This window comes from Rhizobium sp. GN54 (genome assembly GCF_021026345.1).
GTDB lineage: Bacteria > Pseudomonadota > Alphaproteobacteria > Rhizobiales > Rhizobiaceae > Mycoplana.
Map to the genome: position 1 here is coordinate 1 of NZ_JAJNCZ010000013.1, position 57553 is coordinate 57553.

A 57553-nucleotide genomic window follows, 5' to 3' on the forward strand; every position below is an offset into this window, starting at 1 on the left:
CGCCATCGCCCGCGTCCCCATCGGGACCGTCGTCAAGGAACTCTGGCCCTTCTACCTCGTCGCATTCACCGTCCTCGTCCTCATCTCATACGTTCCAGCCTTCACACTCTACTGAGACCGAAATGCAAGACACAAAGAACATCGCATTCGTCGGGTTGGGGTCCATGGGGCTTCCCATGGCCACCAACCTCGTCAACGCGGGATACACCGTCAAAGGCGTGGACTCGCGCCAGGAGGCGATGGATGCCCTCGTGACGATCGGCGGGAAACCGGCCGAAAGTCTCAAGGATGCCTGCGGCGACGCTGCCATCCTCGTGCTCATGGTCGTCAATGCGGCTCAGGCACGCACGGTGCTCGTCGATGCCGGCGCGCTTGAGGCCCTGCCGCAAGGTGCGCATGTCTGCCTCATGGCAACATGCCCGCCCGACGAGGTGCAGACGCTGGCAACGGACGTGGCCAAGAGCGGCAAGATCCTCGTCGACGCCCCGGTCTCCGGCGGCGTCGTCGGGGCCAAGGCCGGAACGCTCACGATCATGGTCGGCGCACCGCGTGCGGACTATGACGCGGTGGCGCCGGTGTTGCGCACCATGGGCGACAAGCTCTATCACTGCGGGCCGGAACAGGGACAGGGCGCGGTCGTCAAGGCGATCAACCAGTTGCTCTGCGGCGTGCATCTCGCCGCCGCCGGCGAAGCGCTTGCCCTTGGCGAGAAGGCCGGCGTCGATACTGCGACGCTGCTCGAGATCGTCTCAGGCTCGGCCGCCTCCAGCTGGATGCTGAAGGATCGCGGGCCGCGCATGCTGATGGAGCACCCGCCGGTCACCAGCGCGGTCGACATCTTCGTGAAGGATCTCGGCATCGCCCTTGCCGCCGGACGCTCCGTTAGCATGGGCCTGCCGCTTGCCGCCGCAGCCCACCAGATGTTCCTCGGCGAGAGCGGCGCCGGCAACGGGCTTCTCGACGACAGCCAGGTCATCGCCGCCTACCGGCGCCTGAACGGCATCTCTTGACACCGGCTGCGCGCAGGCCGCATTGAAAATGCGACTGCGCGCATTCCTCCACATTCGGCGTCGGGATCGGCGCAGCGGGAGGACAAGATGGCGATCAGCCCCAACCTCAATTCGCTGGCCTACTTCGAGGCAGTCGCCCGAACCGGCAGGGTATCGCTCGCCGCCGAAGAACTCGGCGTGTCGGCCGCTGCCGTCAGCCAGCAGATCAAGCAGCTCGAAGAGCAATGGGGCGTCCGGCTCTTCCGCCGCAAGGACCGCCGGCTCAGCCTGACCATCGATGGAGAAATGCTGTTCCAGACGACAACAACGGCATTTCGCATGATCCGGGAAGCCCGTTCTGCGGTTCTTCGTCAGCGTAACAGCCGGCATCTGACGATGCGCTCCAGCCCGAGTTTCGCCGTCCGCTGGCTGACGCCACGGCTTAAACCGTTTCTGGATGCCAATCCCGACTGGGGCGTGCGGGTCGATGCGACACCGGATTTCTCCGATTTCGAAACCGAAGTGATCGACCTCGACCTGCGCTACGGATCCGGCGCCTGGGAAAATCTTCATACGGAATGCATCATTCACGATCTCGTGCTGCCGATGTGCAGCCCGGAGTATCGCGAGCAACTGCGCGCGCTGAGCGACGACCCGGTGATCCAGATCGCCAATGCGCGCCGCATTCAATCCGTCAAGGCACTCTACCAGTGGGATATCTGGCTGATCGTGCACGGCATCGATCCGTCGACGGAGCATGCGCCGCTGCGTTTCGACCGATCGAACATGGCCATCCAGCTTGCCAGGGATGGCGCCGGGGTCGTCCTCGATTCCGTGACACTCGCCCATGAGGATCTCGAGCGCGGCACGCTCGTGCCGCTGAGCACCGCGTTCGATGTGGTGGAATTTCCAGCCTACTGGCTGGTCTGCCCTCCCCGCCATGTCAGCCGTCGTACCGTCAGTGTCTTCGCCGAATGGATCCGGACGGAGGCCAGGACGTTTGACGCGTCCATCAGGCAAACGCTGTCGGACCTCGGATGCAGCTTTCGTCCTGCCCGTGACCAGGAACCTGGCCTGAGATAGCGCTACCTGCGGAAATCGAGGGACAACGCAACCTCAATTTTCAAGCACCTCCAAGCACTTCCGCCTTTGCTCGAAAGACGGAAGTGCGGCCAGATCGTTACGCGCTCTTACGGGCACTGTTTTCGAAGCTCACGCCGTCCAGCTTCTTGATCAGCACGGCGCGATCCTCGATGGATTTCAGCCGGACCGTCTGGGCCATGCTCTTGATCGGCACCTGCGGCGGCAGCGACAGGGCGATGCCCGGAATATTCTCGGCCGCCCACTGCCTGAAACGCGGCAGCTTGTTCGGGCCGCTGATGGGGAAAGTATGACTGTATCGGAAGCTCATTGCTGGCTCTTTCTGAATTGGACAACGACCCGGCGCATCAAGGGGCCGGCGTTGCTCCGAAGGGTTCCATTTGGGATCGGGAAAACGCCTGGCACCACTCTTGCCGTCGCAGGTAGTGACGCCAGGCAGTCAGCGCCCGGCGCTGACCCTGTGGATAGGGAAGGCAGGCAGCCGCCGAGGGCGGCGCTTGAACACCGGCAGGAACATCGGGACGGTTTTCAGCATTCCATCGCGGGCCGCCTGCCGAACGGCAACATCCGCCCGCCTGCGCCGACGAATGGCTCCAGACGGTCCGGGGCTGTGGCGGCAAGCGTCCGAACGAATACGGCGAGTTCGACATCGTCGAGCGCATCGGCCGCTGCATCCAGAGAAAACCACCGTCGCTGCCTTTGCCCCTTTTCCCGCCAATGGCTGAGCGTGCCGCGCACATTCATGCCGAACACCGCGACGCGGCAGGGAACCTGCGAACCGTCATCCAGCAACTTCAGGTATCGATAGGACGTCATCGGTGTCGACGAGATATCGCCGACAATCCCAGCCTCTTCGAACGCTTCCCGTGATGCGGCGACGAAGGCAGGATATCCCTTCACCATCCACCCCTTGGGCACGATCCACCGCCCTCGCTCCCGCGAGGTGATGAGCAAGACCTTCGCTTCGCCATTCTTCCGGATTCGCCAGGGAAGAACACCGACCTGCTGCAACTCGTCCCGCCTGCCGGCCTCCAAGGCACGACCACTGGTCATTTCTGGTCTCATCGCCCGGTGCCCTCCTCGAAAAGGGAGGAGGCGAACCGACTGGCACCCTTTTCTCTCAGGATGCGGGAGAAGGGACGGGCGCCGGTGGTGAAGATCGGCGCCTCGCACCAGGGGCAACGACGTGCGGCGACAGGAAGACGCCGGCTGCAGGTATTGCAGACCGGATGGGACCGAAACGAGGACATGGATACGCTCCAACGATGCGCCGTGGAAGGCGCAGCATAAACCGCACTGTTTGCGAGTGAGGTTCCCGGAGCAGCGGGGTCTGTGGCGGCGTTACAGGATCAAAGCCGCGCGCTCCGGGATACGGCGCGTGCTTGCTCGATGTGCCTCGATGTCCTGTTCAACATGTCCATGGTCCTCATGTGGGCCGCGAGTATGGCGAAATCAAGCCCTTATTGTTCGTCGGATAACCTCTCGTCTTGCAGTTCCGTATAAGCACAGTTTGTCGGTGACGATGCGCTTTGTCGACGGCGTAAAGCAGTGCTCCTCGGTCGGAAATCGCGCGGCAGTTGCCGCCGATCAGCGTCGTTCATTCCCTTCGATCAACGCGCGCATGCGGCTGACTGCCGCCTCGGGCGCGGTCAGCACAGGGATATCGACGGCACGCCGAACCGCCTGCGCGGCACGGGTCGTCGAGAAGTGCGCCAGCATGATCGCGTCGCAGTCGACAAGATCGCGTGCGGCTTGTGCCACGCGCCGGTCGTGATCCTCCCGGTCGCCACGGCGCAGGCTTTCGATTGCGCCCTCCGCGATGACCGTTTTCAGTCGTGCGGAGCGGTCCATCTCGGCGGCGAAGGCGGCAAATTCGCTTTCCATCGTGGATACTGCCGGCGCGAAGGTCGCCACCATGCCGATGCGTTCCCCGCGCGCCAGCGCGTCGCGAAACATCGCCTCGTTCGGCATCAGCACGGGAACCGTCACCTGCGAGGCGAGCTGGCGGATCGCGGAGCCGAATGCGGAGCAGGTGATGAGGATCCCGTCGGCGCCGCCGGCGACCGCCTGCTTGCCCAGCGCGACGAAACGGCAGACGAGGCCCTGAGACAATCCGCCCACCTCCCTCGCCCGGTCGATGGACAGGCTCTCGTCGAGAATGTTCACCGCCTCCGCTTCCGGCCAGAGAGCCCGCATGGCGCCCTGGACCGGCTCCATGGCCACCGGCGTGGCATGGAAGAGGAAGATGCGGGGCGCACTGTCAGGCATCGACCTTTGCCTTCGAAGTCTGTTCGGACAGGAATGCCCGGTCCTGAAGCCGGCGAATTTCCCATAGCTGCGAACCCTGCGGCTCCTCGACCATGTCGTAGGTGACGAGCGTTCCGGCAGGAATATCCACCTTGGCGCGGTTTCCGGTCAGCAGGTGGGCGCAGGCCGGGTTGCCGGGCGCGACCGGCACCGCCGGAATGATGCGCGCCGTCATCATCGGATTGTGATCGTTGCCGAAGGTTTCCCCTGCCCTGATATCCCGGGCCGCCACCTTGGCGAGATCGTAGCGGGGCCGGTAATCGTCCGAACCGGTATCTATCCCCAGGAGGCCCGCCATCAGCAGGGACGTCGCGGTCTCCACGCCGCACAGGTGGTAGGGACGGTAGATGACGGTCGCCGTTTCGTCATAGTTCGGGATCTGGCCCTTCGTCGTCAGAATGTGGTTCGAATAGGCGTTGTCGCAGCGCACCACCAGGAAGACGCCGCCACCGAGACCGGACTCGTCGGGCCTGCGCAGGCAGGTCGCAAGGTCGATCGTATCGCCGCGCTCGAACAGGCCGCCATTCACCGCTTCGCAATAGGCGACGGGGATCTCGGTAATGCGCAGCGGGGCGTGGATGAGGGTGTCTACCGCCGGCATCATTCCAGTGTAGTTGGCCGCAACGGTGATCTCGCAAAGATCATAGGCGCCGGGCTGCGGCAGCCGTGCCAGGATCTCCTTGCGGCGAGCGACGAATTCTGCGGCCTGCCCTTCGGGGATCATGGCAAGCCATTTGCGATCTTCTTCCGAGACGGAGATGGACGCGACGTTGGGCGCATGGATCTTCTTGTCCGTCTTGATCGTGACCGTGCCCTTGGCCTCGTCATAGACGAACTCGCCATCGGTGGCCTTGCCGCCGGACAAGACGGTCAGGCCCACTGACTTCGCCCATTCGTAGAACTGGATGAGAAGACCATGCTGGTCGCCGTCGACAGGTGTGTAGACGACGCCGGCATCCTGCGCGAGCCGCTTCAGCATCGGTCCGACGGCGACGTCGCAATCCTTGGTGACCATGGCAACGTGCTTGCCGGCATTGATCGCCTGCACGGCATATCTGACACTTGCCTCCGGCACGCCGCTGCTCTCGCAGACAACCTGCACGGCCGGTATGCGGCCGACGATCTCCGGACGATCGGTGTAGACGAACCGACCCTCGGCGATGTGCAATTGGGCTTCCTCGGCCGTCTCGGCATAGGCGACACGGGCCATCTCATAGCCGCCCTTTTCATAGGCGCCGCGCGCGGCATCGGTGGAGATATCGGCCACCACCACGACGTTCAGCCGCGGTGTGCGGGGTGCCTGGGTCACAATGGCGGTCCCGTAGTTTCCGGCACCGATATTCCCGACATTGACTTCTCCGGCTTTTGCGAAGCCGGAATAGATGTGATGATAAACCATTGATATTTCTTCCCTTCATAGAATATCGCCAAGGCCTTCAGACTGGAACTGAGGCCGAGTTTCCACACGCGGCGGTCCGGCACTCGCCGTCGCGTCGTCATGCAGGTTCAGGTCTGCAAACAGAGGAGGCATCGGCCGTCTGAACGTCGCTCCCGGCGGACGCTGGACGGCACCGTTGCGTCCTATTTCGCGATGGCCGCCGCCCGTCGCCTGGTCCGCTGCGAGACCAGCCAGGGCGAGACGAGAAGCACTACGGTCACGACGATGATGCCGATCGCGATCGGGCTGCGGAAGAAGACCGACAGGTCGCCATCCGACGCGACGAGCGTGCGACGGATGCCGCGCTCCAGGATCGGTCCGAGGATCATGCCCAGAACGAGTGGCACGGGCGGATAGTCCAGCTTCATCATCAGGTAGCCGAGAAGCCCAAAGCCGATGACAAGAACCACTTCGAACATCGCGTTGTTGATGCCGTAGATGCCGAAAGCGATGATGGCGATCACGGCCGGAAACAGGTAGCTCGGGCGAACGAATGCGCAACTCGCAAGGATCGGCGTCAACAGGATCGTGATGGCGACGAGCGCGAGATTGCCGATGTAGAAGCTGCCGAAGATAGTCCAGACAAATTCCGACTGCGTCTGGAACAGCATCGGCCCCGGCTGCAGTCCGATCATCAGGAGGCCGCCCATGAGCACCGCCGTGGTCCCCGATCCCGGAATGCCGAGGGCGAACATCGGGATCATGTTGCCGTAGGCAGCGCTGTTGTTGGCGGCCTCGGGCGCAGCGACACCTTCCATTGCACCATTGCCGAACCGCTCGGGATGCTTCGACGTTCGCTTGGCGAAGGCGTAGGAGATCATCGTGGCCGCGGTCGCTCCCGCGCCGGGAAGGATGCCGACGAAGAAGCCGATCAGCGAACCCGAACCAAGCTCGCGCCAGCATTGCAGCGTGCTGCGCACATCCGGAAGCAGTTCACGGAAGCGAAATCGACCGGAGTCGTCGTGCGCGCCCGTGGACGGGGGCGTGGCGTACATTTCCGCCAGGCCGAAGAGGCCGACGGCGATGATCGAGAATTCGATGCCGTCGAACAGACGCACCTCGCCAAAATCGAAACGCGGCAGCCCGACCATCGGGTCGAGGCCGATCGTGCCGATGAAGAGGCCGAGGAACAGCGAGATCATGGCCTTGTTCAGGTCGCGTCCGCCAAGCACGCTCACCAGCGACAGGGAGAAGACCATCAGCGCTGTCATCTCTATCGGGCCGAAGGCGATGGCGGCTTTCGCGATCGTGGTGGCGAAGGCCGTCAGCAGGACCAGGCCGATCAGGCCGCCGATGAAGGACGCGGCGATGCTCAGCCCCAGCGCCGCGCCGGCCTTGCCATTGCGCGCCATCTTGTGCCCGTCGATGACGGTCATGGTGGCCGAGGCATCGCCGGGAATGCCGAGAAGAATAGCCGTTACCGCGCCGCCATACTGGGCGCCGTAATAGACCGCGCCAAGCGCGGCGATCGCGGCGGTCCCGTCAAAACTGACGGCCACCGGCAAGAGGATGGCCACACCGGCCGTTGGCCCCAGGCCGGGCAGTGCACCGATGAACAGGCCGATGATTGCACCGACCATGATCGCGGCGAGGACGGTCGGTTGCGACGCGGCGGCCAACCCTTGAGCAAGCAATTGCCAAGATTCAAACATGATGATTTCTCTTTGCGCAGATCACAGCAGCGGCATTGCCAGCACGAGGCCGAAGACGAGGTAGAGGACCCCAGCCATCGCCACAGCGATTGCACTCACTGCCATGAGGGAGCGGATGTCCCGGGCGCCGAATATGGCGCCGATGGCGACCATCAGCAGCACCGCGGCCGCGATCATTCCGATGAACCCCGAGAGGACGACGAAGCCGCCGATCGCCAGGCTGACCAGCCCGACCCGCGCCACTTCCGTCCTGTCGACGGCACCAGCCAGGCCGGACTGCCTGAGCATCTTGATGAAGTTGAGGGCGGAAAAGAGCGCCAGCCCGCCGCCGATCCAGAACGGGAAGAAGCCGGCGGCTGGGACGCTTCCATCCTGGTATCCGTAGTTCATGCCCTGCGAGACGATATAAATGCCGAGCAGGGTCAGGGTGGCCGACAGGCCAAGGTCGAAGGTTCTTAGGCGTATCACTGCTGTCTCTCCTGGGCTCACGGCGTCCGATGCCGGCCGATGGGCGGCCCCCGTTCGAATTGCGGGGGCCGCCGACCTCACTTGATGAGCTCGAGTTCGCGCATCAGCGCTTCGTAGCGCGCGGAGGTGGCGACGATCTCCTCTCCGAATTCCCTGCTGTTGAGGAACAGGGGAATCTCGTTGAAACGATCGACATATTGCGCGCGCCATTCCGGGCTCTCGGCGACAGTCTTCAGGACACCTTCCCAATAGGTCACGGCCTCGGCCGGAACATCCTTCGGCATGATGATGCCGCGGAGCTGGGTGTGTACGATGTCGTGGCCAAGCTCGGAAAAACTCGGCACGTCGGGAAGCGACGTCATGCGCTCGGCGGAGGTGACCGCCAGTGCCCGCATCGTCCCGGCATTCACCTGCTCGAGGATTTCGTTGGGGTTGCCGAAGAGAAGGTCGAGATGCTTGCCGAGCACGGCCGCCATGACCTCGCCCTCGCCGTCGAAGGGAACGACCTTGATCGAGGCGCCCAATTCCTTGTTGAGGAGATGGGCCAGCAGGGCGGGATCGGAGACGGCGCCGGCCGTGCCGATCGTCAGGCCCGTCGCCGTCTTGATGTCGTCGATCGTCTTGATATCGGAGTCCGCGGTGACGGCAAGAATGTAAGGCGAGCGTGCGATGGCCGCGAGCGGCGTGAAATCGCGGTGGCTCAACGGCATCTTGCCCAGAAGCGGCGTTGTGAAGAAACTGACGCCGACCCCGCCGAGATAGTAGGGATTGCCCTTCTGCGCGTTGATGAACGAGTAGCCGATGGCGCCCGAGCCGCCCGGCCGGTTCTCGACCAGCATCTTCACCGGAATGAGCTTCTTGTCGTCGATCACCTTGGCCATGGTGCGGGCGATGATGTCGCTGCCGCCGCCGACGCCGAAGGCGACGACGTAGTTCATCGTCTCGGCGGGATAGTCCTGCGCCTGCGCCGTCATGGACAGCATCGGCTGAAGCGCAAGCAGGGTTGCACCGTAGGCCAGCAGCGCCCGACGCTTCAGTCCGTTACGGGTCTTAAGTCTTTCCATTGTCTTTCCTCCCAAAATGTCTGTCGCCCGGCAGGTAGCCATGATCAGGTGGATGCCTTCAGGCATCGCACAGCCTTCGCCGGATGCGAGATTTCGTCGCCATGACTGATGACGCGGTTCGCATTTGCGGTTTCGATCAGGGCGCCTCCGCCGGTGTCGGCAATCCCTTCCCGATTGCGACACCCAAAGTCTGGACCGGGACAGGGTGGTGGTTCAAGTATAATAATGATACCGATTGGTCATCTTTGTGCACCAATGGAATAGCCATGGAGATCGTCAACGACATCAATCTCAGACTGCTCCAGACCTTTCTCGTGGTCGCGAGCGAAGGCAGCTTCCGCCTTGCCGCGGACAAGCTCAATCGCGCGCATTCGGCCATCAGCATCCAGATCAGGCAGCTTGAGGAACAGCTTCAGGTCAGGCTTTTCGAACGCACGACGCGCAATGTGCGGTTGACCGAGGAAGGTGCAAAACTGCGGGAGAGCCTGCGCAAGGCGCATTTCGAAATCCTGCATGGGTTGCGGGAAATCCGGGAGGCGGCCGATCTCAAGCGTGGCCAGCTTTCACTCGCCAGTTCGTCGCATCTCGCCTCAATTCATCTGCCGCCGATCCTGACGGAATTCGTACGGCAGTTTCCCGAGATCGCGGTCACCATCCGCGAACTGACGTCGACAGACCTCTATGAGGCGCTGCGAAAGCAGGAGGTCGATTTTGCGATTGGCCCACATGCCGAAGACCGTGCATTCGATTTCAGCCCGATCCTCGTGGAACCGCTTCACGCCCTGGTCCATCCGCGTTTCATAGCGGAGCCTCGCGACAGCGTGACCTGGCGCGAGATCTCGCAATATCCAATCCTGCTGCCCGCCCCGCAGACGGCCATGCGCCGGATCGTGGACCGCGTTCTCCGCGAGAACGGACTGGAAACCACGAGCCGATACCAGTTCATACAGGCCGAGACCATCATCGCGATGGCCGAGGCCGGTCTGGGGGTCGCCATTCAGCCGAGCACCCGACTGGAGAAGCAGCCACTCGCCAATGCCCGGACGATGACGTTGACCGACCCCCACATCCGCCGCGCCATGTCTCTCATCAGGCTGCGCAACCGGCAGCTTTCCCCGGCGGCCCGTTATCTCGCGGACAAGATCATCAGCGAGGTTCGACGGGTCAGCAGCTATGCCCTCGACGAGCCGTTCTTCGTTTCCTAGCGGCAATCCCTACGCTTGCCTTGGCGGGGAGTGACCCAACAGGGCTGGATAAGCCCGGCCGCCAGAGTGTGTTGCTCTCCGGTGGCCGGGTTGCCGTGCATCAACCGAGATGATGCCGTTCCTGCAGTCCGTAGACCGGCGTCGCGATCCCTTCCTTTCGGGCCTTCAGCTGCAGCGCCAGATATTGCGAGTAATGCCGCGACTGGTGCAGGTTGCCGCCGTGGAACCACAGCGCCTCCTGCTGTGTCGGCTTCCACATGTTACGTTGCTCGCCTTCCCAGGGCCCGGGGTCCTTCGGTGTGTCCGACCCCAGCCCCCAGCATTTGCCGACCTTGTCGGCAACCTCTCTTGAAATCAGGTCGGCCGCCCAGCCATTCATCGAGCCGTAGCCCGTCGCGTACACGACAAGATCGGCCGGCAGCGCCGTCCCGTCCTTCAGGATCACCGCATCTTCCGTCAGGTGGTCGACGTCGGAGCCGGATTTCAGCTTGATCGAACCGTCGATGATGAGGTCGCAGGCCCCGACGTCGATGTAGTAGCCCGAGCCGCGGCGGAGGTACTTCATGAAGAGTCCGGAGCCGTCTGCACCCCAGTCGAGCATGAAGCCGGCCTTCTCCAACGCATCATAGAAGGCGGCGTCGCGGTCGCGCATCTTCTCGTAGAGGGGGATCTGGAACTCGTGCATGATCCGGTAGGGGAGCGAGGCGAAGATCAGGTCGGCCTTGCGGGTCGTCATGCCTGCCGCCACGGCCCGCTCGGAATAGAGGTCGCCGAGACCGACATCCATCAGCGTGTCGGAGCGGACGATGTGCGTCGAGGAACGCTGCACCATGGTGACATCGGCACCGCCTTCCCACAGCGCGGCACAGATGTCATGAGCCGAATTGTTGGAGCCGATGACCACGACCTTCTTGCCCTTGTAGGCGTCAGGGCCCGGATGCTGCGAGGAATGCTGCTGTTCGCCCTTGAACACGTCCTGTCCCGGGAATTTCGGAATGTTGGCCTTGCCGGACATCCCGGTCGCCAGCACCAGTTGCTGCGGCCGGAGCACCACTTCCTTGCCGTCACGCTCGACGACGACCGTCCATTCCTTCTTCGTCTCGTCGTAGGAGGCGGACTTGCAGGCGGTCGAACTCCAGTAGTTGAGTTCCATGACCTTGGTATACATCTCCAGCCAGTCGCCGATCTTGTCCTTCGGCGCGAAGACCGGCCAGTTCTCCGGGAACGGAATGTAGGGAAGGTGGTCGTACCAGACGGGGTCGTGCAGGCAGAGCGACTTGTAGCGTTTGCGCCAGCTGTCGCCCGGTCGTTCGTTCTTCTCGATGATGATCGTCGGCACGCCGAGCTGACGCAGGCGGGCGCCGAGCGCGATCCCGCCCTGCCCGCCGCCGATGATCACCACATTGGGCTGCGTGCCATAGCCGAGTTCCGACGTCTCCTGTTCGCGCTTTTCCTTCCAGGTCCTGCGCGCCTTGCCATGCCCGTGTTCGGCGCCGAGCGGCCGGCGGATGCCCTTGGGTTCCTCATGTCCCTTCAGTTCGGTCATGGTGGTGAGAAGCGTCCAGACGAGGCCATCCTTCAGCCGAATATGGCCATATCCGTGTCCGACGTCGGTCTCGAACCCGAACCAGCCCTGGGTAATGCCGTCGCCGTCGCTGGCAGGCTCGCCCGTATCCTGATGGAAATGGCGCGGCTTGATGGCGCCCAGCTGTCTTGTCAGCATGTCGCGGATCTGGTCCCGGCCCTCCATGGTCTTGAGGTTCCAGGTGAAGGTGACCAGGTCGCGCCAGTAACAATCGGCCTGGAACAGGTTCACCGCGGCGTCTATGTCGCCGGTCTCCAATGCCTTGCCCAGTTTTGCGAGTGCATTGTCGATCTTCGTGCCGGGGCTGTCGTCAAGCATGGGATCTCCTCCATTTTGCTGGCATTTGTCGATGGGGCCTGCCGGAACTCCTCCTCCGGCGGTCCTCCGACAACAAGGGCAGCAAGCGACGTGCCACGGCGGCAGCGCCGGAAAACACAGCAATTTCAGGGGCGAAATCGAACTGTGATGTGGCGCGGGCCGAAAAAGCGCCACGCCTGTGGCGCCACAGGCGTGGCATCAGTGCTTGGGCGCGATCCCGTAGCGCCTGATCTGGCGATGTACGGTGGAGCGATCGACGCCCAGCCGGCGCGCCGCCTCCGAGACATTCCAGTTGCAGGCGGAAAGCAGCTGTTGCAGTTCGCCGCCGGCGTCGTCTGCCATGCCGGCGCCGGAAGGCGCGCCGGGCAAGGTTTCCGGCAGATCGGAAGGCTCGATGACGTCGCCTTCGCTGATGGCGACCGCGACCGCCAGAACGTTGTCGAGTTCGCGGATGTTGCCCGGCCAGTCATGGCGTTTGAGCAGATCGAGCGCAAGCGGCGACAACACCGGCACGTTGCCATCCTTCGCGTGCCGCTCGAGGATGCGAGCCATGATCCATTCGAAATCCGTCCGTTCTCGCAGTGGCGGCAGTGCGAGCGTCGCAGCATTGAGCCGATAGAACAGGTCCTGCCGGAACCATCCTTCCGCGACGAGTTCGTGCAGCGGCCGGTGGGAGGCCGATACGATGCGGATGTCGACGGGGCGCGGCTCATGGCCGCCGATCGGCTGCACTTCCTTCTCGGCGAGAACGCGCAGGAGCCGGCTCTGCAAGGCAAGCGGCATGTCGCCGATCTCGTCGAGGAAGAGCGTTCCGCCCTCGGCTTGCTCGACAAGGCCTTTGCGTCCTTTCGCCGAAGCGCCCGTGAAGGCTCCAGGCATGTACCCGAACAGCTCGCTCTCGATCAGTTGCTCGGGAATGGCTGCACAGTTGATCGCGACGAAGGCGCCTTTGAGGCCGCTGCCCTCGTGGATCGCGCGGGCAAGGTGCTCCTTGCCCGATCCGGTTTCTCCCTGGATCAGCACCGGCAGCGCCGTTCGGGCGAGCTTTGCGACTTTTGCCTGCAACGCAACGATCTCCGGTGTGTCGCCGCCGAGCCGGCGGATCGGCCGGGGGATCTCGCCGCGCACCCAGGCGGAGGCGCGACGCTGGACCTGCGGTTCGATCGCATGGGCGAACAGCGCGTTACCGTCCCGGGCGAAGACCAGCCGGTCCTGCGTCGGCCGGCGCCGGGTCAACTCGGACAGGCCGTCGACTTCGAGGTTCAGAAACGTCGACACGGGCTGCCCGATCAGGCTCGCCGGCGTGCGCCAGTCCGCACCGGCCGCCTGGGCGAGGATTTGTGCCCCTCCATGCGTCATGCCGATGATGCGGCCGCCGCCATCGATCGATATCGCCGCTTCCGGATCGACATCCAGGAATTCAGGCGAACGCGAGAAGCGCAAAACCCATTCGTGGCGGGTCTGGGCCATCAGGTTCGCAAGTTCGATCCGCCGTACCGTCGCGCCGACGAGATGGCGCGCCAGGTTCTGGCTCGCCTTGCGGGTCGGCGAACTCAAAAGGGAGATGTCGAGCACGGCCGCAAGTTCGCCCGTCGTGTCGTAGATCGGAGCCGCGGTACAGGAGAGCGGCGTGTGGGTGTTGTCGAAATGATCGGTCTGATGGATCGTCAATGCCTCGCCGGTTTCGAGGCAGGCGCCGACCGCGCAGGTGCCCGCCCGGCTCTCCGACCACTCGGAGCCGAGGTAGAGTCCGGCCTTGCGCAGGTTGTTGTCGAACAGCGGATCGCCGAGAAACTCGACCGTGACACCCTTGCGATCGGAGAGAAGCAGCACGTAGTTCTGCCCGGCCACCTGATGAAACAGATGCTCCAGCCCGGATCGGGCGATCCGTATCAGATCCTCGGATCGTTGCCGGTGTTCCCGCAAGCGCGCCTCAGGCAGGATGAAGGCTTCGCAGGCATGGGTGGGGTCGAGACGATGCTGGTCGAGGCAGCGCAGCCACGATTGCACGACGATGTCGTCGCGCCCGGTCGACAGCCCGCGGCTGACCCGTTCGATTTCACGGATATGCTCCGAATGCGAGAACATGCAGCTTCAAGGCCGCGTTTGGCGCGTCCCCTCCTCCATTCCTCCGCGCGAATAGTTAACCGATCGAGTTTCGATGTAAAGCTGCGACGTCGCCGCCTGTCGCGGATGCCTGGCCGACGGCTTGGCCGGCACGAATTTCCTCCTGCCCCGATCGGCGGCCACGAAGTCCTGCAGGGGGCAAGCGAAGTCGACCTGCGACAGCATTCCGTTCCCGGCCCGCTCGCGTTTCTGGTTGACTCCAGGCCTCTCGAATGAGAACATAAAGGGAACATTATGGAGCTTTGATATGGCCGATACCGACAAAGTCATCGCGCAAGCCCTCGCCGCGGTCGCAGCCTCAAAGGCGCTTCGTGAACGTCTCCTTGCCCGTCGTGCTGAGGCGCAGAAGCGCCTGGAGGCACCGCCGCGTCCCGTCTACGTTCGGCGCAAGGCTGGCACCCAACTCCGCCTGCCCCTCCAATGAGCGCCGCCACTTCCGAGGGGCCGCCTCCATTGGACGAGGCGGTCGCGATCCTTGAATTGCACAACGGCAACGCGCTGGAAGCGATCCGATCTCTGCTAGCCGAGCGCGATGCCGTGGAAGAGAAACTCAGGGCCACGGCGATCGCGATGGGGCATGGCTTTGATCGTGGCTGGCGAACGCGCCGACCCGGCAGTTTCACCGGTGAGGGGTAATATGCAGCGCCACGGCATGGCGATGCGGGACGAGATCTCGGTGGATGCCGCAGTTTCCCGACGCCACTTGGAACAGGATGCGGTTCCAGGTGACGCTCCCGTGACCGGTCCGACTCGCATAGATGCAACGATTTCCGTGCGATTTTCCTATTCTAGGCGGCGTCGGGCGATATACCGCCCGATTCCGGGCCAGTATCCGTCCTGATGGCTAGTCCCCGATGCGCATCAGGCGAAGCTGTTGCGGTAGAGGTCATTGAGGTCGGCGATCACGGTTTCGGCCGCTTCGCCGGACTTGAGGCCGGTGCTGATGCGTTCGGATGCCGCCGCCTGGAACGGCATGTAGCCGTCGTGGCGGGGGCGGAGATAGGAGCCCTCGAGCGTCGCGCGGGTCTTTTTGTAGAAATCCCAGGCGGGAGCGTTCACGCCATCATCCTCCCAGGCAGCCGCGTGTCCCGGCTGCCCGCCTGCCGCCGCATAGGGGCCGCGCTGCGCATCCGCACCCGAGATCCAGTAGGCGAAATCGATCGCTGATTCCGGATGCTTCGTATAGGCGGAGACAGCGATGCCGGTTCCTCCGAGCGTTCCCCCGACCGGTCCGTTCGTCCCCGCGGCCGGAATATCGGCAAAATCCAGCCGCCTGTCGCGGAAGCCTTCCAGGGCATAGCTGACGTAGCCATAGGTGTAGGGAATGCAGGCGATCCTGCCGTCCGCCATCGCCATCGCTTCCGATGCCTGGATCGGATCCATGTCGAAGCAGGCGGGATCGAGATGGGTGACGAGCTCCCTCAGCAGATCGTAGACACGGGCGCCGGCGGCGGCATCGATCAGATCGCCCGATACGGTCGAGCACGGCTGGCCGATGTTCGCAGCCAGCGTGTAGAACGTCATCAGCGCATGGGGCGCGCGAAGCGGTAGCAGGACACGTCCTTCGCGGGCGAGATCGACGACCTCCTCCCAGCGCCTCGGTGCGCGAGCGGCGAGATCCGGCCGGAAGGCCTGCACCTGCGTTGCCGCATCGATCGGGAACGCCCACTGGCGCCCCTGCCAGAAATAGCTGCGGTAAGACGGGCCGACCGAGGCGTCGCCAAGGGCCTCCCGCTCAGCCTCCCTGCCCTCGACATCGAGCGGCAGCAGGCAATTCTCCTGCGTCACCTGCCCCACATGAGGATGATCGATGACGATCAGGTCGTAAGCGCGGGCCAGTTCGTCGACCGGGAAGCTCTCGAAGTCCTGAAGCGAGCGCTTCTCCCAGACGATTTCGATCCCCGTCTTCTCCTTGTAGACCTCGGAACAGCGCACCATCGGATCGTAGCCGCGCGGATGGCTCCAGGTCATGCCTTTCAGTGTCACGGTCATGGTCGCAACTCTTGTCTCTTGTCGCGTGTTCGGGAACGGGTTGTCGTCAACGCCGGTGGAAGACCGGCGCGCGCTTCTCCTTGAAGGCGGCGCGGCCTTCCAGCGCATCCGCCGTAGCGAAGCAGATCGTCTGCAGGTCGCGCTCGTATTCGATCGCCTTTTCCTGCGGCATGGCATGGGCGGCGCGGAGGTTGAGCTTGGCAGTCTCGGCGGCGATGGGCGCACGCGAAGCGATCGTCTCGGCGATGCCGCGGGCCCGTGCCGTCAACTCGGCCTGCGAGACGACCTCGCTGACGAGGCCCCAGGCGAGCGCCTTCTCGGCCGACACGGCATCGCCGGTCATCAGCATCAGCGCCGCGTTGGACGCACCGATCGAATGCGCAAGGAAGGTGGCCATGCCGCCGCCGCCGATCCAGCCGAGCTTGATCTCCGGCGCCGCGAACTGGGCGTTTTCGGAGGCGATGCGGATATCGCAGCTCATCGCGGTTTCCAGCCCGCCGCCGAAGGCATAGCCGTTGACGGCCGCAATCGTCGGCTTCAGGAGCCGCCGCATGGCGTCGCAATAGTCGGGCCGGTTGCGAAACTGCCAGGGCGTCTCGTAGCCGTCCAGTTCCTTGATGTCGGAGCCCGCACAGAAGGCCCGGTCGCCGGCGCCGGTGACGATGACGCAGCGGATCGTGTCGCTGGCGTTGACCGTCTCCACCGCTTCGACGATCGCATCGGACATTTCCGGCGTGACGGCGTTGAGTTTCTGCGGCCGGTTCAGCGTGATCGTCGCCACGTGGCCATCGACTGTGAAGACAATGTCGTCCGTCATCGCTCAGAGTTCTCCCTGCGCGACGACGCCGGTCGCCAGAAGCTTTTCGATCCGTTCGGGTGCGAACCCGGCTTCCTTCAGGACCTCGCGCGAATGCTGACCGGTCACCGGTGCTCCCCGATCAACGCGGGAGGGCGTCCTGGAGAAATTGATGGGGAAGCCGGGCGTCTTGATACGGCCCTCGGTCGGATGGTCGTACTCGACGAACGTGCCGTTGTGGCGGATCTGCTCGTCCTTCAGGAGCTCCTCGTATCCGTAGACCGGACCGCACCAGATGTCGGCGGCGCGCAGCAGCGACAGCCACTCGGCGGACGTCCTGGCCAGCAGCCGCTCGCGCGTGCGGGCAAAGATGTGGTCGCGCTGCGCCCAGCTGTCCGTCTCGTCGTCCATCGTCAGGAACGACGGCTCGCCGATGATCTCGCCGAATTTCCGGAGCGGCGGGAAGGCCACGATGATGTAGCCGTCGCTGGTGGCGAATGCGCCATAGGGCGCGCGGATGTAGACATGGGCGTGCGGTTCGGCGGAGCGCGCCTGCGGCTTGCCGGCGACGGTGAAGACGGAAAGTTCCTGCATCTGGATGTTGGTGATGGCGTCGAGCATGTTCACCTGAACAAGCTGGCCCTCGCCGGTGCGTTCGCGGTGTAGCAACGCTGCGAGGGCGCCTTCGAAGGCGTTGTAGGCGGCCACGGCATCGACCAGGTACTGGCCGGCGGCCGTGGGTGCCTCGCCTTCCCGTCCCGCCGACAGCATGGCGCCCGACATGCCCTGCAGGATCAGGTCCTGGCCGGGACGGTCGAGATAGGGACCGCTCTCGCCATAGCCCGACATGGAGACGTAGACGAGGCGCGGATTGAGCCTGGACAGCGTCTCGTAATCGACGCCGAGACGTGCGGCGACGCCGGGACGGTAGTTCTGCAGGAAGACGTCCGCATCCTTGACCAGATCGAGCAGCACCGCCTTGCCTTCCGGCGACTTCAGGTCGATCGCCAGCGAACGCTTGTTGCGGTTCAGCGATAGGAACGAGACGTTGATGCGGTTGCCCTTCGCGCCGCCGGCCGAAACGTGGCGTTGCCACTCGCCGGTGACGGGTTCAATCTTGACGACATCGGCCCCGAGATCGCCGAGGCGCTGCGCGGCGAAGGGCCCCGCCATGGCGATGGAGCAATCGAGGACGCGGTAACCGGAAAGAATACCGGAGCTTTTGGTCATGTCAGTAGATCCTTGGTGCTGACTTCGCAGTCGGTGCTCAATAGAAGAAGTTCGGCAGCCACATCACGATGGGCGACCAGTAGGTGATGATGAGAAGCATGATGCCGAGCGGGATGTAGAAGGGTAGGATCGCCCTGATCATCTGCGAGAAGCGGATCTCGGCGATGTGCTGGCAGATGAACAGGATGACGCCCATCGGCGGCGTGATGGCCCCGATGAGCAGGTTGACGATCATGATGACGCCGAGATGGATCGGGTCGATCCCGAAGGCTGCAGCGAGTGGCAGGAGTGCGGGCGTTGCGATCAGCAGCACGGCAGTGGTCTCGATGAACAGGCCGAAGACCAGCAGCGCGATGTTCACGACCAGCAGGAACACCACCCAGTTCGCACCGATGGCTTCGAAGAAGCCAAGCAGGCCGGAAGCATAGTTGCCGACCGAGATGATCCAGCCGAACGGCACGGCGGCGGCGATGATCAGCGTCAGGATGCCGGAGGTCACCGCGCTCTGGCGGATGTGCATCAGCAGCGACGAAATCGTCAGGTCCTTGGTGATGAAGCCCAGCACGACGGCATAGATGACCGTCAGCGCGCCGAGTTCCGTCGGTGTCGCAAAGCCCAGCAGCATGCCGGCCGTCAGGAAGATCGGGGCAACCAGGGCCGGCAAGGCCTTCCAGAAGGTGATGGCGATCAGCGGAATGCTGGTACGCGGTTCCGTCGGCGCCTTGACGCGGCCCGTCGCAGCCAGGACCCAGACGAGGATCATCAGCGCCAGGCCCATCGTCAGGCCCGGAATGATGCCGGCAAGGAACAGTTTCGTCAGGGAAACCTGCGCGGTCACGGCATAGACGACCATGATCACGCTCGGCGGAATGATGGGGCCGATGATGGCGGAGGCGGCGGTGCAGGCGGCTGCGAACGGCGCACTGTAGCCGTGGTCCTTCATGTGCTTGATCTCGATGGTGCCGAGGCCGGCCGCATCGGCCTGCGCCACGCCGGACATGCCGGCAAAGACCATGCTGCCGAAGATGTTGACCTGGGCGAGCCCGCCCCTGATATGGCCGACGAGCGCCACGGCAAAGGCGTAGATGCGGGCAGCGATGCCGGCGCCGTTCAGGATGTTGCCGGCAAGCACGAACAACGGAATGGCGATCAGCGGAAAGCTGTCGAGGCCGGAAGCCATGCGCTGGACGACGATCTGGATCGGCATCGGCGTGAAGGTGTCGATATAGGCCAACGACGACAGGAAGAGCGCAATGGCGACGGGGACCTCGGCCGCGAGGAGGGCCAGGAAGCCTGCAAACAGAATGAATATCGGCACGGGATCAGCTCGCGGTTAGGGGAATGTCTTGCTCTTCGACGGGGAACGGCGCGACGAGCGGCGTCCGGTCCTTGAGCACGATCAGCCGGAATAGGCGCGCGAGGCTGGAAAAGGCCGTCACGAAGGCGAAGTAGAACAGCGGCACGGAATAGAACCAGGAGCGCGGCACATCGATCGGCAGTGCGATCGTTGTGCTCCGGCTTTCGATGCCGATGACGCTCGGCGTGATCCAGGCGAGATAGGCGCAGCCGAGGAAGATGAAGATGTGGCTCAGGATCGCAATCCGGCGAAGCCCCTCCTCGCCGAAATTGGCGCTGAACAGTTCCACCTTGATCAGCTTGCCCTGCTTGGCGCCGTAGCTGGCGCCGACGAAGGTGATCCATATGAAAGCGTAGACGGCGCCCTCCTCCACCCAGGTGATGGGGCGGCCGAAGGCGTACCGCGTGAAGGTCTGGAGCGCTATCGAGGCGATGATGAAGACCATCGCGACGACAAGCGCAGACATCTCTATGCGGGCGATGATGCGGATCAGGCCCGCAAGATACCCGTCAATTCTTTTGGCAAGCATGGATTATACCTTTTCGCGACGTGCGACCCGCCCGGCGGGTGGGAAAGGTGGCCGGCAGTGGCCGGCCACCGGCATCCAATCAGTCCATGGCCTGGATTTCGGCCCAGAGGCCCTTCGGCCAGAAGCCTTCGGCTTCGAGCTTCTCCACGGCGACCTCCGAACGCTCGCGAAGCGGCGTCACGTCGATTTCCGTCACCGTCGCACCGTCGGCGGCCATCTTGTCGAGCGTCTCGGCCTGCTCCGCGGTCACCGTTTCCATCTGCCAGATCACCGCATCCTGCGCGGCCTTGGTCAGCAGTTCCTGGATTTCCGGGGTCTGTGCCTGGAACCAGGCATCGTTGACTGCGATGTGCGCGATGATGCGGACATGGTCCGTGCGGGTGACGTTCTTCGCCGCCTCGTGGAATTTCGCGCCGTAGATCGACGAGATCCCGCCTTCGGCGCCTTCGACGACGCCAGTCGACAGGCCCAGGAACGTCTCGCCCCAGGCGACGCGCGCCGGCGCGGTACCTAGCGTTTCCCACAGCGTGAGATAGGTGCGGATCTCGGGAACGCGCATCTTCAGGCCGGCGAGGTCCTCGACGCCCTTGATCGGGCGGCTCGACACCATCACGCGGACCTGCCCGGGGGCGGCGGCCAGAATTCTGATCCCCTGTTCCGCGCGGAGCTTTTCGACGGCGTTCTTGTAGCTGTCGCTTTCGATGTAGGCCTGCACATGGGCATTGTCACGGAACAGGAAGCCCCAGCTGACGATGTTCAGCTCCGGCACCCAGTTCGAATAGAAGCTGAAGTCGTCGCCGTAGAACTGTACGGCGCCGCTCATCACCTGCTCGATGACCTGGACGTCGTTGCCGAGTTGTTCGCCGCGGATGAACTCCAGCTTGATCTGGCCCGCGCCGCGTTCATTGACGAGGTCGACAAAATGCTGGTTCTGACGATCGTAGACGCCCTCCAGCGGGTCGGCTCCACCGAATACGGCCGAGACGTCGGCCGAGGACGTGCCCGCCATCGCCAGAAACGCAATTGCGGCCAAAAGGCCCCTTCCCATCATTTTCATGCTCTCTCCTCCCTTTGAGCCGGGCGACTGTGACGCCGCCCTGTTTCTATCCAGCCTTCCGGATCCCTCCTGGGGCTTTTTCAACTACGCGAATGTGATCGCTAACAAGAACGGTTTCGCCTCTCTGGTTGACCACCTCGCAACGCTCGGTCACCCGCCCGTATTCGGGCCTGCGGGGATCGTCCTCCTTTGCGACGACCGTGATCCGTGTCTGGATCGTATCCCCGATGAAGACCGGGCGGACGAAGCGCAACCGGTCATGGCCATAGCTGAACGATGCAGGGTTGACCTCGGCGGCCGCCAGCCCGATGCCGATGGAAAACACCATCGTACCGTGCGCAATGCGCTGGCCGAAGGGCGTTTTTGCTGCAAACTCCGCATCGACATGGTGAGGGAAGAAGTCGCCGGTGTGCCCGGCGTGAACGACGATGTCGGTCTCGGTTATCGTGCGGGTCGGCGAAGAGCGCGTCGCCCCGATGGTGAATTGCTCGAAATAGACCGCGCCCGACATTCAGTGCCTTTCCTCCGCATGCAGGCATTCGCGATTGCTGCGGGCGCGCTTCAGGCGCCGGCACTCTGCGGTCGTCTTCGACCGCTGCGAATGACAGGAATTCGGATCTCCTCCCGAAATCTTGTGATTTGGTGTTAGCGCTATCAAAAGCACTTGTCAATCGCCGATCGAGCGTTCCCTGCCGCCTATGCGCTTCCCCGCCTGAGAAGCTGAAGCGGCACGATGGTCTGCGACGGGCCCTTGGTGGTTCCGTCCAGCCTGGCCAGGATGGCATTCGCGGCAAGGACGCCTATTTCCTCGAAGGGAACCGAGACCGTGGTCAGTGACGGCACCACGGCATCGGCGAAATCGTAGTTGCCGAAGCCGCAGATCGCGAGTTGCTCCGGCACGCGGATTCCGCGGCGGTTGCATTCGAGCAAGGCGGAGATTGCCAGGTTGTCGGCGCTGAAGAAGATCGCCTGCGTCAGCGGATCAATGGCGAGAACGCGATCGAGGCCACGAACGCCGTCGCCGGCCGGCATCGGCAGGGTGAGTTCGACCCGGGCGACGGGTGCCAGTCCCTCTTCATTCAGGCGGGAGCGCAGGCCGTCGAAACGCGCATTGGAGCGAAAGTCCTGGTCCCTCCGTCCGCCGACATAGGCAATGCGCGTCAGGCCGCGACTGAGGAAAAGCTCGGCAACCCTTCGGCCGGCCTCGAAATTGCTGAAGCCGATGGACGTGTCCATGGCGGCATTGTCGCCGTCGAAGGTTTCGACGACCGGAACGCCGCTGTTCCTGAGAAGCTGGCGGGTCAGGTCGGTGTGCTGGGTGCCCGTCAGGATGAAGCCGTCCGGTCGCCGTTCGAGGAAGGACTGGACCAACCGTTCCTCGCGCAGCTCGGAATAGTCGCTGTGGCCGATCACGACGGAAAAGGAATGCTCCTCGAGCACGCGCACGATGTGGTGGACTTCCTGCGCGTAGACGGTGGCCGAAAGGCTCGGGATGATAACGGCCACGATATGGCTGACGCTCGACGCCAGCAGCCGGGCTGCGCTGTTCGGAATGTAGTTCAGGTCCCGGATCGCCTGTTCCACGAGCTTGCGGGTCTCGTCGGCGACGAGTTCCGGGCGGCTGAGAACGCGCGACACCGTCTGCGTGGACGTGCCCGCACGCCGGGCGACATCCACCATCCTGACGCCGCCGCTGGACAGGCGGCGGCTGCGTAGGCGCTTTTCTGGTGTCTCGGACATGAACCCTCCCCGACCGAGATTCGCAGGAAGAATATCGGTGACCCCACCTTATCGCGGATTTAACGCTTTCAAAGCAAGGGCATGCCCCGTAGCAGGGCGGTCGCCGCCAAGGGCCGCGCTGCCCGGCTAAGGGAGCGCCCGCTCGGCCAGCCCGACCCCGCCGCGTTTCCGCAACAGCGCTCATTCGGGGAATTTCAGACACGCCCTGAGCGGTGTGGGGGAGGCTGAAGGCTCTCGGGCGCACAACGCCGCGTCACAGTATATGCGGAATTTTTTCTTTCATGTTGCGCTGTTATGCAACTGGAATGAGCCTCTGTACTCTGTTAAATTATTGATACTGGATCAATCTTAACGCGATGGAGGCGAGAATGGTAGCGTTAGTGAAATTCTCAGCGGATAAAACGAAGAAATATTTGAGAATTACAGATCTGTATCCAGTTAAGCCGGTACCGAAAACTTCTGGCTTGCTGGCGGTAGGTGAAGTTTTTCCTGTAGTTGTCGAGACTTTTGATCAAAACTCCGGCCTCGTAAAAGTCGAAGTAAGTAGCGACGGGAAAACGTTCTCGACGCATGACAAGAATAAGCTCGTCGCTCACGGAAACCCATATCCGATTTAGGGCGGCAGGCTTCCGGCGCAGCAGATTGAACAGTTCGCGACAGCGCCGGTCGCGCGACAGTGCGCGACGACTTTGAGAAGAACAATGCTCAAGCTACGCAACGCGAATCCGGATGGTCGCGCGGCGCTTTGGCGGCAGTTTCGGTCAGCACGGTTGCGCGTTCGGCGACTGCTAGAACATTGCCGGCGATTATTGAATCGTCGACTATGCTCTATCTTCTTGGTTTTACGCAGACGCAAGACCGGTTCCCACTTTTGCTGGAATTGCTCTAGCCGCCATTTCCCCCTCCGCGGTTCAGCCGGCCGCTGCGATGTCCGAGTATGAAGCTGTTGCCGTAGGTGTTTGGATTGCGGTTTCCGGGAAGATTGGCATTCAGGACGATCTCCTCGGCAAGGTCTGTACTCGTGGCAAGTTCCATGACGGGCGTCTGCTTGGTGATCTGCCACATGGAGTATCCGAGATCCTCAAAGCCGCATCCGTTTGCCGGTGCCGCTGCCACGCCTGGCCGGAATACGAGCAGCTTTGGCTTGTCAAAGCGGTAGCACTGACCTTCGAACGCATATCCGTAGACGGCCGCAATCACCATCACTTCCGGGGCCACCGGAGCGTCCGACCCCATTTCCACCACTGAAAGCCGGACGAAGTGGCCGTCGAATGGCAGATTGGCCGTATCGGCCGTCGTTGTGATGTTCAATGCCACTCCGTAAAGGGTAATCTGATCCGGCCAGAACCTCCGCGGGTCGGGTGCAGCAGGAATGTTGTCTGTCATCGAGTTTCTCCCTCTTTATCGCTTCGACGCCGACGAACTCTGTCGTCTGCGCCGACTGGCCGTCACGGCCCCCGGTTCGTCATCGGCATGCGTTTCGCTTCATAAAATCCCGCGCCAGGCGAAGTTGTCGATGATGCTGCCGGCAAAGCGGCTGCTGCGTCCGTTCTCGGCCGCCACGATCATCGCCTCCGCCGCCCAGCGGTAGTCGAGTGTTTCCGGGTCAAGCTCTTCCCATGAGCGGACCAGCGTCTCGCCGACAAGGTCGCGCGCCTCTTCCAGCGCCGACTTCAGGGCAAAATGCCGGCCTTCGTTGCCGCTGAGCGAGACCGAAAGCTGTCGTTCCAGTTCATCTTCCGACAGTTGGCTCCTGATGTCCCGGAACTCGCGCGGATCAAGATCGGAAAGCTCGCGTTCGAAAAGCAGCACCTGGTAGATTTCAATCAGGACGTCGAACAGGGCCCCCGCGAAAGGCTTGGAGAGATCGTGCACTTCTGCGCTGACGTCGCCCATCCGCAGCGAATGGCTGAAGAGCCGCACCTGCTTCTCGTCGGATAGCTCGCCGAAGCGATCAAGCTCGTTGGCGATCAGGAGGTTGCCACGCGTCCGCCGCAGAAGCAGGTCGAGCGCCGTGTCGAAGTGCAGCAGCCCGATGAGCCCGATGAAGTCGGCGACAGCCTCGTGGTAGCCGTAGTATTCATGCGGAGGGTCGAACCGGGGGGCGCCCATCACACCGAAGATGATCAGGTGCCCGATCTCGTGGGCGACGGAGTCGAAATTCAGCGCGAAGGGCTGCGGTTCGCCGCGCGCCAGATCCTCCCCCATTTCCAGAAAGCCATAGCCCGACTGCGCATTGTCCCAGTGCAGGCGCGGCACGATCTCGAGCCGGTCGTAGGTCTGTTCGAAGAACCAGGGGATTTCACGGCCGAGGTAGCTTTCGCAGATGTCGAGCACGCGCCGGACGCAGGCATAGGCGTGTGCCGCCTCGAATTCCGGCGTGCCGATCGGAATCGTGTCGAAGTGACCGTCCGCGCCTGCCGTTGCAGGTGGCAGCAGGGCGCCGGCATAGGGAGGCAGGTAGGGAAACTGGTAGGGTTGCTTCTCGGTCTGCGGGGCGATCACGTACATCCGGTGGTCGGCTGGTCCCGGGCCGATCCGCTCGGGCGGAGTGGAAATCCAGATCGTCTCCGGACGCTCATAGCCGGGAATGAAAGGGGGCTGCGGGAAAACGAGGAAGCGCGTTCCAAGGCGGGAATCCGCGGTCCTCTCGCCAGACTGCCATTGTCCGGTAGAATCCATGCTGGCGCCCCCGCCTTCTCCCCGTCGCCGGGGATGACCGAAGTTATCCTTAAGTCATTTTACTGTTGTCTGCAAGTATTGTTGCAATATCGTCATCCCACAGCCCTGCCGCGTCGAGGTCATACGCCCATGCCTCGGTCAACCGGAAGGGTGGGGTGTCAGGGCGTCGCAGGACCAACTCCGGGTAGCGGGAGAGCCTCGTCAACAGTCCGAGCGCGTCCTCGCGCTTGCGGTCGAGCGCCCCGGACGGGAGCCAGTCCGCAAGGCGATCCAGCGCGTCAGCGGCTACAGGAAGCAGTGTGGCTCGTGCTTCTGCGAGAAGGCGCGCATAGCTGCGATCGACGAAGTGCATGTTGCGGGCCTGCGCTTCGAGTGCGCGCTGCTCGGGCATGGTCAGGATCCCGGCGCGCACCGCGCGGCGCAGCGTCAGGCGGATGTTGATCAACGCCTCGCTCAGCGGCGCGGCACCAAGCTCAGGCGGGCACATGGCCACCGCGACCTCGTCGTCATCCGCCAGGGGCGTGAGGGCGTACCACCGGTAGATGAAGCCGTGGCCCTGCATGCCGACCGCGGCCAGCTCCGCCGCCCGGAGCGCGCCCATGCTGGCCGCCCCGAACACCGGGATCCCTTTCGCAAGCGCCCAGAGGATCTCCTTGTGGCGGACTGCCGGGGCCGTTGCGAACGAGCCGTCGATCAGTACGATCGCCCTTGGAGCGTATGCCCGCACCGCGCGCACGACGGAACCCTGTTCAGCCGGCGGCAAATAGACCGCATCGAGAATTTCGGCGGCTTCGGCGCGCCGCATTGTCGGTCCGAGGAAGACGACCAGCTCACCAGCCATCGCCTCACTCTCCGCCGAGATCTTTGAGTGGCGGTACGACGAGGCGGACAACCTCGATGTCCGGATCCTTGCCGCTGTGGAGGGGCACCACGAGTGCCGCGAGCGCTCCGGCCGCCTTGAGCGCGGCCAGCAAGGCTGCCAGCGCGGCAGCGCCCGAAGCCGGTACGTTGCGCTCTGCGGGAAGTGCTGCCGTCTCGCCTGGCGACCGGAACGCGCGTCGGCGCGCATCCAGATATGCGCGGTCATGGCGCTCGGGATAGGACATGCGGGTGATGTCCTCGCGCGCGCCGGCCAGCGCCGTCACCCGTGCCTGTGCCGCTTCCGTCAGAGCCGCCGCCAGCGCGCCGTCATAGGTGAAATCGCACGCGAACCCCTCGCCCGGCATCGGCGCGATCTCCCGATGGCCCTCGGTCTCGATGACCTGACAGCGAAAGACAGGGAGATCGTGGCCGGTCGGGACCAGCCAAATGCCTGCGACGAGATCCGATGCCGAAAGCCGGTCCAAGGCCTGCGACGCAAGCGGTCCATCGATGCTGGAGGGATCGATCCGAAGCTCCGGGTAGGAGCGTGGATAGCGTTCCGCCACTGCGACGCCCGCCCTCTCCAGGACCTCGAGCGCCGCATGGATGATCGCAGCAAGCGTGGTCCGACCGGCGGCGAGCCCCCGTGACGAGCGTGGAAACGCTATCGGATGTGGCGAGGGAAGCGTGTAGACCGTGTCGACCATCGCGACGGGAACCGGCAGGATGCGCGCGGTGAAGAGGTCGTAGCCCTCCGTCCAGCCAAGTCGCAACTGGTCCCAGCCGGCATCGAAGCCGTGCACGCGGCAACCGGCGTAGAGGTTGCGAACCTCGTCTCCCAGATCGCGCGCGCTGGCGACCTTGATGCGCTCGGGTGCGATCCGCTCCGCTGCCCAGCTCTCGATCGCCTCCATCAGCGCCGATGCCGCTGCCTCGATGATGTTGGCGCCCTTGCCCTGGGAGACGGCGTTGGACAGCGAAAGCGGCCGCACCACCTGGGCCACCGCGACGCCGGCGCGATCGAGACGGGTCAGCGATCCGACGCGCATGATTCCGAAGCGCCGGCGCGCGGACAGAAGTGCACGGACGAGTTCTTCGGTGGCGTCCGGGTCCCGTCCCCGGAAATGGCTATTGGCGGCGATGTCCCGCTCGAGGCGCGCTCCCAGTTGAGCGGCCGTTACCGCATGGGCCCCGTTCATGGGCCGGGCGCCGGGGCTTTGATCCCAAGTCGCTTCAAGTCCAGGCGCGCACGTGAGACGAGCGCCGAAGCGTGCTGCTCGGTCGCGACCTGCAGCGCACGGCCAAGGTCCAGCGCGATCGCCTTTTCCGGCTCCTGGCGGGCATGGCGAAGAAGGGCCCGCTGCCGGAGCAGCTCTGCGAGCCAGAAGACCTGGCCGCTGCCGATCGAGGCATCGATCGCGCCGTCCAGGATGGACAGGGCCTCGTCGTTGCGGCCGGTTCGCTCGAACAGTTCAGCCCGCATCCCTTCATAGACCGGGGCGCCCTCGTATGTGGCGATCTCGCGCTGTCGTTTCAGCCCGGCCTCGAATTCCGCCAGGCCGGCTTCCGCGTCCTTGCTCAGGCCGCGCGCCCAGGCGCGAAACAGCGCTGCCTTGGCGAGGACGCCGGGTACGGCTTCGGCGAGTTCGGCGATCCTGTCCGCAGCCGAAATCACGCCGGCATGATCGTCCCGATAGCGCTTCAGCTCGATATCGAATTCCAGCGCATGAAGGAGGCTGTTCAAATGGTTGACGTGCTCGGCCCATTGCTTCGCCGCGTTGATGCTCTTCGACGATCCGGCGTCGTCGCCGATGAACCAGAGGGAGAAGGCCCGTTCGCCCAGGCCGCAGACCCGCGCATCGTGGCCGCCATAGCGGCCGCGACTGAAGCGCGCCCGGCTCTCGTCGTAGAGCCTGAGGCCGTCCTCAACGCATTTCAGGCAGTGCAGATGCCGTCCGGCATCTTCGTTCGTCGCCCAGGCGCAATGGAGCGACTGAAGCCGGACCTCGGGGTCTGCCGAGCCTTCGAGGTCGCGGACGAGGATGTCGGAGCGGGCGCGCTGCGTCTCGTAGTCGGGCGCGGTGAACCACCAGCCCCAATAGAGCGGGAACCATTTCGCGCGATCCTGGTCCTTGTGTTCGGCGCACAGCGATACGCCCCGTTCGTAGATCGAGCGCGCTTGCTCGCCCCCTCGCCCGAAGAGCGCCGCCGCAACCGGCCCGCGGATCGCGAGAAGGCGAAGCATCAGGTCATCCGCGTCGTCGCCTTTTCCCGCCTGCGCAAGCTGCTTCTCGGCAGCGTCCAGCAAATGCTCGGCTTCGTACATGGCCGATCGGAACCCACAGGCCTCGGCCGCCTGAATTCCGTAGCGCGCCGCCTCGAGCGGCTGGCCGGCCAGCTCGAAGTGCCACGCCATGGTTTCATCGGGGAGCGGTGAAACCGAACCTGCCTGGACAAGGCGGGCGATGCGCCCGTGGATCTGCCGCCGTTCCGATTTCAGGAGGCTGTCATAGGCTGCCTCCTGGATGAGGACGTGGCAGAACCGGTCGTTTGCGCCCGCGGACTTCCGCCGCAAGATGCCGGCGTGAACGAGTTTCTCGAGCGCCTCGTCCAAGGAAATGGGAAGCTGTTCGGGCTCCATGACGGCAACGAGGAGCTTCCGTCGGAATTCCCGCCCGATGACGCTCGCGATTTGCGCAACGCGCCTCAGCGGTCCAAGGTCGGCGAGCCGGGTCGAGATGAGGTCGCGCAGATTGATGACGCCATCGCGGAGCGGCGCTTCCCATCCGGCCCGATCCTGGGCGCCGTCCTTCGCGCGTTCCCTGAGCAACAGGGCGAGCTGTTCGGCAAACAGGGGCACGCCGTCGCTCTTCTCATAGACAAAGGCGGCAAGCCCGTCCGGAGGCGTCGTCTCCCAGATGCCCTCGATCAGTTCCGAGGTGGCTTCAGCCGTGAGGCCGGATAACGGCATCGCGAGAACATTCGGATCGTCCAGAAGATGTTGCTCGATGGCATCGCGGGACGTTGCAAGGGTCAGGACAGGCCTTGCCGCGATCCATTCAGGCAGGCGAGCGACAAGCGCACTCGTGAGTGTGTCGGCCCAGTGGAGATCCTCGATCACGATCAGGAGGGGCTTCGACACGGCGGTGGAGGTCAGCACGGCAAGCATGGCCTCGACGGCGCGGGCCCGGATTTCCTCGTCGGAGAGATCGATCGACCAGGTCTCGTCGGACGATTCCTGCGCCTTGCCGAGCATCAGGAACGCAACGATCCCGGCATCGAGTTCGCCCACCTCGCAACTGAGGGATCGCAAGTAACGAACGATCGCATCCCGGTCCGGTTCGGCCTGCCTGCTCGCCTCTGCGACAAGCTGCCTGATGAGCTCCAGGAAGGGATGAAGCGGTTTGGTGCGGCCCCGGGGCTGGCACTGGAATACGACCGTGTCCACGCCCTGCCTTTCAAGGCCGCGACGGAACTCGGTGATGAGCCGCGATTTCCCGATGCCGGCGTTGCCATGCAGGAACACGAACTGGCCGTTGCCGCCTATGGCTCGGGCCCAGCGTCGCTGGCACAGCCCGATCTCCTCGACGCGGCCGACCAGGGGCGTCGAGACACGCCGGGAAGCCGTGAAGCGATCGGGCGGCTGCCGTCGGGCGATCGGTCGCCATAACGCGACCGGCTCCTCGAAACCCTTGATCTGCCGATGCCCGATTTCCTCGAACTCGAACGTTCCGGTGGTCAGCCGATAGGTCGCCTCCGCGACCGCGATGGTGTTCGGCGCAGCCTCGGACTGGATGCGGGCGGCAAGTGCAGGGGCGATGCCGATGACCTCGGTATGTTGGGGTAGCGTCGGATTTGAAGCATCCGCGAGGACGACCACGCCGGTGGCGACGCCGACCCTGACTTTCAGGCTGGATCCGAACTGCTGCTCGCATCGCTCGACGATCTCAAGGGCCGAGACGAGCGCACATTCGGCGGCATCCTCGCTCGGCTGGGGAAACCCGAAAAAGGCACAACCGCCATCACCCTGGATCCATTCAAGGTAACCGCTGTTGTTCCTGATGACCGCGGCCGCCTCGTTGTGGAGCGTCCGTTGCATGTCGCCGAAATCTTCAGGATCAAGCTGGTGCAGCAAGGCGGTCGAGCCAACAATGTCGTAGAAGAGTGCGGTGACCTGCCTGCGTTCTCCCGAAAGGGCACCGGTATGTATTTGTCGACCTGCTTTGGACATCGAACAGCCCGCAAGATTTTAACACTGCCACGAATGCCGCAGCACTATCGTATCCAAACTCAATCTCGACCGCGAGCCCCAGCGGCGAACAAAAATCATGTTGTATTGTCGTGGAAAGGACAGGTCTGCTCGTCCAGATTATCGGACGATTCTCGTCACAACACACATCATGACACGATGTCGTAGAGGAAGCGCAGGCAAACGGTCATCAGGAAGAGGCCGAAGAACAGCTCGAGTTGTCGCTTCTCCAACCCATGGGCCGCCCGAACGCCGAAGCGCGTGGTGAGGAATGACGTCGGCAGCATGAGTAGAAAGCCGAGAAGCGAGACATAGCCGAGTGCATCCGGCGGCAACCCCGCCTTGCCCCAGCCGGCAAAGACATATCCGATGGCTCCGGGTATCGATATCAGCACGCCCACGCCTGCCGACGTGGCGACCGCACGATGGATCGGCGTGCCGAAGAGCGACAGGATCAGGTTCGAGATCGCGCCGCCGCCGATTCCCATGAGGGAGGAGAGGAAGCCGATCATCACGCCGAATAAGCGCATCAGGCCCGCGCCCGGCAAGGTGCTTGCAACGCTCCAGCCGGAACCGCGCAACATCCGCACCGAGACCACCCCGGCGACACCGATGAAAACGAGCTTGAAGACCCAAGGATCGGAGTAGCGTGCGACCACCGAACCGATGCACACCCCGACCAGGATCGGCAGCGCCCACTGCCGAAGTGTCTTGATGTCGATCGCACCGCGCAGGTAGTGGCCGCGTGCCGACTGCAGGGACGTCGGCACGATCAGTGCAAGCGAGGTGCCGACCGCAAGCGGCATTCGCACCGCGTCGTCGACGCCGAGAAGGCCGAAAGCCTCGTAGAGCACAGGAACGGAGACCGCGCCCCCACCCACCCCGAAAAGGCCGGCCAGGAAGCCGACTGCGGCTCCCGCAACAAGAAGCAGGCCGCCAAGGGCCAGAAGCGTCTCCAGATCGAATGGCATGGTGGATTGGTTCCTGCTTGAATTGGGGGATCAGACGTCCGACATCGTCTCTTCGTAAATCTTCAGGGTCAGCAGGTATTGCCCTTGAAGGGCCTCCACGGCTCGCACCGTCTCGCCCGCCAGTGCCGCATCCACGATCGCCTGATGCTCTTCAATGCTGCGCCGGCGCGGATGGGTGTTCGCCATGGAGATGAAGCGGTACCGTTCGCTGAGCAGCATGAGTTCCTCGGCAAAACGCAGAAGATGCCGTGAGCCGCAGTTGGCGATCAGGGCCCGATGAAAGATGCGATGGCGTTCTTCCCAAATGCTGTTGTCCGGCGCCGGCATCCCCGGTTCCGTGTGCTCGAAGTAATGTATCGGCGTATTGCGGAGACGGTGATTGGCGAGGATCACCGCGTCCTCCCAGGCCTCCGTCCGGTTGCGGATCGATTCCTCCAAAGCCTTGCCCTCGACCCAGCAGCGGGTGTGGACGATGTCGCGGAAATCCTCCAGCGAAATAGGCGGCACGAAGAAGCCACGCAGATCCTCGCGATCCACCAGCCGTTCGGAGGAGAGCCGATTGAGTGCTTCGCGCACCGGATTGGTGCCCGCCGAATAGCGTTCGGCAATCTGGTCGATCAGGAGCTTGTGGCCGGGTTCGAGCACGCCCCGCACGATGTCTCGCTTCAGGGCGTGGTAGACCGTCGTGGCTGCGGTCTCCTTCTCAACCCGCCGCGGCACTACGCGGCGGGGGGCACTCGTGCGGGTCGTCATCGGCTTTGACTTCCTATCCTATGCTTTCGGAACATGGCACCTGTACATCATCGCCGGTCGTCAATACCCGTGACCGACGCGCGATGCCAGAAGACAAGCCTGCGCTCGAGGACAACCACTGTCCAGAACACCAGGAAGCCGAGGACGCTGAGATACAGGATCAGCGAGAACACGCGCGGTGTCTGGAGCTGGCTTGCAGCCACGCGGATCAGTTCTCCAAAGCCCTTGCCGCCGCCGAGGAATTCAGCCGTGATGGCGCCCGCCATCACGCCGACCGCGCCAATCTTGAGGCCAGTGAAAATCTGCGGCAGGCCGGTCGGGATCTTCATGCGAAACAGTGTCTGCCAGCGGCTTGCGCCGAGTGTCCGGAAAAGCATGCGCGCATTCTCGTCCGCGGCGTGCAGCCCCGCCGCCGTCCCGACAACGATCGGAAAGGTGGCGATGAAGGCAGCCAGTGCAACTTTCGACGCTATGCCGAAACCGAGCCAGGCCAGAAAGAGCGGTGCGAAAGCAACCTTCGGCATGGTGTCGATGGCGACGAGATAGGGCAGTACAGCACGCTCGCCAAAGGCGGTTTCTCCGACCAGAACGCCCAGCGAAAAGCCGATGGCGATGGCGAAGAGGAAGCCCCAGAGCACTTCCTTCGTGGTCGTCCACAGTGCCGACAGCATGTAGCCGCCGGTCAGGATGTTCTTGCCGACGACGACGATGTCATGCCCCACTTCTGCGGGAGATGGCAGGATGATGCGCGAGACCACCTCGAAATGATGGACCGCCCACCAGGCGGCAATGACGGTGAACAGCAGCCCCGCCATGGCGACGACGCGGGGGATGCGATCGATCCAGGCGACCTGTTCGCTCCAGACGGTATCGGGAAAGACACCCGCCTCGACGGTGACCGGGCGGCCGAGGACGCGGGGGGCGGTTTCTGTATCGAAAGGTTTCATGCGGTCACGGCCCCTTCATCCAGTCGGCTTCGGATATAGCGGACATACTCGCCGAACTCCGGCGTCGTCATCATTTCAAGCGTCCGCGGCCGTGGCAGATCGACATGGACCGCCTCGAGGAATTTCCCCGGGCGCGGCGACATGATGTAGACCACATCGGAAAGCAGCACGGCCTCCGGAATCGAATGGGTGATCAAGAAGGCGGTGGCGTTTCGCGAGAGGCAGATGCGCTGCAGCTCGATATTCATGAAATCGCGCGCAAGTTCATCGAGAGCCGAAAAGGGTTCGTCGAGCAGCAGGACCTGCGGCTCTGTGATCAGCATCCGGCAGATCGACGTGCGCTGTGCCATGCCGCCCGAGAGCTGGCGGGGATAGACCTTGTCGAAGCCCCTCAGGCCGACCAGTTCGAGGAGCTCCTGCGCTTCCTTGCGGCGTGCCTCGGCGGCAGCCCTGCCGTCACGGATACGGATCGGCAGCAGCACGTTGTCCAGCGCGGTCAACCACGGAAACAGCGTTGCCTGCTGGTACATCATTCCGATCTCGCGTCGCGCACCGAGGACGGGCTTCCCATCGAGAATGACGCTTCCCGTGGACGGTGGGGTCACTCCGGCCATGATCTTCAGCAGCGTGGACTTGCCGCAGCCCGACGGGCCGATCACGGACGAGAAGGAGCCTTCGCGCAGATCGAGGTCGACGGGGTCGAGGGCGCGGATGCGGCCGAATCCGAAGGATTTCGAGACATTGCGGAGCTGATAGACCGGTCGGGCAAGGGAGTGCCCGACCGTTTGCTCCGCCACGGGAGTGGCACTTTGCATCATCTTATTTGGTCGCGTGCCAGGCGTCGATGAACTGGTTGGTATAGGCCGCTTCGAGATTGTCCAGCGGCTTGTCGAGGCCGCCACTCGCGACGAGGCTCTCCTGCCATTTCACCCAGGCGCCAGGCGGCATGTAGCCGAAGGGATCCTTGGGATCGACCGGCAGGGTCCTGCCCTGGATGGCGGTGAGCAGCGCATCGGCGAAGGCAGGGTCTTCGCTCTCCTGTGGGTTGCCGGCAGCGACGTGTTTCAGGGTCGCCTCGCGGTTGGCCGGGTCGAGGCCGAATTTCGTTCCCCTCACCAGGGCGCGGCCGAACCCTTCTATCGTCCCGGGATTGGCGTCGAGAAACGCCCGGGTCACCGCCCAACCGTTGCCGAAATAGTCGAGATAGGGCTCGGGCGTGATTTCGCGCAGCGGAATGCCGCGTGCCGAGATGATGGCTGCATCCGCAACGGCTGCCGCATAGGCGCCGACTTCCTTGTTGAGGAAGGCTGCCACCGCCGTGCCGCCGTCGCCGATGGCGAGAAATTGATAATCGGCACCGTCCTTCAAGCCCAGATCGTTCATGATGCCGCGGGTGAAGCCCACTTCGGCGCCATCGGCCGTTCCAACGCCGATCGTCGCGCCCTTGAGATCGGCAGGGACTTTGGCGGGGGATTCTTCCGGCACGACGAGGCCGAAGACGGAGCGGCTGAAATGGTTATAGATGAAGACGACGTCTTCGCCGCGGGCGCGCGCGGCCAGAAGCGGTGCCGGGCCCGGCTGGCCGATATGCCCCTGGCCGGAAGCAAGCAGTTGCAGCACGGAAGCCGAGCCGTTCACCGCCTCGACCTTTACGTTCAGGCCTTCCTCGGCGAAGTAGCCCTCTCCCACGGCGACATGCAGCGGGTAGACGTTGATGGCAGACGGGTTGGGCACGACGATGGTCAGTTCCTTGACTTCCGCCGATGCGGGCGCCAACGCGCTCATCGCAAGCAGAAGGGCTGCGCCCATGCGCATTATTCCAATCATATCTTCCTCCCTGAAGGGCTTCGCGCCCGCAATGACCTCCGGACCGATACGGTGTTTTCGCCGTCCCGCCCGGCGTCAGGCCGGCTCCTCTTCCGGCTGACGAGAGGAGCTTGAAGCATACCTTATTCTCTGTCAATCATGAAATAATGTATGATTCATGTTGATTGTGAAATCATACATGCTAGCTTCTGACGGCGGTCGGGCCGGTTTCCTGCGTGAGGAGCGCGGGGCCGAGACCCGACGCGACAACGACCGAGGAGGAGACCAAACCGCATGAGCAGCCACGTCATCGACGCACCGAAAGCAGCCACGATTCCGGTCGTCGGCAGCGACAAGACATTCCCGGTTCGCCGCATCTACTGCATCGGCCGCAACTATGTCGCCCATGTCGAGGAGATGGGAGGAGACGCCGATCGCGACCCGCCTCTGTTCTTCCAGAAGCCGACGGACGCCGTCGTCAACAGCGGTGCGACGATCCCCTACCCCACGAAGACATCGAACTACCATCATGAGGTCGAACTCGTTCTGGCGATCGGCAAGGGTGGACGCAACATTCCCGAAGCCGAAGCCGAATCGCACATCTGGGGCTATGCCGTCGGCCTCGACATGACGCGTCGTGATATTCAGGGCGGTGGCCTGCCATGGGAAATCGCCAAGTCTTTTGACCATTCCTTCCCGGTGGGGGCTATTACGCCCGTTTCCGAAACCGGCAGGATCGACAAGGGGCGGATCGAGCTGAAAGTGAACGGAAAGGTGACGCAGGAGTCCGATATCTCGCTGCTCATCTGGCGAATTCCCGAGATCATTTCCCGCCTCTCGGAGTTTTTCGAGCTCCAGCCGGGCGACGTCATCCTGACCGGCACACCGCACGGTGTGGGACCGGTGGTGCAGGGCGACAGGCTGGCTGCCACGTTCGCCGGGCTCGCGCCGCTCGAGATCACCATCGGCGCTGCGGCCTGAACCGATGGGCAGGGCTGCCGATCTCGCCCAAATCCCGCCAGGCCTCCTGGATGAAATGGCCGGATTCGGGACGGCCACGCTCCACGAGGCGGCGGGCCGGATCGGCGCCCTGCCGGGCGCCATCGCACCTCTGGATCGTCGAATGAGGCTGCGCGGGCGGGCGTTGCCGGTCTTTTCACCGGCCGGCGACAATCTCGCCGTGCATCGTGCCATCGCCATGGCGCAGCCGGGCGACGTTCTGGTGGTCAGCCACGGCGGCACGCTTTCGCACGGACCCTTCGGCGACATCCTCGCTCTGGCGGCACAGGCGCGCGGCGTTGCAGGCCTCGTCATCGATGGCGCCGTTCGCGACAGCGACAGTCTTGTTGCGATGAACTTTCCGGTATTTGCGCGCGGATGCTCGATCCAGGGCACGATCAAGCGCGCTCCGGGCACGGTCGGCGTGCCGGTGCTGATCGGCACCGTCACCATTCACCCCGGCGACGTGGTGATCGGTGACGCCGACGGAGTCGTCATCCTGCCGGCAGGGCAACTGGCGACCATTCATGCCGCCTCCATAGACCGGTTGGCTGCCGAGGCTGACATGCGCGAGCGGATTGCAAACGGAGAGCTGACCCTGGACTTTCTGGGGTTGCGCAAGCTGTTGCCGGGCGACGTGTAGCTGGGGGCGCAGGATTGGCTTGCGTCGCAGGTCGTCCTTGCGCACAGTGACAGGGCATCATGCCTTGGGGCGCGCGAGCGCGGGATATTCATGACCGGACAGAAACAGGACCAGCTTCACGAGCGGATGACGATCCGTGGGGCGGTTGATTCGGCCTCCTTCGTTCCCTGGATCCGGCGTCATGCCGCCAAGCTCGGGCTTCGCCAGGAGATCCGCCATGCCGGTCCCGGCCGGATCGAGCTCGACGTGGCGGGACCGGTCGAATTGATCGACATGCTGGAAATGGGTTGCTCGCTCGGTCCGATCGACGTCTGGGTCGAGACGATCACCCGCACGCCGGCCGCGGGCGGGACCGGCGGGTGAAATCGATGCTTCTTTTCGGGCGATTTTCTTGACTGCCTTTAATTTAATCAATATTGCCAATGTCGACTAGTTATGCAAACCTTGTCGCACCTTGGGAACAATGCTGTCGGCCGGTCTTGTCGATCAAGGTTACAGGTTTGAAATCGTTCAGGAATTCAATCATGCTGTCCGACCCGACGGGATCGTGGACGCCAGTCGTCCTTTCTGCCGATCTTCCCCCGGGAACCGTGGTGCCAGCGCGGACGCCAGCCGGGCCAATTGCGCTCTGGCGGAGCGCTTCGGGCCGCCCTTCGGCTTCGGCGGACCGATGTCCGCATCGCGGCATGCGCCTGTCCCATGGTTTCGTGCGCGGCGAGACGCTCTCGTGCATCTACCACGGCTGGAGCTACGGCCAGGCCGGGAACTGTCTGCGCATTCCGGCCCATCCCGGCCTGGCGCCGCCTGAGACGATCCGTGTGGCGACGCATCCGGTGGAAGAGGTCGGCGGTGTCCTCTGGGTCGGGGTTGGGGAACCGGCGACACAGCCGCCGCAGCTTGCCGGGCTCGTTCCCCTGCGTTCGCTGCAGGCCCGCGCGGGCGTTGCGGCGATCGAGGCCGCAGCCGGCGCCAAGGCCGATGCGGACGGCCTGCTGGAGACGACGCAGGGTTCGCAGAAGATCCACCTCCTGCTTGCCTGCCAGGAACGCGACGAGACGTTGATCCATGTCCTGCTGGAGGGCGAGGGTAGCGTTGCAGAACGTGTCGCCGCGTCGCGCGCGGTCGAAGCGCTGCGGCGCAAGGCCGAGGCGCTCGAGATGGAGAGGGACGCCCCATGACGCAGGACGCGATGATCGATGAGTGGTATCCGGTCGGCCTCGTCAGCCGGCTCGACGGCAACGGCCGCAAGACGGCGCTGATGGGAGAGCCGATCGAAGTCGCAAGCGATACGGACGGAAGTGCCAGGGTGACGTCCAAGGGGCGCGTGCTCCCCGTACGTGTCCGCTACGGCCATGTCTGGGCCTCTCTCGGGCAGCCGCAGAAGGAACTTTTCGCCATTCCCGAGGCCGACCAGCCCGGCCGGCGCTTCGTCGATGTCGGCGTGGTCCGGGTGCGCTGCTCGCCACTGCGCGCGGTGGAGAATTTCCTCGATATCGCCCACTTTCCCTTCGTGCACACCGACATCCTCGGCTCGGAGCCGCATACGGAGGTGCAGAATTACAAGGTCGAGATTCGCGAGGATGCGGACGAGGTCTGGGCCACGCAGGTAAAATTCTATCAGCCGCAGGCCGCCAGGTCGGCAAGCGGCGGCATCACCACGGAATACATGTACCGCGTGCCGGCGCCGACCTGCTCGGTGCTCTACAAGACCTGCCCGCCCCGGCCCGGCGAATGGGACGTGATCACGCTGTTCGTCCAGCCGCTCGCCGAGGACCTTTGCGACGTGTGGCCGTGGATGGCGCTCTTCGACGACGAAAGCTCGATGACCGACCTCATCCATTTCCAGCAGACGATCTTCCTGCAGGACCGGTCGATCCTGGAAAACCAGATCCCGCGGCTTCTGCCGCTCGATCCCGGCATGGAAATTCCGACCCGGGCGGACCTGACCTCGGTAGCCTACAGGCGGTGGCTGAAGCGCCGCGGCTACACCTATGGTGCACAGCTGGTGGCGCAATGAAGCTCTACGACTACATCCTCTCGCCGAGCTGCTACAAGGTCCGCCTGATGGCGGCGCTGGCCGGGGTCAAGCTCGATATCCGGCCGGTGGACTTCCACCCCGGCCTCGAGCATCGCGGCCCGGAACTCATGGCGCTCAATCCGGCGGGCTCCATCCCGATCCTGGAGGACGGCGACCTCGTCCTCACCGAATCCTCCGCCATCCTCGTCTATCTTGCCGCCAAGGCCGCGCCGGACTGGCTCGGCGGTGATGCGGCGGAAGAGGCGGCGCGCGTGCAGCAATGGCTGTCGTTCTCCGGCCGTCTGACCGCAAGTCTCGGCGGCGCGCGGCTGCATGAGATGCTGCTGCGCCCTGGCGACATCGGCGCGCTGCAGGCGCAGGGGATCGCCGCCCTTCGCGAGCTGGAAGCCGGCCTTTTCGAGCAGAGCCTGCGCGGCCAGCGCTTTCTCGTCGCAGACCGGCCGACGGTCGCCGATATCGCCTGCTTTCCCTATGTGGCGCTCGCCCCCGACGGCGGCGTCTCGCTCGATCCCTATCCTACGATCCGCCGCTGGTCGCGCGCGCTGCGCGCGCTCGACGCTTTCATCGAGATGCCCGGCATCCATCGGCTGCACGAACTGAAGCCCGAACCGCACATCGAATCGGGCGAGGCATGATGGCCGGCTACCTTCTGAAGAATTGCGCGGCGGTCATCGTCGACGACGGCACCGGCCCGGCCGTCCATCGCAATGTCGATCTCCTGACGGAGGGCCCCGCCGTCGCTTCGATCGGCGAAGGGCTTGGCCGGGGCGAACTGCCCGCCGGGACGATCGTGCAGGATGCCACCGGCTGGTTCGTCTATCCGGGCCTCGTCAACACCCACCATCACTTCTTCCAGTGCTTCGTGCGCAACCGCGCCGAGCTCGACTGGACGAAGCTGTCGGTCATCGAATGGCTCGATCGGATCTATCCGGTCTTCTCCCGGCTGACGGAGGACTGCTTCTATCATTCCTCCGTCACGGCCATGGCCGAGATGATCAAGCACGGCTGCACCACGGCCTTCGACCACCAGTACAATTTCCCTCGCCATGCCGGCAAACGGCTGGTCGATCGCCAGTTCGAGGCGGCGGAACTGCTCGGCATGCGCTTCCATGCCGGCCGCGGCGGCAATACGCTGCCGAAGGCGGAAGGTTCGACCATTCCGGACGAGATGCTGGAGACGACGGACGAATTCATCGCCGATTGCGCCCGCCTGATCGACACCTACCACGACACGGGCCGCTTCGGCATGTGCCAGGTCGTGGTCGCGCCCTGCCAGCCGGTCAACTGCTACCGCGAGACCTTCGTCGAATCGGTTGCGCTTGCGCGCGATCGCGGGGTGCAGATGCACACCCATGTCGGCGAGGGCGAAAGCCCGGTGATCGAAAGCCGCCACGGCATGCGCACGGTCGACTATCTCGAAGAGCTTGGTTTTGTCGGCCCGGATGCCTTCTACGCCCATTGCTGGGAACTGACGCACGACGAACTGCGGAGGATGGCGGCAAGCGGTACCGGCGTGTCGCACTGCCCGGAGCCGGTCTATCTCGTCGGCGCCGAGGTCACCGACATTCCCGCCATGTCGGCCTTCGGCCTGCGGGTCGGCCTCGGCTGCGACGGTGCTGCCTCGAACGACAACTCCAACCTGATGCACTGCATCCATTCCGCCTACATGCTGCAGTGCCTGGCCGCATCGTCGCGCACCCATCCCGTCCCCTCGCCCGCCGATTTCCTCGGCTATGCGACGACGGGAGGTGCCGCCCTTCTCGGCCGTCGCGATATCGGCCGGCTGGCACCCGGCATGGCCGCCGATCTCTTTGCGATCGACACGCGGCGCATGGACTATGTCGGCACGCGGCACGATCCGCTGAGCCTGATTGCCAAGGTGGGGATCGGCATGCCGACCGACATGACCATGATCAACGGCCGCATCGTCTGGCAGAAGGGCGAATTTGCCGGGCTCGACGAAGCCCGGCTGTTCGCCGAGGCCGAGGCCGCGCTCGCCACCGTCGAATTCTAAGAACCGAAAAAGGGAACTGACATGATGAACGACCTGACCCGCAGAACCTTGATGAAGGGCCTTGCCGCCACCGGGCTTGCCGGTGCGCTTGGAAGCCGGCTTGCGCTCGCCGCCGACGAACCGCTCGGCATCAGCCTCGTGCTCCCTTCGCCGGTCGGCGACGTCGGCTGGGGCCATGCGCTTGTGGCCGGCCTCGAGCCCGTCAAGGCCGCCTATGGCGACAAGGTGAAGGTCACCGTCCTGGAAAACATCCAGGAAGGCCCGGATGCCGACCGGATCATGAACAAGACGGTTGCCGACGGGAACAAGTTCCTGATCGCCGGCTCCTTCGGCTACCAGAACGGCGCGCTGCAGATCGCAAGGCGCGACCCGAGCGTCACCGTGCTGCATGCCTCCGGTTTCCAGGTGGCGCCGAACTTCTCCCCCTTCGCCGCCAAGTATTTCCAGGGCACCTACCTGCTCGGCATGGCCGCGGCGGCGCTCTCAAAGACCGGCAAGCTCGGCTCGGTCTCGGCCTTTGCCATTCCGGAACTGATCACATCCGTCAACGCGTTCACGCTCGGAGCCCAGGCCGTCAATCCCGATATCGAGGTCTCGGTCGTCTGGGTGAATTCCTGGTTCGATCCGGCCAAGGAGCAGGAAGCGGCCAAGGCGCTGATCGCACAGAAGTGCGACGTGATCTTCTCCAACGCGCAGGATACGCCTTCCGTCATCGCGGCCTGCGAGGAAGCCGGCGTCTACGCCTTCAACCTCAATTCGTCGATGAAGAAATACGCTCCGAAGACCTATCTCGGCTGCGTCGCCACGGACTGGTCGCCCTTCTTCAAGGCCTCGGTCGATGCCCATCTCGCCGGCACCTTCAAGGGGGCCAACGCCTTTCTCGGCGTTGCCGACAAGGTTGTCGAGGTGGTGGACTGGAACCCGGACATCCCGGCCGAGACAATGGCCAAGATCAAGGAGATGGAGGCGAATATCGCCGACGGCAGCTTCTCGCCGTTCACCGGGCCTATCGCCAAGGCCGACGGCAGCGAAGGGGTTGCCGGCGGCGCCACGCTCACCGACGCCGAGATCGTGGCAATGGACTGGCACGTCAAGGGCGTCGCCTCTCCCCTGCCGAAGTGATCCATGACCGCTCCGCTTCTGTCGCTGCGCGGCATCTCGAAGAGCTATGGGGAGATCCGGGCCAACCAGGGCGTCGACCTCGACGTGGCGCCGCGGTCGATCCATGCGATCCTCGGTGAGAACGGGGCGGGCAAGTCGACCCTGATGAAGCTGATCTACGGCGTCGAGCAGCCGGATGACGGAACCGTCGCCTGGCAAGGCGAGATCCTCAGCCTCGCCTCCCCTGCGGAGGCGCGGCGCAAGGGGATCGGCATGGTCTTCCAGCATTTCTCGCTGTTCGAGACCCTGACGGTCGTGGAGAACATCCAGCTGGTCGTCCCGGGCCGCAAGGCGGACCTCATCGACCGGGTGCGGGCGCTCGGTCGCGACTTCGGCCTCGAGGTCGATCCGCTCGCCGACGTGCATGCGCTGTCGGTCGGCGAGCGGCAGCGAGTGGAGATCATCCGCTGCCTGATGACCGATCCGAAGCTCCTGATCCTCGACGAGCCGACATCGGTGCTGCCGCCGCAATCGGTCGGCAAGCTCTTCGAGACCTTGCGCCGGCTGCGCGACGGGGGCGTTTCGATCCTGTTCATTTCCCACAAACTGGAAGAAATCCGGGCGATCTGCGACAGGGCGACCATCCTGCGTGCGGGGCGCGTCACCGGAAACGTCGACCCGCGGGAGCACGACGCCCATGACCTCGCCCGCATGATGATCGGCCGCGACATGCCGGAGCCGATGCCGGCGCTGCCGCGGCCGGGCGGCGACAAGCAACTCGAGATCGTCGGGCTGAATTACCGATCCGACGATCCCTTCGCCGTCCCGCTTTCCGACATCAGCCTGACGGTGCGGGCCGGCGAGATCCTGGGCATTGCCGGGATTTCCGGCAACGGCCAGGGCGAACTGGCAGCGCTGATCTCGGGCGAGACGCGGCTGCCGCGCGAGGCGAGCGATCGCATCTTCATGATGGGGCAGGATGTGGGCGCGCTCGACGCCGCAGCCCGCCGCAGGCTCGGATTCGCCTTCGTGCCGGAGGACCGGCTCGGGCGCGGGGCCGTTCCCGAAATGTCGCTGGTCCTCAACAGCCTGCTGACGGCGCATCCGCTCGGGCTCACGCGTCACGGTCTCGTCGACCGGGCCAAGGCCGATGCCTTCACGAAGGAGTGCATCAGGCAGTACGACGTCCGCACGCCCGGCCCGGATGCGGAGGCCGGCGCCCTTTCCGGGGGAAACCTGCAGAAATTCATCGTCGGCCGCGAGATCATGCTGGCGCCGCGGCTGCTGTTCGTCGCCCAGCCGACCTGGGGCGTCGACATCGGTGCGGCGTCCGCCATCCGCAGGCGGCTCGTGGAGCTGCGCAACGAGGGAATGGCCATCCTCGTCATCTCCGAGGAACTCGAGGAACTCTTCGAGCTCTGCGACTTCATCCAGGTGCTGTATCACGGCACGCTCAGCGCTCCGCTCGTCACGCGCGATACGCGACCCGAAGAGATCGGACGATACATGATCGGGGCGCATGCCGCCGCAGCGAAGGTTCCCGCATGAGCACCCCGACGACCGCCTTCCTTCCTACCCTTGTTCGCCGGGAGCGCGCGTCGCTTCTGGCGACCCTCATTGCGCCGCCCGCAGCACTTGCCGTGGCCACTGTGGTCAATCTCGGCCTCTACGTGCTGATGGGCCGCGACCCGGTCGCCGTCCTGCATGCGATGCTGCTCGAGCCCTTCCTGTCCTGGGCGTCCTTTTCCGAGGTGCTGCTGAAGGCGGGGCCTCTCCTGCTGATCGCGCAGGGGCTGGCGATCGGCTTTCGGGCGAAGGTCTTCAACATCGGCGCCGAGGGGCAGTTCATCCTCGGTGCGATCTTCGCCTCTTCCATTCCCGTCTGGTTCCCGCAGGCGACGGGCCAGTGGATCTGGCCGCTCATGCTGCTGCTCGGCGCGATCGGCGGAGCGCTGTGGGCATCGATCACCGCCTTCTGGCGCGTCAGGCTCAATGCGAGCGAGATCCTCGTCTCGCTGATGCTGAGCCTCGTCGCCGCGCAACTGCTCTACTACCTGCTGCTCGGGCCGTGGAAGGATCCGGCCGGCTTCAATTTTCCCCAGTCGGTGATGTTCCAGTACGACGCGATGGTGCCGATCCTGTTTCCCGGCACCCGGGTCAACGTCTCGCTGATCCTGGCGGTCGTCCTGTCGCTGGCGGCTTGGGTGTTCATGCAGAAGAGCTTCACCGGCTACAAGCTCCAGGTCGGCGGGCTGGCGCCGCGCGCTGCCGGCTATGCGGGCTTCAGCGAGGGACGGGCGATCTGGCTGTCGCTGCTGATTGGCGGGTTCGCCGCCGGACTGGCCGGAGCCGCCGAGGTCGCCGGGCCGCTCGGCCAGTTGCAGCGGTCGATTTCGACGGGCTACGGCTATGCGGCCATCATCGTCGCTTATCTTGGCGGCCTGCACCCGATCGGCATCATCGTCTCCGCAATGGTGATGGCGGTGCTCTATATCGGCGGCGACAACGCCATGGTGTCGGCCAATCTGCCGATCGCGGCGGTCCGGGTCTTCCAGGGCAGCCTCCTGCTCGCCTACCTCGTCGCCGTCGCCTTCGTCCGATACCGCCTCGAATGGCCCCGCGCCGCCCACCGGAGCCCGTCATGAACGCAATCGACTTCATTCTTGCTGGCATGCTCGCTGCGGCGACTCCGTTTCTTCTCGCCGCCCTCGGCGAAATGGTGGTCGAGCGTGCGGGCGTCCTCAATCTTGGCGTCGAGGGAATGATGGCGCTCGGCGCGGTCATCGCCTTCATCATCGTCTACCACGGCGGCGGCCATGTCCTCGGGTTCATCGCCGCCGGCCTGGCCAGCGCGGTCCTCTCCCTCGTCTTCGCCGTGATCGCGCTCGGCTTCCGGGCAAACCAGGTGGCGACCGGCCTTGCCATCGGCATCCTCGGCCAGGGGCTGTCGGCGCTGTTCGGCAAGACCTATGAAAGCCTCACGGTGACGGGGCTGCCCAAGCTCGCCATTCCCGGGCTCTCGGAAATCCCGGTCGTGGGCGGCCTCTTCGTCCAGGATGCCGCCGTCTGGCTGTCCCTCGTCGCGACGCTGGGCATCTGGGCGGTCTTTGCCTTCACCAAGGTCGGTCTCGTCATCCGCGCCATTGGCGAGAACCCGAAGGCCGCGCACGCGATCGGCTACCCGGTCATCGCCGTCCGCGTCGCCGCCGTCGCCTTCGGCGGGGCGATGGCGGGCTTCGCCGGTGCCTATGCCTCGGTGGTCTACACGCCGCTCTGGGCCGACGGCATGATCGCCGGCCGCGGTTGGATCGCCATAGCGCTCGTCGTCTTCGGCACCTGGCTGACCGGGCGGATCTTCCTCGGGGCCTGCCTGTTCGGTGCGGTGTCGCTGATGGGACTTGCAGCCCAGGCCACCGCGCTCAACGTGCCGTCGCAGCTTCTGTCGAGCCTGCCCTATATCGTCACCATCGTCGTGCTCGGCATCATTTCGGCAGACCGGCGGCTCCTGAAGCTGAACGGCGTCGCCTCCCTCGGCGAACCGTTCGAGCGATAGCCAGGCACTCGCTTTCTTTGTTATCGTTTGTCTTTTCGGGAAAGCTGGATTCCACTTTTCCCTGACAAACTCTAGTCAAGGGTCCGCACGAGCTTGACCAGCCAGTCGACAAAGACGCGCACCTTGTTGCTCAGGTGGCGGGTCTGCGGATAGACGACGTAGAGCTGGAGCGGCTCACAGCTCCAGTCTGTCAGGACCGGCACCAGCCGCCCGTCGGCAAGCGCCTCGCGCGCCATGAAGAGAGGCACCTGCGCCACGCCGAACCCCGCCAGGATGGCGGTCATGTAGGTGCGGGCATCATTGGCGGACACGACGTAGCGGGGCACGATCTCCTTCGTCTCGCCGTTCCTGGTGAATTCCATCGGCAGGATCCGTCCGGCCTGGGCCTGGAGGTAGCCGACGGCGAAGTGGTCGTCGCGCGTCAGGTCTTCCGGTTCCGACGGCAGGCCGTTTCTTTCGACATAGTCAGGCGACGCGCAGGTGATCATCTGCATCTCCGAGACCTTGCGCGCGATCAGCGACTGGTCGCTGGGCGTTCCGGCGCGCAGGGCGCAATCGACGTTCTCGGCGATATAGTCCACCAGGCGGTCACCGACGCCGAGGTCGATATGGATCTGTGGGTAGCGCGTGTGAAAATCGCACAGTGCCGGAACGACCAGGAGGTCGGCAAAGGCGCCGGCCATCTCGACGCGCAGGCGTCCGGACGGTTGGGCCTGCGAATGGGAGAGCGATCCGTCCAGTTCCTCGATTTCTGACAGGATCTGCGTGGCCCGTTCGTAATAGAGCGCGCCGTCGGTGGTCACCATGACCCGCCGCGTGGTACGGTTCAGAAGCGTGGTGCGCAGGTGCGCCTCCAGTCCCTGGATGAGGTTGGTGACGGTGGTCTTGGGCATGTTGAGAGCGGTGGCGGCGCGCGAAAAATTGCCCGTTTCCACCACCCGAACGAATACCCGCATCGCTGAAAGCTGGTCCAAGTCCGCAGTCCTTTTCGCTGCAATGCACTATTATTCGAAATATGGAACAGTGATGCCCATATTTTTGCCCTTATCCGGACGGGCTGGAATAATCATATGGGATTCAAGTTGAGCAGGCACCCTTCCCTTCCGGAAGCAGGTTGTATGCGAAAGGCCAGAGCCATGAACAGCGAATGGCGGGACATGGAAGTCGACGGTGCGGCGGAGCGCTACATGCCGATCCGCATCTACGACAGTGCCACCCGCGCAAAGGCGCCCCCGCTCGTCCTGTATTTCAGCGGCGGCGCCTTTCTGGACAGAGATAGGAATGGCGAAAGCCCGATTGCAAGGTCGTTCGCCAATTCCGGTGCCGTCGTCGTCGAGGCGGACTATGCAAAGCCCTCGGAGAACGTCTTTCCGAAGGCGCTCGAGTTCGCCTTTTCGGCGTTGCGTTGCCTGAGCGGCAAGCGCAAGCAGTTCGGCAGCCAGCGTTCGCTGCTGCTCGTCGCCGGCGAAGAGGCCGGCGGCAACCTGGCGGCGGGCGTGGCGCTGAAGGCGCGCGACCAGATGCCGGGCGAGATCGACGGCCAGATCCTTCTGTCGCCGCTGATCGACCCGCTGATGGCCACGGCTTCCTTCCGCGAGGCGGACGGGGCCGGAATGCGGGAAAGGTGGACGGAAGGCTGGAACCACTATCTCGGTTCCGGCGGGGGGTATTGCCACCCCTATGCCGCGCCGGGCCACTGTTCGCGTCTGTCAGGAGTGGCTCCCGCACTCATCCTGACGTCTGCGGACGACCCGTTGCGGGATGAGGCGGCCGGTTACGCCGCTCGCCTCTCGGCCGCCGGCGTGAGAGTGAAGAGCCGCATACTTCCGGCCTGCAGGGGCTGGACGCAGATATACGGCGCGGACCGGGCGGAGGGCTGTGCGCCCCCGGACGAGCTGCGCAGGGAATTTGAAGACTTTATCGGGGAACTGCAGAGCAGGACCTCCTGATTTGAGACAAGAGACCGGTCCTATCTAGGACTTCAAGGAGATAGCCATGTCGTCGAACAAGAGACGCTGGGCCCTGTGGGGCGCCGGCCTGGGGATTTTTGCGTCCGTTTCCGGCGCAGCCTTGCACCTCGATCTTACTCCGGATGCGCATGCGACGCCCGAGGCCGCCGCCCCGGCCCCGGCCGTGCCGGTCACCGTCGTCGCCGTCCAGCCGCGCAGCGTCACCACCTGGCAGGAGTTTTCCGGCAGGCTGGAGGCGGTCGACCGTGTGGAGGTCCGCTCCCGCGTCGCCGGCGCCATCCAGTCGGCACATTTCAGGGAAGGTGCGCTCGTTAAGGCCGGCGACCTGCTCGTCAAGATCGACCCGGCGCCCTTCGAGGCGGCGGTCGCCCAGGCCGAGGGCCTCCTCGCGTCTGCTCGCGCCAAGCTCGACCTCGCCGATACGGAACTCGAGCGCGGCCGCAGGCTGGTCGCGAAGAACACGATTTCCGACAGCGACTTCGCCCAGCGCCAGAGCCTTCGCAGCGAGGCGCTGGCCAACCTGCAGGCGGCCGAGGCGGCACTGACCACCGCACGCCTCGATCTCGGCTATACCGAGATCCGCGCGCCGATCTCCGGGCGGGTCGGCAAGCTGGAAATCACCGCCGGCAACCTCGTCGCCGCAGGATCGGTTTCCCCGGCCCTGACGACGCTGGTCTCTTCCGGCCCGATCTATGCGAGCTTCAACGCCAACGAGGAACTGGTGGCGCGCACGCTCGCCGAGCTTCCCGGGACCGAGAACGGGCTTGCCGCGATCGACCAGGTTCCAGTCGAGATCGGCACGCTCGGCGACGAGGGCACCCCGCTCGTCGGCAAGCTCCAGCTCATCGACAACGAGGTGGATGCGCAAAGCGGCACCATCCGCGTCCGCGCGGTCTTCGACAATCCCGGCAACCGTCTCATCCCCGGCCAGTTCGTCCGCATCCGCCTGGGCGAGCCGAAGGCCGAGGACCGGTTGATGGTCAGCGAACGCGCCGTCGGCACGGATCAGGACAAGAAGTTCGTCTTCGTCGTCGATGACGGCAACACCGTCACCTACCGCCAGGTCCAGCTCGGCGCGTCGGTGGAGGGCATGCGCATCGTCGAGAAGGGGCTTTCGCCCGGCGACCGGATCATCGTCAACGGCTTGCAGCGCGTCCGCGCCGGCGTCGTCGTCGATCCCCAGACGGAAGTCGCGGCGGCCCAGTAGCTTCCAGGACCGGCGGGCCGCGCCCGCCGGCATTCTCGATCTTTCCACTTCGCCTGTGGCCGCCGGCCGCAAGCCGGGGACCTTGCGTCCCTTGTCCAGCCCTTTGGAGAGGGTATCGCCATGAATATCTCACGGTTCTTCGTCGACCGCCCCGTCTTTGCCGGCGTGCTGTCGCTGCTGATCGTCATCGCCGGCCTGATCGGCATGCGATCCCTGCCGATCTCGGAATATCCCGAAGTCGTTCCGCCGTCCGTCGTCGTCAGGGCGACCTATCCCGGCGCCAACCCCAAGGTGATCGCCGAGACGGTGGCAACGCCGCTCGAGGAACAGATCAACGGCGTCGAGGACATGCTCTACATGTCGAGCCAGGCGACCGCCGACGGCGTGATGACGCTGACGGTGACCTTCGCGCTCGGCACCGATCCCGACAAGGCGCAGCAGCTCGTGCAGAACCGCGTCAGCCAGGCCGAGCCGCGGCTACCGAGCGAAGTGCGTGCGCTGGGCATCACCACCGTGAAAAGCTCGCCCGACCTGATGATGGTGATCCATCTCAGCTCGCCCGACGACCGCTATGACATCACCTACCTGCGCAATTATGCCGTGCTCAACGTCAAGGACCGGCTGGCCCGCATCGACGGCGTCGGCCAGGTGCAAATCTTCGGTTCCGGCGACTATTCCATGCGCGTGTGGATTGATCCGCAGAAGGCGGCCGAGCGTGGGCTTGCGGCAAGCGACGTCGTGGCGGCCATACGCCAGCAGAACGTCCAGGCCGCAGCCGGCGTGATCGGCGCCTCGCCGAGCGTCGACGGGCTGGACCTCCAGCTCTCCGTCAACGCGCAGGGCCGCCTGCAGTCGCCGGAGGAATTCGGCCGCATCATCGTCAAGAGCGGCCAGAACGGCGCCATCACCCGCCTGCAGGACGTCGCCCGCATCGAGCTCGGCGCCGCCGACTACTCGCTGCGTTCGCTGCTCGACAACAAGGCCGCCGTGGCGATCCCCGTCTTCCAAGCGCCGGGCTCGAACGCGATCGAGATTTCCGACCAGGTCACGGCGACGATGAACGAACTGCAGATCGCGATGCCGGAAGGCGTGCGCTACGACATCGTCTACGATACCACCCAGTTCGTGCGGGCCTCCATCGACAAGGTCGTCCACACCCTGCTGGAGGCGATCGCGCTCGTCGTTCTCGTCGTGATCCTGTTCCTGCAGACCTGGCGCGCGTCGATCATTCCGCTGCTCGCCGTGCCGGTCTCGATCATCGGCACCTTCGGCGTGATGTACGTCTTCGGCTTCTCCATCAATGCGCTCAGCCTGTTCGGGCTGGTGCTGGCCATCGGCATCGTCGTCGACGATGCGATCGTGGTCGTCGAGAACGTCGAGCGCAACATCGAAAACGGACTGTCGCCGCGGGAGGCGACCTACCGCGCCATGCGCGAGGTGTCCGGCCCGATCATCGCGATCGCGCTCGTGCTCGTCGCCGTGTTCGTGCCGCTTGCCTTCATCACCGGCCTGACCGGCCAGTTCTATCGCCAGTTCGCGCTGACGATCGCGATCTCGACGGTGATCTCGGCGATCAACTCTTTGACGCTGTCGCCGGCGCTTTCGGCACTGCTTCTGAAGGACCACCACGCCAAGAAGGACTGGTTCACGCGGTTCATGGACCGGACGCTCGGCTGGTTCTTCCGCGGCTTCAACCGGGCGTTCGGCGCGAGTTCCAACGCCTATGGCCGCGGGGTGGGCGCGATCCTGTCGCGCAAGAGCATCGTCATGGTGATCTACCTGGTGCTGCTGGGGGCCACCTATCAGTTGTTCCAGGCCGTTCCCGGCGGTTTCGTGCCGGCGCAGGACAAGCAGTACCTGATCGGGTTCGCGCAACTGCCCGACGCGGCCACCCTCGACAGGACCGAGGACGTGATCGAGCGGATGAGCGAGATCACCCTCGCCCAGCCCGGCGTGGAACATGCCATCGCGTTTCCGGGTCTCTCGATCAACGGCTTCACCAACGGCTCGAATGCCGGGATCGTCTTCGTCGGCCTTGCCCCGTTCGAGGAGCGCACCACGCCGGAGTTGTCCGCGGACGCGATCGCCATGCAGCTGAACCAGAAGTTCGGGGCGATCCAGGACGCCTTCATCGCGATGTTCCCGCCGCCGCCCGTCCAGGGGCTCGGCACCACCGGCGGCTTCAAGCTGCAGATCGAGGACAGGGCCGGTCTCGGCTACCAGGCGCTGGACGAGGCGACCAAGGCCTTCCTCGCCCAGGCATACCAGACGCCGGAGCTCGCGGGCCTGTTCTCGAGCTTCCAGATCAACGTGCCCCAGCTCTACGCCGACCTCGACCGCGAGAAGGCGGAGCAGCTCGGCGTGTCGGTGACCGACGTCTTCGAGACGCTGCAGATCTATCTCGGTTCGCTCTACGTCAACGACTTCAATGCCTTCGGCCGTACCTACAGCGTGCGCGTCCAGGCGGACGCGCGGTTCCGCGCCCATGCGGAGGACATCGGCGCCTTGAAGGTCCGCTCCCAGTCCGGAGAAATGATCCCGCTCGCCACGCTGCTGAAGGTCGAGGCGACCACGGGGCCGGAGCGCACCACGCGCTATAACGGCTTCCTCGCCGCCGACATCAATGGCGGGCCGGCACCGGGTTTCTCCTCCGGTCAGGCGCAGGCGGCGGTCGAACGGATCGCCGACGAGACCCTGCCGCCTGGGATCGGCTTCGAATGGACGGACCTGACCTACCAGCAGATCCTGGCCGGCAATTCGGGCGTGATCGTCTTCCCGCTGGCGCTGCTGCTCGTCTATCTGGTGCTTGCGGCGCAGTATGAAAGCCTCACCCTGCCGATTGCGATCATCCTGATCGTGCCGATGGGCCTCTTGGCGGCGCTGACCGGCGTCTGGCTCACGGGCGGAGACAACAACATCTTCACCCAGATCGGCCTGATCGTGCTCGTGGGGCTATCGGCGAAAAACGCGATCCTGATCGTCGAGTTCGCCCGGGAACTCGAATTCGAGGGCCGTTCCCCGGTCAAGGCGGCGATCGAGGCGAGCCGGCTGCGGTTGCGGCCGATCCTGATGACCTCGGCGGCCTTCATCATGGGCGTCGTGCCGCTCGTCATCTCGACGGGGGCGGGTGCAGAGATGCGCGCCGCCATGGGCATCGCCGTCTTCTCCGGCATGATCGGCGTCACCCTGTTCGGCATCTTCATGACCCCGGTCTTCTACGTGCTGGTTCGCCGCCTGACCGGCGATCGCCCCCTGAAACAGTCCGGCGAGGCGACCCTGCTGACCGCACCGGCGGAATAGACCGGAACAACCCCAGCGTTTGTCGGGCCTGCGACCCCGGGATGTCCTCATCCCGGGGTTTTTCCGTTCTGCGCCATTCGCGAAAATCAGCCTCAGGCAAGTCAGCGTCTCTAAAGCAGGGCACGGCGGTGTGAACCGTCGGTTGTATTGCGCGATTTTGATTTGAGGGCTTTGCAGATATGACGTCGATCGTTTCTTCCATGAGCATCAACCAGATCAGGGCCCTTCCGGCCTCGACCATTGCGGCCTGGACCGAAGAGGACGCAGCAGCCCTAACCACGGCGCAGGCAGGCGCGCTGTCCTCGTCGCAGGTGGCGGCTCTCTCGGCAAACGTCGTCGCAAGCCTGAGCGATACGCAGATGTCGGCCCTGTCGCCGAAGGCGGTGATCGGGCTGAACCTGGATCAGCTGGCGGCGATCTCGACGGACAAGATTGCAAACCTGACGAACTCGCAGGTGGCGGCGCTCACCACGACTCAGATCGTCGGCCTGTCGACCGCCCAGGCGGAAGCCCTGACCGCCTCGCAGGTCGCAAGCCTCAGTGCGGCGCAGATCGGAGCGCTCAGCAAGGAGGATCTCGCCACCTTCTCTGCCGCCGACATCGCCGCCATTGCACCGGCGGCGCTGCGCGGACTGTCGGCCGATGCGCTGGCATCGCTGACCCCGGAACAGGTGGCCGCGATGACGCCGGCGCAGATTGCCGCCCTGAAGGCCGACCAGATCGCCGCCCTGACGCCGGCCCATATCGGTGTCCTCAGCGCCGCCCAGATCGGTGCGCTCACGGCGACCCAGGTCGCGGCCCTGCCGACCGAGAGCCTGGCGGCATTCTCGCCGGAGCAGATCGCGGCCTTGAGCACGAAGGCGGTCGTCGGCCTCACCGTCGGCCAGGTCGCGGCCCTGAGCCTGGAGCAGACGGACGCGCTGACGCCGACGCAGATCGCCAGCCTCAGTTCGAAGCAGGTCGGCGCCTTGAGCGCCGAGCAACTGGGAACCTTCTCCGCCGCCGACATGAAGGCGATCAGCACGAAGGCCATCGTCGGCCTCAGCGCGGCGAATGTCGCGACCCTGAGCCTGGAACAGGTTTCGGCGCTGACGCCTGCCCAGATCGGGGCCATGGGCACGGGCCAGATCGCCGCGCTGACGCCCGAACACGTGGGCGCCCTGTCGGCCGCGCAGGTGTCCGCACTGAAGTCGACGCAACTCGCCGTCCTGCCGATCGGCAGCATCGCGGCATTTTCTGCCGAGCAGATCGCAGCGATCAGCGGCAATGCCCTCGCCGGCCTCACCGCCGCCCAGATCTCGTCGATGAGCCCCGAGCAGACCGAGGCGCTGACGAAGGCGCAGGTGGCGCGGCTCAATGCCAAGCAGATCGCGGCGCTGACGCCGGAGCAACTGGCGACCTTCTCGGCCGACAAGATCGCCGCGATCACGCCCGTCGCCCTTTCGGGGCTGTCCGCCGACAATGTCGCCGCCCTGACGTTGGAACAGGTCTCCGCCCTGACGACGTCCCAGGTCGCGGCGTTGAAGCCCAGCCAGGTCGCGGCTCTGACCACGTCGCAGCTGGAAGTGATGACGACGACCCAGATCCGCACCCTGAGTGCCGCGCAGGTCGCCGCCCTGCCGACCGACAGGATTGCGGCCCTTTCGGTGGACCAGCTTGCGGCGCTGAGCCCCAGGGCGGTCGCCGGACTGACGTCAACGCAGATCGCCGCCCTGACGCCTGCGCAGACGGGATCGCTGACGACGCAGCAGGTGGCCTATCTTAGTTCCAAGCAGATAGCAGCGCTCAGTGTCGAACAGCTCGAAAGCCTGTCTCCCACCCAGATCAAGGCGATCGGTGCCGCCGCATTGTCCGGCCTGTCGCCCGAGGACGTCGCCGCCTTGACCCTGGAACAGGTCTCCGCGCTGACGCCGGCCCAGATGACGGCCCTGAAGGCCAACCAGATCGCCGCCCTATCGTCGGCACAGCTGGAGCAGTTGTCGCCGGCGCAGATCGGCGCCCTGAGTGCTGCGCAGATCGCGGCCGTGCCTGCCGACCGGATCGGTGCACTGTCCGAACAGCAGATTTCAGCGCTCACCACGCGGGCGATCGCGGGCCTGACCGCTGCCCAGGTCGCAGCCCTCTCCCCCGAGCAGATCGATGCTCTGTCTACGGCGCAGATCAGCGCACTCACCTCCACCCAGCTTGCGGCGTTGAGCGCCGAGGCGCTCGCGACCTTCTCGCCGCAGGATATCGCCGCGATCAGTCCAAAGGCCCTCCCCGGGCTGAGCCCGGCAAACGTCGCCCTGCTGTCGGCGGAGCAAATGTCCGCGCTGTCAGCCGTTCAGATCGCTGCGTTGAAGCCCACGCAGGTCGCAGCGCTGTCGCCGAGCCACATGGCGGCCCTGAAACCTGCCCAGGTCAGTGCGCTGACAGCAGCCCAGGTCGCAGCCCTCGGCGTCGAGAATATCCAGGCGCTTTCCCCGGAGCAGATTGCCGCCCTGACCACCAAGGCGATCGCAGGGCTCACTGCCGCCCAGATCGCAGCCCTGTCGCCGGTGCAGGCGGAAGCCCTGACGTCCACGCAGGTGGGCGGCCTGAGTGCGGCCCAGCTGGCCGCGCTCGAGCCGGAGGATCTGGCCACGTTCTCGCCGGCGGACATCGCCGCCATCAACGCCAAGGCAATTACCGGCCTGTCGGCCGCCAATATTGCCCTTCTGAGCCCCGAGCAGATCGCCGCGCTGACGCCGACGCAGATTGCGGCGCTGAAACCGGCCCAGGTCGCGGCGTTCTCGCCGACGCAGGTCGAGGCGCTGACGGTCGGGCAGGTCCGTGCCCTTGGCGCCCCCCAGGTGGCGGCGCTGGGAATCGAGAGCGTCAAGGCGCTCTCGGCCGAGCAGATCGCCGCATTGAACGTCAAGTCGATCAGCGGCTTCACGGCCGCGCAGGTGGCCGCCCTGAGCCCCGAGCAGACCGAGGCCTTCACGGCGGCCCAGATCGGCGGAATGACTGCGGCGCAGGTCGCGGCCCTGGAGGCGGACGACCTTGCGACCTTCACGCCCGAGGAAATCGCGGCGATCCCCGCAGGCGCGATCTCCGGCCTGACGCCTGAGAACATCGCCGCACTCAATCTCGACCAGGTTGCATCGCTGACCCCGAACCAGATCGCCGCCCTGAAACCCGCCCAGGTCGGCGCCCTGACCGTGGCCCAGGTGCAGGTCCTGTCGCCGGGGCAGGTTGCGGCGCTGAGCGCCACGCAGGTTGCCGCCCTGCCGGTCGAGGCCGTCGCCGCCCTTTCCATCGACCAGATCGCCGCCCTGAGCGCCAAGGCGATCCCGGGATTGACGGCAGACCAGATCGCAGGCCTGGCCCCGAGCCAGGTCGATGCGTTCACGGCCGCCCAGATCGCGGCCCTGACCGCAACCCAGCTCGGCGCGCTGACGCCGGAGCAACTGGCGACGATCTCGCCCGACGAGATTCCGGCGATCGGCACTGGTGCTATCCCCGGGCTTTCGAACGAGAATCTCTCCAGTCTTCCCATCGAACAGGTGAAGGCGTTGACCGTGGCCCAGATCGCCGCGCTCAAGCCGAGCCAGGTTCAGTCCCTGACCGCTGCGCAGCTGGCGGCCCTTTCGACGGCCCAGATCGGTGCCCTTACCGCGGCCCAGATCGCCGCGCTGTCGCCGGACCGGATTGCCGAGCTCTCCACCGAGCAGATCGCGGCCCTGAACCCGAAGACGGTCGCAGGACTGACCGCAGAGCAGATTGCCGCGCTGACGCCGACGCAGGTGGACGCACTTTCGACCGCGCAACTCGCCGCGCTGACGGCCACGCAGGTCGCAGCGTTTAGCGCCGAGGATCTGGCGACGTTTTCGGCAGCCGACCTGGCGGCGATCAGTCCCGCCGGCATTGCAGGGCTGTCGGCCGGGCAGTTTGCGTCCCTGAGCTCCGAACAGGTCGCCAGCCTGACGACGGCACAGATCGCGGCGCTTAAGCCCGAGCTGATCGCGACGCTTTCGCCGGAACAGATCGGAAACCTGACGACGGCGCAGGTGCGGGCGCTGAGCGCAACGCAGGTCGCGGCGCTGACGAGCGCGGGGATCGCCGCCCTTTCGCTCGAGCAGATCGCGGCCCTCGATACGAAGGCCATTCCGGGCCTGACGGCGGCGCAGATCGGCGCCCTGTCGCCGGCGCAGGTCGATGCGCTGACCACCAGCCAGATCGGCGCCCTGACCGCGACCCAGGTCGCAGCGCTCGGCCCGGACGATCTCGCGACGTTCTCGCCGGGCGACATCGCGGCCATCACCGCGGCTGCGATCACGGGACTGTCGCCCGAGAACATCGCGGCCCTCGATCACGAGCAACTGACGGCCCTGACGCCGGGACAGATCTCGAGCCTGACCTATTATCAGCTGAAGGCCTTGAGCTCCGACCAGATCAGTGCGCTGACCCCGGGGCAGATCGGTGCGCTGAACGCCTTGCAGGTCGCAGCGCTCGGGACCGACAAGATCCCTGCACTCTCCACCGAACAGATCGCCGCCCTGACGCCGAACGCCATCGCCGGCCTGACGACGGCACAGATCGCGGCGCTCAGCACGGCACAGGCCGAAGCCCTGACGCCTGCCCAGGTCGCCGGTCTCACCGCGGAGCAACTGGCGGCCCTCAGTTCCGACAACTTGAGGACGTTCTCGACCGAGGATATCGCATCGATGAGCACGAGCGCGCTCTCCGGCCTGTCGGTGATGAACATCAAGAGCCTGAGGCGCGAACAGCTGGAGGCGATCACGACCACGCAGGTGGAAGCCTTGAGCTCGCAGCAGATCGCGGCCATCATCGCGGCCTACGAGGCCTTCTGACGACCTGCGCCCGGCCCGCACAAACGGGCCGGGCCACGGCTAGGCACGCCGGGCCGGAGCCTGGCGGCCGTCAGGGCCTCCCGGAGGAACACTGGGCCGGCCCGGTCCTATTGTTCCTTCAGCCAGTCCTGCAGTTCCGCCTCGGCGCGCTCGAGGGCGCTGTAGTTCAGCAGTTTTCTCAGGAACGCGACGGTGACGGCGCGTGCGCGCAGGTTGAAGCGGCTGTCGTCCGGGTCGGCGGCGGTGGTCTGGTAGACCTCCAGCTTGTCGTAGAGGTGCTGCAACCGGTTCTGCACGCTGCGCAGCGACAGGTTCCGCCGCCGTGCGATGGCGCGATCGGTCAGGCCCAGCGCGATGTCGACGAGCACCTCGTATTCGGAATCGGTGAAGCTGCGGGCGTGGCTAAGGCTCTTCTGCTGGAGGCCGCGCACCTCCCGGTCGATCACGCACTGGCTTTCGATGAAGATCGAGCGCAGCGCCAGTTTCAGCCGCTCGTCGGAGGCCGACTTCAGCACGTATCCGTAGGCGGCGCCGTCCGGGACGATGCGGGAGACGCCGCGCACATAGGCCTCGTCGGAATAGTTGGACCAGAACAGGATGCGCGTCTCGGGCCGCTCCTTCCAGATGGCGCGGGCGGCCTCGATGCCGTTGCGGCTCGCCATCTGCAGG

The 57553-nt window shown here is 64.7% G+C and carries 51 protein-coding genes (1 of these 51 cut by a window edge); 22 read left to right on the forward strand and 29 right to left on the reverse strand.

Annotated elements, in window-relative coordinates:
• The first annotated feature begins 4 nt into the window (after positions 1-4).
• From LQK81_RS26385 to LQK81_RS23405, 3 genes are all read left to right on the forward strand, one after another.
• On the forward strand, positions 5-115 hold the full coding sequence (locus LQK81_RS26385) for a hypothetical protein (RefSeq protein WP_330166557.1): 111 nt from the start codon (positions 5-7) through the stop codon (positions 113-115).
• A 7-nt stretch (positions 116-122) separates the two neighbouring features.
• Complete coding sequence (locus tag LQK81_RS23400; protein ID WP_230808823.1) at positions 123-1010, forward strand: NAD(P)-dependent oxidoreductase; 888 nt, start codon at positions 123-125, stop codon at positions 1008-1010.
• Between the two features lie 87 nt (positions 1011-1097).
• Positions 1098-2072 (forward strand): LysR family transcriptional regulator, encoded by a 975-nt coding sequence (locus LQK81_RS23405; RefSeq protein WP_230808824.1) that lies wholly within the window; start codon positions 1098-1100, stop codon positions 2070-2072.
• Between the two features lie 97 nt (positions 2073-2169).
• Here the strand turns inward: LQK81_RS23405 and LQK81_RS23410 are convergent, their stop codons facing one another.
• The 7 genes from LQK81_RS23410 to LQK81_RS23440 all read right to left on the reverse strand — a co-directional run bounded on the left by LQK81_RS23410 (position 2170) and on the right by LQK81_RS23440 (position 9019).
• Positions 2170-2400, reverse strand: coding sequence for a hypothetical protein (locus LQK81_RS23410; RefSeq protein WP_230808825.1), 231 nt, complete (start codon positions 2398-2400; stop codon positions 2170-2172).
• 218 nt (positions 2401-2618) lie between these two features.
• The gene (locus tag LQK81_RS23415) at positions 2619-3143 is read right to left on the reverse strand and encodes an NUDIX hydrolase (RefSeq protein WP_230808826.1); all 525 of its coding nucleotides are present in this window, start codon (positions 3141-3143) and stop codon (positions 2619-2621) included.
• Between the two features lie 534 nt (positions 3144-3677).
• The gene (locus LQK81_RS23420) at positions 3678-4358 is read right to left on the reverse strand and encodes an aspartate/glutamate racemase family protein (protein WP_230808827.1); all 681 of its coding nucleotides are present in this window, start codon (positions 4356-4358) and stop codon (positions 3678-3680) included.
• On the reverse strand, positions 4351-5796 hold the full coding sequence (locus LQK81_RS23425) for an NAD(P)H-dependent oxidoreductase (RefSeq protein ID WP_230808828.1): 1446 nt from the start codon (positions 5794-5796) through the stop codon (positions 4351-4353). The genes LQK81_RS23420 and LQK81_RS23425 overlap by 8 nt, the downstream gene beginning before the upstream one ends.
• A gap of 182 nt (positions 5797-5978) precedes the next feature.
• Positions 5979-7487 carry a tripartite tricarboxylate transporter permease gene (locus tag LQK81_RS23430; protein WP_230808829.1) on the reverse strand — a complete coding sequence of 503 codons (1509 nt, stop codon included), beginning with the start codon at positions 7485-7487 and terminating at the stop codon, positions 5979-5981.
• Between the two features lie 21 nt (positions 7488-7508).
• Positions 7509-7955, reverse strand: a complete 447-nt coding sequence (locus LQK81_RS23435; protein ID WP_230808830.1) for a tripartite tricarboxylate transporter TctB family protein — start codon at positions 7953-7955, stop codon at positions 7509-7511.
• 77 nt (positions 7956-8032) lie between these two features.
• The gene (locus tag LQK81_RS23440) at positions 8033-9019 is read right to left on the reverse strand and encodes a Bug family tripartite tricarboxylate transporter substrate binding protein (RefSeq protein ID WP_230808831.1); all 987 of its coding nucleotides are present in this window, start codon (positions 9017-9019) and stop codon (positions 8033-8035) included.
• A gap of 83 nt (positions 9020-9102) precedes the next feature.
• On the opposite strand from LQK81_RS23440, the gene LQK81_RS23445 reads away from it, so the two are divergent.
• A complete protein-coding gene (locus tag LQK81_RS23445; protein WP_230808832.1) occupies positions 9103-10224 on the forward strand; it encodes a LysR family transcriptional regulator in 1122 nt (373 codons plus the stop codon).
• 100 nt (positions 10225-10324) lie between these two features.
• On the opposite strand, the gene LQK81_RS23450 is transcribed toward LQK81_RS23445, so the two are convergent.
• Complete coding sequence (locus LQK81_RS23450) at positions 10325-12127, reverse strand: NAD(P)/FAD-dependent oxidoreductase (protein WP_230808833.1); 1803 nt, start codon at positions 12125-12127, stop codon at positions 10325-10327.
• Positions 12128-12325: 198 nt separating this feature from the next.
• Complete coding sequence (locus LQK81_RS23455) at positions 12326-14215, reverse strand: sigma-54-dependent Fis family transcriptional regulator (RefSeq protein WP_230808834.1); 1890 nt, start codon at positions 14213-14215, stop codon at positions 12326-12328.
• Between the two features lie 286 nt (positions 14216-14501).
• On the opposite strand from LQK81_RS23455, the gene LQK81_RS23460 reads away from it, so the two are divergent.
• Entirely contained in the window at positions 14502-14678 is a 177-nt protein-coding gene (locus LQK81_RS23460) for a hypothetical protein (RefSeq protein ID WP_230808835.1), read from the forward strand.
• A 29-nt stretch (positions 14679-14707) separates the two neighbouring features.
• Positions 14708-14890: a hypothetical protein gene (locus tag LQK81_RS23465; RefSeq protein ID WP_230808836.1), complete on the forward strand. Its 183-nt coding sequence runs from the start codon at positions 14708-14710 to the stop codon at positions 14888-14890.
• Between the two features lie 225 nt (positions 14891-15115).
• Here the strand turns inward: LQK81_RS23465 and LQK81_RS23470 are convergent, their stop codons facing one another.
• The 8 genes from LQK81_RS23470 to LQK81_RS23505 all read right to left on the reverse strand — a co-directional run bounded on the left by LQK81_RS23470 (position 15116) and on the right by LQK81_RS23505 (position 22955).
• Positions 15116-16246: an extracellular solute-binding protein gene (locus LQK81_RS23470; RefSeq protein ID WP_230808837.1), complete on the reverse strand. Its 1131-nt coding sequence runs from the start codon at positions 16244-16246 to the stop codon at positions 15116-15118.
• A 46-nt stretch (positions 16247-16292) separates the two neighbouring features.
• Positions 16293-17063, reverse strand: a complete 771-nt coding sequence (locus LQK81_RS23475) for an enoyl-CoA hydratase/isomerase family protein (protein WP_230808838.1) — start codon at positions 17061-17063, stop codon at positions 16293-16295.
• Between the two features lie 3 nt (positions 17064-17066).
• Entirely contained in the window at positions 17067-18272 is a 1206-nt protein-coding gene (locus LQK81_RS23480) for a CaiB/BaiF CoA transferase family protein (protein ID WP_230808839.1), read from the reverse strand.
• Between the two features lie 37 nt (positions 18273-18309).
• Positions 18310-19590: a TRAP transporter large permease gene (locus LQK81_RS23485; protein WP_230808840.1), complete on the reverse strand. Its 1281-nt coding sequence runs from the start codon at positions 19588-19590 to the stop codon at positions 18310-18312.
• Positions 19591-19594: 4 nt separating this feature from the next.
• Positions 19595-20158 (reverse strand): TRAP transporter small permease, encoded by a 564-nt coding sequence (locus LQK81_RS23490; RefSeq protein WP_230808841.1) that lies wholly within the window; start codon positions 20156-20158, stop codon positions 19595-19597.
• A 79-nt stretch (positions 20159-20237) separates the two neighbouring features.
• Positions 20238-21215 carry a TRAP transporter substrate-binding protein gene (locus tag LQK81_RS23495; protein ID WP_230808842.1) on the reverse strand — a complete coding sequence of 326 codons (978 nt, stop codon included), beginning with the start codon at positions 21213-21215 and terminating at the stop codon, positions 20238-20240.
• 46 nt (positions 21216-21261) lie between these two features.
• Complete coding sequence (locus LQK81_RS23500) at positions 21262-21726, reverse strand: MaoC/PaaZ C-terminal domain-containing protein (protein ID WP_230808843.1); 465 nt, start codon at positions 21724-21726, stop codon at positions 21262-21264.
• A 185-nt stretch (positions 21727-21911) separates the two neighbouring features.
• On the reverse strand, positions 21912-22955 hold the full coding sequence (locus tag LQK81_RS23505; protein ID WP_230808844.1) for a LacI family DNA-binding transcriptional regulator: 1044 nt from the start codon (positions 22953-22955) through the stop codon (positions 21912-21914).
• A 368-nt stretch (positions 22956-23323) separates the two neighbouring features.
• Here LQK81_RS23505 and LQK81_RS23510 point away from each other — a divergent pair, with 368 nt between their 5' ends.
• Positions 23324-23572, forward strand: coding sequence for a hypothetical protein (locus LQK81_RS23510; RefSeq protein ID WP_230808845.1), 249 nt, complete (start codon positions 23324-23326; stop codon positions 23570-23572).
• A gap of 268 nt (positions 23573-23840) precedes the next feature.
• Here the strand turns inward: LQK81_RS23510 and LQK81_RS23515 are convergent, their stop codons facing one another.
• From LQK81_RS23515 to LQK81_RS23560, 10 genes are all read right to left on the reverse strand, one after another.
• Positions 23841-24341 carry a hypothetical protein gene (locus LQK81_RS23515; protein WP_230808846.1) on the reverse strand — a complete coding sequence of 167 codons (501 nt, stop codon included), beginning with the start codon at positions 24339-24341 and terminating at the stop codon, positions 23841-23843.
• Positions 24342-24440: 99 nt separating this feature from the next.
• Complete coding sequence (locus tag LQK81_RS23520) at positions 24441-25637, reverse strand: hypothetical protein (RefSeq protein ID WP_230808847.1); 1197 nt, start codon at positions 25635-25637, stop codon at positions 24441-24443.
• A gap of 49 nt (positions 25638-25686) precedes the next feature.
• On the reverse strand, positions 25687-26478 hold the full coding sequence (locus LQK81_RS23525; protein WP_230808848.1) for a TfuA-like protein: 792 nt from the start codon (positions 26476-26478) through the stop codon (positions 25687-25689).
• Between the two features lie 4 nt (positions 26479-26482).
• Positions 26483-27697, reverse strand: coding sequence for a YcaO-like family protein (locus LQK81_RS23530; RefSeq protein WP_230808849.1), 1215 nt, complete (start codon positions 27695-27697; stop codon positions 26483-26485).
• A complete protein-coding gene (locus LQK81_RS23535) occupies positions 27694-30729 on the reverse strand; it encodes an ATP-binding protein (protein ID WP_230808850.1) in 3036 nt (1011 codons plus the stop codon). The genes LQK81_RS23530 and LQK81_RS23535 overlap by 4 nt, the downstream gene beginning before the upstream one ends.
• A gap of 167 nt (positions 30730-30896) precedes the next feature.
• Positions 30897-31718 (reverse strand): sulfite exporter TauE/SafE family protein, encoded by an 822-nt coding sequence (locus LQK81_RS23540; protein ID WP_230808851.1) that lies wholly within the window; start codon positions 31716-31718, stop codon positions 30897-30899.
• Between the two features lie 30 nt (positions 31719-31748).
• Positions 31749-32471 carry a GntR family transcriptional regulator gene (locus tag LQK81_RS23545; protein WP_230808852.1) on the reverse strand — a complete coding sequence of 241 codons (723 nt, stop codon included), beginning with the start codon at positions 32469-32471 and terminating at the stop codon, positions 31749-31751.
• Positions 32472-32518: 47 nt separating this feature from the next.
• A complete protein-coding gene (locus LQK81_RS23550; protein ID WP_230808853.1) occupies positions 32519-33418 on the reverse strand; it encodes an ABC transporter permease in 900 nt (299 codons plus the stop codon).
• Positions 33415-34320: an ABC transporter ATP-binding protein gene (locus LQK81_RS23555; RefSeq protein ID WP_230808854.1), complete on the reverse strand. Its 906-nt coding sequence runs from the start codon at positions 34318-34320 to the stop codon at positions 33415-33417. The genes LQK81_RS23550 and LQK81_RS23555 overlap by 4 nt, the downstream gene beginning before the upstream one ends.
• Positions 34238-35227, reverse strand: coding sequence for an ABC transporter substrate-binding protein (locus LQK81_RS23560; protein ID WP_230808855.1), 990 nt, complete (start codon positions 35225-35227; stop codon positions 34238-34240). Before LQK81_RS23560 ends, LQK81_RS23555 begins: the two co-directional genes overlap by 83 nt.
• A 291-nt stretch (positions 35228-35518) precedes the next feature.
• On the opposite strand from LQK81_RS23560, the gene LQK81_RS23565 reads away from it, so the two are divergent.
• From LQK81_RS23565 to LQK81_RS23615, 11 genes are all read left to right on the forward strand, one after another.
• A complete protein-coding gene (locus LQK81_RS23565) occupies positions 35519-36205 on the forward strand; it encodes a fumarylacetoacetate hydrolase family protein (RefSeq protein WP_230808856.1) in 687 nt (228 codons plus the stop codon).
• 4 nt (positions 36206-36209) lie between these two features.
• Positions 36210-36866 carry a 4-carboxy-4-hydroxy-2-oxoadipate aldolase/oxaloacetate decarboxylase gene (locus tag LQK81_RS23570; protein WP_230808857.1) on the forward strand — a complete coding sequence of 219 codons (657 nt, stop codon included), beginning with the start codon at positions 36210-36212 and terminating at the stop codon, positions 36864-36866.
• A gap of 90 nt (positions 36867-36956) precedes the next feature.
• On the forward strand, positions 36957-37229 hold the full coding sequence (locus LQK81_RS23575) for an acylphosphatase (protein ID WP_230808858.1): 273 nt from the start codon (positions 36957-36959) through the stop codon (positions 37227-37229).
• A 161-nt stretch (positions 37230-37390) separates the two neighbouring features.
• Positions 37391-38044, forward strand: coding sequence for a Rieske 2Fe-2S domain-containing protein (locus tag LQK81_RS23580; protein WP_230808859.1), 654 nt, complete (start codon positions 37391-37393; stop codon positions 38042-38044).
• Complete coding sequence (locus tag LQK81_RS23585) at positions 38041-38883, forward strand: aromatic ring-hydroxylating oxygenase subunit alpha (RefSeq protein ID WP_230808860.1); 843 nt, start codon at positions 38041-38043, stop codon at positions 38881-38883. Before LQK81_RS23580 ends, LQK81_RS23585 begins: the two co-directional genes overlap by 4 nt.
• Positions 38880-39539 carry a glutathione S-transferase family protein gene (locus tag LQK81_RS23590; RefSeq protein WP_230808861.1) on the forward strand — a complete coding sequence of 220 codons (660 nt, stop codon included), beginning with the start codon at positions 38880-38882 and terminating at the stop codon, positions 39537-39539. Before LQK81_RS23585 ends, LQK81_RS23590 begins: the two co-directional genes overlap by 4 nt.
• Positions 39539-40918: an amidohydrolase gene (locus LQK81_RS23595; protein WP_230808862.1), complete on the forward strand. Its 1380-nt coding sequence runs from the start codon at positions 39539-39541 to the stop codon at positions 40916-40918. Before LQK81_RS23590 ends, LQK81_RS23595 begins: the two co-directional genes overlap by 1 nt.
• 24 nt (positions 40919-40942) lie before the next feature.
• Complete coding sequence (locus tag LQK81_RS23600) at positions 40943-42040, forward strand: BMP family ABC transporter substrate-binding protein (RefSeq protein ID WP_230808863.1); 1098 nt, start codon at positions 40943-40945, stop codon at positions 42038-42040.
• A 3-nt stretch (positions 42041-42043) separates the two neighbouring features.
• Entirely contained in the window at positions 42044-43567 is a 1524-nt protein-coding gene (locus LQK81_RS23605) for an ABC transporter ATP-binding protein (protein WP_230808864.1), read from the forward strand.
• Positions 43564-44664, forward strand: a complete 1101-nt coding sequence (locus LQK81_RS23610; protein ID WP_230808865.1) for an ABC transporter permease — start codon at positions 43564-43566, stop codon at positions 44662-44664. The genes LQK81_RS23605 and LQK81_RS23610 overlap by 4 nt, the downstream gene beginning before the upstream one ends.
• Positions 44661-45572 carry an ABC transporter permease gene (locus LQK81_RS23615; protein WP_230808866.1) on the forward strand — a complete coding sequence of 304 codons (912 nt, stop codon included), beginning with the start codon at positions 44661-44663 and terminating at the stop codon, positions 45570-45572. The genes LQK81_RS23610 and LQK81_RS23615 overlap by 4 nt, the downstream gene beginning before the upstream one ends.
• A 71-nt stretch (positions 45573-45643) precedes the next feature.
• Here the strand turns inward: LQK81_RS23615 and LQK81_RS23620 are convergent, their stop codons facing one another.
• Positions 45644-46546, reverse strand: a complete 903-nt coding sequence (locus LQK81_RS23620) for a LysR family transcriptional regulator (RefSeq protein WP_230808867.1) — start codon at positions 46544-46546, stop codon at positions 45644-45646.
• Positions 46547-46708: 162 nt separating this feature from the next.
• Between LQK81_RS23620 and LQK81_RS23625 the strand changes: the two genes are divergently transcribed.
• From LQK81_RS23625 to LQK81_RS23640, 4 genes are all read left to right on the forward strand, one after another.
• Positions 46709-47521: an alpha/beta hydrolase fold domain-containing protein gene (locus LQK81_RS23625; protein ID WP_230808923.1), complete on the forward strand. Its 813-nt coding sequence runs from the start codon at positions 46709-46711 to the stop codon at positions 47519-47521.
• A gap of 46 nt (positions 47522-47567) precedes the next feature.
• Positions 47568-48749 (forward strand): efflux RND transporter periplasmic adaptor subunit, encoded by a 1182-nt coding sequence (locus LQK81_RS23630; RefSeq protein ID WP_230808868.1) that lies wholly within the window; start codon positions 47568-47570, stop codon positions 48747-48749.
• A gap of 120 nt (positions 48750-48869) precedes the next feature.
• Complete coding sequence (locus LQK81_RS23635; protein WP_230808869.1) at positions 48870-52049, forward strand: efflux RND transporter permease subunit; 3180 nt, start codon at positions 48870-48872, stop codon at positions 52047-52049.
• Positions 52050-52249: 200 nt separating this feature from the next.
• On the forward strand, positions 52250-56884 hold the full coding sequence (locus LQK81_RS23640) for a hypothetical protein (protein ID WP_230808870.1): 4635 nt from the start codon (positions 52250-52252) through the stop codon (positions 56882-56884).
• Between the two features lie 107 nt (positions 56885-56991).
• Here LQK81_RS23640 and LQK81_RS23645 read toward each other — a convergent pair whose 3' ends face one another.
• Positions 56992-57553 carry the 3' portion of a response regulator transcription factor gene (locus tag LQK81_RS23645; protein ID WP_230808871.1) on the reverse strand. 161 nt of this gene lie beyond the right edge of the window, so only the last 562 of its 723 coding nucleotides appear in the window; its start codon lies off the right edge, out of view — the gene reads right to left on this strand; the stop codon is at positions 56992-56994.

Coding starts and splice junctions, on each gene's coding strand:
- LQK81_RS23400 (WP_230808823.1), top strand. CDS start 123: ATGCAAGACACAAAGAACATCGCATTCGTCGGGTTGGGGTCCATGGGG.
- LQK81_RS23405 (WP_230808824.1), top strand. CDS start 1,098: ATGGCGATCAGCCCCAACCTCAATTCGCTGGCCTACTTCGAGGCAGTC.
- LQK81_RS23410 (WP_230808825.1), bottom strand. CDS start 2,400: ATGAGCTTCCGATACAGTCATACTTTCCCCATCAGCGGCCCGAACAAG.
- LQK81_RS23415 (WP_230808826.1), bottom strand. CDS start 3,143: ATGACCAGTGGTCGTGCCTTGGAGGCCGGCAGGCGGGACGAGTTGCAG.
- LQK81_RS23420 (WP_230808827.1), bottom strand. CDS start 4,358: ATGCCTGACAGTGCGCCCCGCATCTTCCTCTTCCATGCCACGCCGGTG.
- LQK81_RS23425 (WP_230808828.1), bottom strand. CDS start 5,796: ATGGTTTATCATCACATCTATTCCGGCTTCGCAAAAGCCGGAGAAGTC.
- LQK81_RS23430 (WP_230808829.1), bottom strand. CDS start 7,487: ATGTTTGAATCTTGGCAATTGCTTGCTCAAGGGTTGGCCGCCGCGTCG.
- LQK81_RS23440 (WP_230808831.1), bottom strand. CDS start 9,019: ATGGAAAGACTTAAGACCCGTAACGGACTGAAGCGTCGGGCGCTGCTG.
- LQK81_RS23445 (WP_230808832.1), top strand. CDS start 9,103: ATGCGAGATTTCGTCGCCATGACTGATGACGCGGTTCGCATTTGCGGT.
- LQK81_RS23450 (WP_230808833.1), bottom strand. CDS start 12,127: ATGCTTGACGACAGCCCCGGCACGAAGATCGACAATGCACTCGCAAAA.
- LQK81_RS23455 (WP_230808834.1), bottom strand. CDS start 14,215: ATGTTCTCGCATTCGGAGCATATCCGTGAAATCGAACGGGTCAGCCGC.
- LQK81_RS23460 (WP_230808835.1), top strand. CDS start 14,502: ATGGCCGATACCGACAAAGTCATCGCGCAAGCCCTCGCCGCGGTCGCA.
- LQK81_RS23470 (WP_230808837.1), bottom strand. CDS start 16,246: ATGACCGTGACACTGAAAGGCATGACCTGGAGCCATCCGCGCGGCTAC.
- LQK81_RS23475 (WP_230808838.1), bottom strand. CDS start 17,063: ATGACGGACGACATTGTCTTCACAGTCGATGGCCACGTGGCGACGATC.
- LQK81_RS23480 (WP_230808839.1), bottom strand. CDS start 18,272: ATGACCAAAAGCTCCGGTATTCTTTCCGGTTACCGCGTCCTCGATTGC.
- LQK81_RS23490 (WP_230808841.1), bottom strand. CDS start 20,158: ATGCTTGCCAAAAGAATTGACGGGTATCTTGCGGGCCTGATCCGCATC.
- LQK81_RS23495 (WP_230808842.1), bottom strand. CDS start 21,215: ATGAAAATGATGGGAAGGGGCCTTTTGGCCGCAATTGCGTTTCTGGCG.
- LQK81_RS23500 (WP_230808843.1), bottom strand. CDS start 21,726: ATGTCGGGCGCGGTCTATTTCGAGCAATTCACCATCGGGGCGACGCGC.
- LQK81_RS23505 (WP_230808844.1), bottom strand. CDS start 22,955: ATGTCCGAGACACCAGAAAAGCGCCTACGCAGCCGCCGCCTGTCCAGC.
- LQK81_RS23510 (WP_230808845.1), top strand. CDS start 23,324: ATGGTAGCGTTAGTGAAATTCTCAGCGGATAAAACGAAGAAATATTTG.
- LQK81_RS23515 (WP_230808846.1), bottom strand. CDS start 24,341: ATGACAGACAACATTCCTGCTGCACCCGACCCGCGGAGGTTCTGGCCG.
- LQK81_RS23520 (WP_230808847.1), bottom strand. CDS start 25,637: ATGGATTCTACCGGACAATGGCAGTCTGGCGAGAGGACCGCGGATTCC.
- LQK81_RS23525 (WP_230808848.1), bottom strand. CDS start 26,478: ATGGCTGGTGAGCTGGTCGTCTTCCTCGGACCGACAATGCGGCGCGCC.
- LQK81_RS23530 (WP_230808849.1), bottom strand. CDS start 27,697: ATGAACGGGGCCCATGCGGTAACGGCCGCTCAACTGGGAGCGCGCCTC.
- LQK81_RS23535 (WP_230808850.1), bottom strand. CDS start 30,729: ATGTCCAAAGCAGGTCGACAAATACATACCGGTGCCCTTTCGGGAGAA.
- LQK81_RS23540 (WP_230808851.1), bottom strand. CDS start 31,718: ATGCCATTCGATCTGGAGACGCTTCTGGCCCTTGGCGGCCTGCTTCTT.
- LQK81_RS23545 (WP_230808852.1), bottom strand. CDS start 32,471: ATGACGACCCGCACGAGTGCCCCCCGCCGCGTAGTGCCGCGGCGGGTT.
- LQK81_RS23550 (WP_230808853.1), bottom strand. CDS start 33,418: ATGAAACCTTTCGATACAGAAACCGCCCCCCGCGTCCTCGGCCGCCCG.
- LQK81_RS23560 (WP_230808855.1), bottom strand. CDS start 35,227: ATGGGCGCAGCCCTTCTGCTTGCGATGAGCGCGTTGGCGCCCGCATCG.
- LQK81_RS23565 (WP_230808856.1), top strand. CDS start 35,519: ATGAGCAGCCACGTCATCGACGCACCGAAAGCAGCCACGATTCCGGTC.
- LQK81_RS23570 (WP_230808857.1), top strand. CDS start 36,210: ATGGGCAGGGCTGCCGATCTCGCCCAAATCCCGCCAGGCCTCCTGGAT.
- LQK81_RS23575 (WP_230808858.1), top strand. CDS start 36,957: ATGACCGGACAGAAACAGGACCAGCTTCACGAGCGGATGACGATCCGT.
- LQK81_RS23580 (WP_230808859.1), top strand. CDS start 37,391: ATGCTGTCCGACCCGACGGGATCGTGGACGCCAGTCGTCCTTTCTGCC.
- LQK81_RS23585 (WP_230808860.1), top strand. CDS start 38,041: ATGACGCAGGACGCGATGATCGATGAGTGGTATCCGGTCGGCCTCGTC.
- LQK81_RS23590 (WP_230808861.1), top strand. CDS start 38,880: ATGAAGCTCTACGACTACATCCTCTCGCCGAGCTGCTACAAGGTCCGC.
- LQK81_RS23595 (WP_230808862.1), top strand. CDS start 39,539: ATGGCCGGCTACCTTCTGAAGAATTGCGCGGCGGTCATCGTCGACGAC.
- LQK81_RS23600 (WP_230808863.1), top strand. CDS start 40,943: ATGAACGACCTGACCCGCAGAACCTTGATGAAGGGCCTTGCCGCCACC.
- LQK81_RS23605 (WP_230808864.1), top strand. CDS start 42,044: ATGACCGCTCCGCTTCTGTCGCTGCGCGGCATCTCGAAGAGCTATGGG.
- LQK81_RS23610 (WP_230808865.1), top strand. CDS start 43,564: ATGAGCACCCCGACGACCGCCTTCCTTCCTACCCTTGTTCGCCGGGAG.
- LQK81_RS23615 (WP_230808866.1), top strand. CDS start 44,661: ATGAACGCAATCGACTTCATTCTTGCTGGCATGCTCGCTGCGGCGACT.
- LQK81_RS23625 (WP_230808923.1), top strand. CDS start 46,709: ATGAACAGCGAATGGCGGGACATGGAAGTCGACGGTGCGGCGGAGCGC.
- LQK81_RS23630 (WP_230808868.1), top strand. CDS start 47,568: ATGTCGTCGAACAAGAGACGCTGGGCCCTGTGGGGCGCCGGCCTGGGG.
- LQK81_RS23635 (WP_230808869.1), top strand. CDS start 48,870: ATGAATATCTCACGGTTCTTCGTCGACCGCCCCGTCTTTGCCGGCGTG.
- LQK81_RS23640 (WP_230808870.1), top strand. CDS start 52,250: ATGAGCATCAACCAGATCAGGGCCCTTCCGGCCTCGACCATTGCGGCC.